This is a genomic window from Pseudomonas sp. ADPe (assembly GCF_014843515.1).
Taxonomy (GTDB): domain Bacteria; phylum Pseudomonadota; class Gammaproteobacteria; order Pseudomonadales; family Pseudomonadaceae; genus Pseudomonas; species Pseudomonas citronellolis.
On sequence record NZ_CP062122.1, the window covers coordinates 1133231 to 1189245 of the forward strand.

A 56015-nucleotide genomic window follows, 5' to 3' on the forward strand; every position below is an offset into this window, starting at 1 on the left:
CCCCTGGGCTTCTTCGCCTCGGGCATCTTCAGCGGCATGGGCGCCTTCCTCACCGAACTCTTCCCCACCCGCATCCGCGGCTCGGGCCAGGGCTTCTGCTACAACGCCGGGCGCGCCATCGCCGCGCTCTTCCCCATGCTCATCGGCATGATCAGCCAGCACGTGCCGCTGGGCCTGGGCATCGGCGGCTTCGCCGCGGTGTCCTACGGCGTGGTCATCCTCGCCGCCCTGAGCCTGCCGGAAACCCGCGGCAAGCAGCTGGAACCCTGAGCCGCAGCGACCTTCGAGGACGACCATGCACCTCCCCCTGCTCAACTGCGACATCGGCGAAAGCTTCGGCGCCTGGAAAATGGGCCTGGACGCCGAGGTCATGCCGTACATCGACTGCGCCAACATAGCCTGCGGCTACCACGCCGGCGACCCCGGCAGCATGCGCCGCACCGTGGCCCTGGCGCTGGAGCACGGCGTGCGCATCGGCGCCCATCCCGGCTACCCCGACCTGCTCGGCTTCGGCCGCCGCTCGCTGGAATGCAGCGCGCAGGAGATCGAGGACATGCTGCACTACCAGATCGGCGCCCTCGACGGCATCTGCCGCGCCCAGGGCGCCCGGGTGAGCTACGTCAAGCCGCACGGCGCGCTGTACAACGACATGATGCGCAAGCCCGAGCAACTGCGCGCGGTGATGCGCGCGGTGGCGGCCTACGACCGCGGGCTGCCGCTGATGCTGCTGTCCACCCGCGACAACCACGGCGCCCTGGCCATGGCCGCCGAGTTCGGCCTGCGCCTGTGGTTCGAGACCTTCGCCGACCGCGCCTACACCGCCGAAGGCCACCTGGTCTCGCGCCAGTTGCCCGGCGCGGTACACCACGACAGCCGCCAGGTGATCGCCCAGGCGCTGACCCTGGCCCGCGGCGAGGCGCTCGGCGCCAGCGACGGCAGCGCGCTGCGCCTGCGCGCCGACAGCATCTGCGTGCACGGCGACAACCCCGGCTCGGTGGAAGCCGTGCGCCAGCTGCGCGCCGCCCTCGGCGCCCTGGTGCCGGCATGAGGCCGCGCCTGGAAGTGGTCGCCCTGGACAGCTACATGCTGCGCCTGTTCGACACCATCGACGAAGCCAACATGCCCTGGCTGCTGGCCGCCGCGCAGCGCCTGCGCGCGGTCTTCGGCGACGAGCTGCTGGAGCTGGTGCCTTCCTATACCACCCTGATGCTGCGCTTCGACCCACTGCGGCTGGAGCCGCTGGCGATCCGCGAGCGCCTGTTCGCCGCCCTCGACGGCCTGCGGCCGCTGGCCGGGGAGAACAGCCGCGAGCAGGTCCTGCCGGTGTGGTACGACCCCAGCGTCGGCCCCGACCTGGCGCGCCTGGCGCGGCACACCGGGTTGGGCGTGGCCGAGGTGATCCGCCGCCACAGCGGCCGCGCCTACCAGGTGTTCGCCCTCGGCTTCGCCCCGGGCTTCGCCTTCATGGGCCTGGTCGAGCCGGCCCTGGCCACCCCGCGCCTGGCCACCCCGCGGCAGCGCGTCGCCGCAGGCAGCGTCGGCATCGCCGAGCGCCAGACCGCCACCTACCCGCTGGCCTCCCCTGGCGGTTGGAACCTGCTGGGGCGCACCCCCGCGCGCCTGTTCGACCGCGGGCGCGACGGCTACAGCCTGCTGCAACCCGGCGACCGGGTGCGCTTCGAGGCCATCGACCATGCCGAATTCATCCGCCTGGGCGGCGACGACACGCCCATGCCCGCCGAGGAGGGCCAGGCATGAAAATCCTCCACGTGGAAAAGAGCACCCCGCTGGCCCAGTTGCAGGACGGCGGCCGCTTCGGCGTGCGCCACCTGGGCGTGACCCAGGGCGGCGCCCTGGACTGGGAAGCCCAGGCCTGGGCCAACTGGCTGCTGGGCAACCGCCTGGACGCGGCGGTGCTGGAGATTCCCCTGGGCGGCGTGACCCTGCGCGCCCATGCCGACGTGCGCCTGGCCCTGGCCGGCGCCGACCTGGCGGCGGAAATCGACGGCCAGCCGCTGGCGCCCTGGCAGGCCTTCGAACTGCGCAGCGGCCAACGCCTGGCCTTCCACCAGCCGCGCAGCGGCGTGCGCGCCTACCTGGCGGCGCCCGGCGGTTTCCTCGGCGAGACGGTGCTGGGCAGTTGCGCCACCGTCGTCCGCGAAGGGCTCGGCGGCCTCGACGGCCAGGGCAAGCCGCTGATGGCCGGCGACGAACTGCGCGCCGCCGGCGGAACGCCCCCGCAGCGCCATATGCAGGCCCACCAGCAACCGCGCTACGACGGCCCGGCGGAGCTGGAACTGGTGCTCGGCGCCCAGGCCGGCGACTTCGCCGGGCAGAGCCTGTTCGACGCCTTCGACGCCACCTGGACCCTCGACCAGCGCGCCGACCGCATGGGCATGCGCCTGCTCGGCCCGGCGTTGCAGTACCTGGGCCGGCCGATGATCTCCGAGGGCATTCCCCTGGGCGCCGTGCAGGTGCCGCCGGACGGCCAGCCGATAGTGCTGCTCAACGACCGCCAGACCATCGGCGGCTACCCGCGCCTGGGCGCCCTCAGCCCCAGGGCCCTGGCGCGCCTGGCGCAATGCCTGCCGGGCGCCGAGCTGCGCCTGCGGCCCAGCGTGCAACCCGCGGCACTGGCGGCGCACCGGCAACTGCTGGCGCAATGGCGACAGGTCGACTGAAGCCGGCCAACGATAATGGCACAATGGCATCCTCGACATCACGGAGGATGCCATGCAAGCCGTTCCCCCGTTGCAGCGCCCGCTGCTGCGCCACCTCGCCAACCTGCTGGTCACCCTGCTCGGCCTGCTCCTGCTGGGCCTGGCCTGGCTGCTGCAGCCGCTGTTGCTGCAGTACCTGCTGGCCGGCGCCCTGCCGGTGTACCTGGGCGTGCTGCTGCCGCAACTGGTCGGCCGCCGCGAGCGCCTGCGGCGTGTCCGTGCCGCACGGGCAGCCTCGGTGGAGCGCTGGGGCTTCTGCAGCCGCGACAGGCCCGGCCCCTGGGTCAACTACATCGACTTCCCGCTGACGGTGTTCTGCGAAGAGGCCCGCGGCCGCTTCTTCTATAGCGAATGGCTGGTGATCCACGACGGGCGCATCATCGTCAACCCCGGGCACAGCGAGGTCGACCTGGCCCGCGGCGAGGTGCGTTACCACTTCGACCGACCGCGCACCTACGCCTGGGATGGTTGTTCGCCCTTCTACTGGCTGGCGATCTTCGGCACCCCGGACTGGTGGGAGCACCTGGAAGACGTGGCCTGCATCCGCGACGGCGAAATCCGCCGCAGGCAGGTGTTCTGGCCGGTGGCGCACCATGCCAGCCTGGTGCACGACGCGCTCTACCAGTTCCTCAACGTCTCGCCGCTGGACAAGGCCAGCGCCGACCGCCTGTTCCTGCGGATGCTGCGCAATGCCGGCATGCCCCGCCCGCTGGCCTGGGTCTATTACCTGGCGGTGGTGCTCGGCGGCGCGCCGAAGATGCGCCAGGTGCGCAACGGCAACAGCCCGCTGCGCTGCCTGACGCCGATCCCCGGCGCAGCCGCCGGGCCAATGGGGGAAACCCGGCTCGGGGTGCCTGATGCGGTTCATTCGGGCAAGGGCTAAGCGTCCCTTTCCGGGGGGCCTCACCCCAACCCTCTCCCACAGCGGGAGAGGGGGCCGTTCGTGCCACCGGGGTGTCCGGTGTAGCCGGTGAATCCAATCGCGGACGGAGTCCGCTCCTACGCCCGTGCTTCCCTGCAGCTGTCTTGCAGGCCGCGCCGAGGTGCTTTTCGTAGGATGGGTTGAGCTTGCGATACCCATCGGGCCAGGGTGATGGGTATCGCTTCGCTCAACCCATCCTACGGGGCCGCTTCTCCCGGGCAGAGAAACGGCATCAGGCTCGGAGCCCCGATCTAGAGCGTCCAGCTCCAGGGAATATGCGACTCCACATCGCCATTGCTGAACATGTTCCCTTCATCCTCCAGGCTACCCACGTCCAGGTACAACTCGGAACCACTGCCCAGCACCCCGTAGTTGACCAACCGCCCGGCATTCAGCCAGATCTCGTCATAGGCCAGGAGCGTGCCGTGGTTGACGAGCGCGTTGCGGATATCGAGCTGGGCATACATCCCGCTGATCAGGCTGCCACCACGCTCCAGTTCCAGGGAATCGGCACTGATCCTCAAGCCATCCTGGCTGAGCAGCCGGCCGCTGCCGCTGTAGCGCCCGCTCAGCTCCAGCGACAGCCCGGACTCGCTGGCGATCAACCCGGCATTGCGCCAGTCGTGGCCGCTACCGCGCACGCCGAGGGTGCCGTTCAGGCGCCCGCTGGCGCCCTGCTCCAGCTCGCCCACCTCCAGGATCAGCTCGCGGGCCTGCAGGCTGCTGTTGTTCAGCCAGTGGTCGCGCTTGATGTGCAGCACGGAACGGGTGACGAAGCGGCCGCCGGCCAGGCCCAGCTGCGCCAGGTCGATGCCGAAGCGGCCGTTGCCGCCGTGCCAGACCCAGCCGTTGTCGTTGAGCAGGCTGCCGCTGCGCAGGTCGAGGTCGCGGGCGTAGGTCTCCAGGCTGCCGTTGCGGTTGTCCAGCACGCCGCCGATGCCGATGTCGGTGCCGCCCTCCCAGCCACGGGCGCGGATGCGTCCCTGGCCGTTGCTCAGGGACGCGGCGTGCAGGCGCAGGCCGCCGCGGCTTTCGATCAGCCCCCGGCTGTTGTCCAGCGCCCCGGCCAGGCTCAGGTCCATGCTCTGGGCGCGCAGCTCGCCGCCCCGGTTGACCAGGCCGCCGCCCAGGCGCATGAACAGGCCGCCGGCGCTCTCCAGCCGGCCCTGGTTGGTCAGGCTCCCGGAAGCCCACAGCTCGGCGTCGCCCCCTGCGCCGACCGGCCCGCTCAGGTGCATGTCCCCGGCCTTCAGGCGCACGCCGCCGGCGCTCTGCAGGCGCGCCAGCTCCAGGCGGCCGTTGGCGTCGATGCGGATGTCGCCGGCGCTGGCGGCCAGTTCCCCGGCCAGCTTCACGCCCACGCCCTGCTCGGTGCCGACCAGGCGGATGGCGTTGGCGTACATGCCGCCCAGCGCCGAGCTGTCGATGGCCAGGCGCGGCCGCGGGCGGCCATCGTCGGCCTTGGCGCTGGCCGCCAGGCTTTCGCCGTCCACGCGGTTGCGTCCGGCCACCACGTCGAGCTGCTGCGCATGCAGCGCGGCGTTGAGCGTGGCGCTGCGGGTGATCAGCTCGAAACGCCCCACCTCGCGGGCGTCGAGCCCGGCGCCTTCGATGCCGATGTGCCCGCCGTCGACGTCGTAGCCCGCCAGGCGGTCGCCGTCGAATATCGGCTTGCCGGTGGTCAGGGTGGCCCGCGGCATGTTGATGAAGCCGCAGCCGTTGCAGGTCACCCCGTGGGGGTTGGCGAGGATGAAGTGCGCGCCCGGCCCGGCGATCTCGATAGCGCCCCGCAGCTGCGAGGGGCTGCCGCCGGTGACCTCGCCGAGGATCTTGCGCGCCGCGCCCTTGCCCAGGTTGGGGTTGCCGGCGATGGCGCCGCCCAGCTGCGACTGCGCCCCGCCCGGCGAGTTGTTGAGGATCAGGCCTTCGCGGCCGACGTTGAACTGGCCGAACTTGTTGTGCGACAGGCCATTGGCGTTGGGGGTGGCGATGTTGACCACGGGCACGCCGTTGCCGGCGGAACCCAGGCCGGCGTTGCCGGAACCGGGGGCCAGGCTCAGCGGCGCGGCCGCGGCGTGCGGGTGAGCGAAGAACAGCAGGCCGGCCAGGACGGCCGGGAAATGCAGAGCATTGCGTTCCATGTCCATCTACTCCACGTTGTCCATGAGGAGCTTCCCAAATTAGTGGCAGTGCGCTTCGGAAACGCGTCCTTGTCCCGTGGGAAGCCTCCTCGTCGGCCCGTGGAAGCGGGGAGCCGCGCGGCGGCGCCACGCCACCCTGCACGCGCCTGCGCCGATGCAGTAAAGTAATGCCCCCGGCGGCTCCGGCACGCCGCCTTCCCCATTCCAGGAACCCGCATTCGATGGAACACCGTGAGTCGCTCCTCGCGTTGCGACATTTCCTCTCCAGCCAGATCCTCGGCCAGGAAAAGCTCGTCGAGCGCCTGCTCATCGCCCTGCTCGCCGACGGCCACCTGCTGGTGGAAGGCGCGCCCGGGCTGGCCAAGACCAAGGCCATCAAGGACCTCGCCGAAGGCCTGGAGGCCGAGTTCCATCGCATCCAGTTCACCCCCGACCTGCTCCCGGCGGACATCACCGGCACCGAGATCTACCGCCCGGAAAACGGCACCTTCTGCTTCCAGCAGGGGCCGATCTTCCACCACCTGGTGCTGGCCGACGAGATCAATCGCGCCCCGGCCAAGGTACAGTCGGCGCTGCTGGAAGCCATGGCCGAGCGCCAGGTCAGCATCGGCCGCAGCACCTACGACCTGCCGCCGCTGTTCCTGGTGATGGCCACCCAGAACCCCATCGAGCAGGAAGGCACCTACCCGCTGCCCGAGGCCCAGCTCGACCGCTTCCTGATGCACGTGAAGATCGGCTACCCGGAAGCCTCGGTGGAGCGCCGCATCCTCCAGCAGGCCCGTGGCGAGGCGCTTAACGGCGAGACGCGGCCGGAACGCCAGGTGACCCAGGAATCGATCTTCGCCGCGCGCAAGGAAATCCTCGGCCTGTACATGGCCGACGCGGTGGAGGAATACCTGGTGCAGCTGGTCATGGCCACCCGCACCGCGGCCAAGTTCGACGCCGAGCTGGCCGAGTGGATCGCCTACGGCGCCAGCCCGCGCGGCTCCATCGCCCTGGACCGCTGCGCGCGGGCCCACGCCTGGCTGGCCGGGCGCGATTTCGTCAGCCCCGAGGACATCCAGGCGGTGCTGTTCGACGTGCTGCGCCACCGCCTGATCCTCTCCTTCGAGGCGGAAGCCGCGGGGATCGACCAGGACCGCGTGGTCCAGCGCATCCTCGACGTGGTCGCCGTGGCCTGATGCCGGACACCGCCAGCAACGGCGTGACGGTCAGCCTGCAAGAGCTGATCGACATGCGCCATCGCCTGCGCGAGGTGCAGCTGTTCTCCACCCCGGCCCGGCGCAGCCCGCTGATCGGCCTGCACCACTCGCGCCTGCGCGGGCGCGGCGTGGACTTCGACCAGGTGCGCGTGTACCAGCCCGGCGACGACGTGCGCACCATCGACTGGCGCGTCACCGCGCGCTCCCAGGAGCCGCACACCAAGCTGTTCCACGAGGAGCGCGAGCGCCCGGTGTTCGTCCTCGTCGAGCAGAGCCGGCGGACCTTCTTCGGCTCCGGCCTGTGCCTGAAGTCGGTGCTGGCCGCGCGCGCCGCGGCCCTGCTCGGCTGGGCCGCGCTGGCCCACAACGACCGCATCGGCGGCCTGGTGCTGAGCGACCACGACACCCACGAGATCAAGCCGCGGCGCAGCAAGCAGAGCCAGCTGCAGTTGCTCAACCTGATCGTCCGCGCCAACCACGCGCTGCTCACCGACGGCGCCGCGGCGTCCGCCGGCGACGGCTTCGGCCTGGCCCTGCGCCGCGCCCGCGAGGTGCTGCGGCCGGGCAGCCTGGTGATGATCGTCTGCGACGAACGCGCCCTCGCCCACTCGCCCCAGGGCGACCTGGCCGAGCAGCAGCTGGGCCTGCTGGCGCGGCACACCGACCTGGTCCTGCTGCCGGTGTCCGACCCGCTCGACCACGCCCTGCCGGCCGCCGGGCTGATGCGCTTCGCCGAAGGCCAGGCCCTGCTCGAAGTGGACACCCACGTCGACGAACAGCGCCTGGCCTACCGCGCCCTGGGCGAGGCGCGCCGCGAGCGCTGGGCGCGGGTCAGCCAGCGCCTGGGCGTGCCGCTACTGCCGCTGAGCACCCAGCTGGACCTGGTCGAGCAACTGCTCGACCAACTCGAACAGCCCGCCGCGGGGAAACGCCCGTGAATCCCCTCGACGCTCTGGAACCGCTGATCCAGCCGGCCGCCGTGCCCTGGTGGCCGCCGGCGCCGGGCTGGTGGCTGCTGGCCGCGCTGCTGCCGCCGCTGGCCTGGGCGTTGTGGCGCTGGCGCCACCGCCTGCTGCCGCGCCGCCGCGCGCCAGTTCCGGCGGAAGCGCCGCTGGAGCCTATCCGCGTCGCCGCCCTGGAAGAACTGGCGCGCCTGCCGCGGCCCTACGGCGGCGCCCCCGCCGGCCCCTGGCTGCAGGCGCAGAACGCCCTGCTCAAGCGCCTGTCGCGGGCGCGCTGGCCGGACGACAGCTGCCACACCCTGAGCGGCCGCGCCTGGCTGGCGTTCCTCGACAACCGCTGCCCGGCCGCCGGCCTGACGCGCTGGATGATCCTGGTGGAAGGCGGCTACCGCGCCGAATGCAAGCTCGACGACAAGGCCATCGACGGCCTCGCCGCCGCCGTGGAAACCTGGGTGCGCAAGCATGTTTGAGTTCGCCTGGCCCTGGGTCTTCCTGCTCGCCCCGCTGCCCTGGCTGCTGCGCGTACTGCTGCCGCCGGCCGACAGCGGCGAGGCGGCGCTGAAGGTCAGCTTCCTCGCCGAACTCGAAGGCCTGGCCGGCCGCCGCGCCCGCGCGCAACTGCCGGCCTGGCGCCTGCAGGCGCCCTTCGTGCTGCTCTGGCTGCTGTTGCTGCTGGCGGCGGCGCGCCCGCAATGGGTCGGCGAGCCGCTGCCGATCCCCGCCAGCGGCCGCGACCTGCTGCTGGCGGTGGACGTCTCCGGCTCCATGGACACCGCCGACCTCACCTGGCAGGGCAGCGAGATCAGCCGCCTGAACCTGGTGCAGAAGCTCTTCGGCGACTTCATCGAGGCGCGCCGCGGCGACCGCGTCGGCCTCATCCTGTTCGGCAGCAAGGCCTACCTGCAGGCGCCGCTGACCTTCGACCGCCACACCGTGCGCGTCTGGCTGGACGAGGCGCTGATCGGCATCGCCGGCAAGGACACCGCCCTGGGCGACGCCATCGGCCTTGCCGTCAAGCGCCTGCGCCAGCGCCCGGCGCAGAGCCGCGTGCTGGTGCTGATCACCGACGGCGCCAACACCGCCGGCGAGATCCCGCCGCTGACCGCCGCGCGCCTGGCCGCCGAGGAGAGCGTGAAGATCTACACCATCGGCATCGGCGCCGACCCGCAGCCCGGCGGCGTGCTCGGCATGCTCGGCCTCAACCCCGGCCTGGACCTGGACGAAGCCACCCTGAAGGCGATCGCCGGCCTCACCGGCGGCGAATACTTCCGCGCCCGCGACGGCGCCGAGCTGGAGGCCGTCTCCAGCACCCTGGACAGCCTCGAACCGGTGACGCAGAAGCCCACCCAGGCGCGCCCGGCCCTGGCCCTCTACCACTGGCCGCTGGCCGCCGCGCTGCTGCTGAGCCTGCTGCTGGTGGCCGCGGAACTCTGGCCGGCGCAGCACTGGCGCTGGCCGTGGAGGCGCCCATGAGCCTCTGGCCGCACCTGCTCTACCCCGGCTGGCTGCTGCTGTTGCCGCTGCTCGCCTGGCTGCTGTGGAAGCTGCTGCACCGCCAGCGCCGCGCCGGCCGCTGGCAACTGCTGCTGCCGGCGGCCTTCCACCCCTGGCTGCTCCAGGGCGGCAGCGGCCGCCCCGACCGCCGCCCCTGGCTGTACCTGGGCCTGGCCTGGCTGCTGGCGGTGCTGGCGCTGCTCGGGCCGAGCTGGGAGCGCGTCGAGCAACCGGCCATGCAGCGCAGCGACCCGCTGGTGGTGATCCTCGAACTGACGCCGCGGATGCTCGCCGGCGACCTGCCGCCCAGCCGCCTGGAACAGGCCCGGCGCAAGCTCCTCGACCTGCTGCGCGCGCGCCCCGACGCGCAGACCGCCATCGTCGTCTACGCCGGCAGCGCCCACACCCTGGTGCCGCTGTCCAACGACCTGTTCACCGCGCGCAACCTGCTCGATGCGCTCAAGCCGTCGATCATGCCCGAGCCGGGGCAGCGCGCCGACCTCGCCGTACAGCAGGCGCGCCGCCTGCTCGACCAGGGCGCCCAGGGCAACGGCCGCCTGCTGCTGCTCACCGGCGGGCTGGAGGAAAGCGAACGGCAGGGCATCCGCCAGGCCCTGCACGGCCACGGCCGGGACTTCGCCATCCTCGCCGTGGGCACTGCCGGCGGCGCGCCCATCCCCCAGGAAGACGGCACCTACCTGAAGGACGACCAGGGCGGCATCCTCCTGCCGCGCCTCGACGAGGCCGGGCTGCGCCAGTTCGCCGCCAGCCTCGACGCCGGCTACCAGCGCCTGGGCGCCAGCGACCGCGACCTCAGGGCCCTCGGCCTGCTGGACGCCAACCGCGGCCTGGAAGCCGCCGGCAACGACGCCGTGCTGCGCCTGCAGCGCTGGGCCGACCAGGGTTACTGGCTGCTCCTGCCGCTGCTGTTGCTGGCCGCCTGCGCCGGCCGCCGCGGCTGGCTGTTCAGCCTGCCATTGTTGCTGCCGCTGTGGCTGGGCGCGCCGCAACCGGCCATGGCCTTCGAGTTCGTCGACCTCTGGCTGCGCCCCGACCAGCAGGGCCAGCGCCTGCTCGCCGAGCAGCGCCCGGCCGACGCCGCCCGGCGCTTCGCCGACTTCCGCTGGCGCGGCCTGGCCCTCTACCAGGCCGGCGACTACGACGGCGCGGCCCACGCCTTCGCCCTGGGCGACAGCGCCGCCGACCACTACAACCGTGGCAACGCCCTGGCCCGCGCCGAGCAGTACGAGGCCGCCATCGACGCCTACGAGCGGGCGCTGGAACTGCAGCCCGGCCTGCAACAGGCCCAGCGCAACAAGGCGCTGCTGGAGGACCTGCTGCGCCAGCGCGAGCAGGACGCCGCCCAGCAGCGCCCCAATGCCTCCCAGGCCAGCCGCAGCGGCGAAACCGAGCCGGCGCCGACGGCAGCGGCCAAGCCTTCGCAGCAGCAGAACCTGGAAGAACGGCCCACGCGCCCCTCCGCGGCCCTGCAGAACCGCCAGCAGGCCAGCGCCGAGCGCCTGCAGGCCGCCGGCCCGGACGACGAGCCGCCCGCCGATTCGACGGAACTCCCCGCCCCCACAGCGGACGAAGGGAAGCTCAGCGACGAAAGCCGCCAGGCCCTGGAACAATGGCTGCGGCAGATTCCCGACGAACCCTCCGAACTGCTGCGCCGCAAATTCTGGTACCAACAGCAGCAGCGCCAGGAAAACCTGCCATGAAACGGATGATCTGCCTGATCCTGCTCAGCCTGCTCGCATTCCAGGCGCAGGCCAGCTTCACCGCCAGCGTCGACCGCGCGCGCCTGACCGAGGGCGAGAGCCTGGACCTGACGCTGGAGTCCGACGACCCCACGCAGTTCGGCAAGCCGGACCTCACGCCCCTGGGCGACGCCTTCGAAATCCTCGGCACCCGCCAGGTCAACCGCCTGACCACCCTCGACGGCCAGGCCCAGGCCACCACGCGCTGGATCATCACCCTGCGCCCCACCCGCAGCGGCGCCCTGCAGATACCGGCGCTGCGCATGGGCAACGGGCAGACCCAGCCGATCGCCCTGCAGGTGCTCAAGGCCGAGGACGCGGACGAGCAGCAGAAGCTCTCGCCGGTGTTCATCGACGCCAGCCTCGACCACGAGTCGGTCTACGTGCAGGCCCAGGCCATCCTCACCCTGCGCATCTACCACTCGGTGTCGCTGTACGACGACAGCAGCCTCAGCCCGCTGCAGATCGACGACGCCAAGGTCGAGCAACTCGGCCAGCCGCGCACCTACGAGAAGGAAATCAACGGCGTGCGCCACGGCGTCATCGAGGTGCGCTTCGCGATCTTCCCGCAGCACAGCGGCGAGCTGACCATCCCGGCGCTGAACTTCAGCGCCACCCGGGTGGCGCGCAACAGCCCCGGCGACACCTTCGGCGTGCTGCCCGGCAAGCGCCTGCGGGTGAGCTCGCCGGAAATTCCCCTGGAAGTGAAGCCCAAGCCCGCCGACTACCCGGCCGACGCGCCCTGGCTGCCGGCCCGCGCCGTCAGCCTCAGCGAAAGCTGGGCGCCGCAGCCGGAGCAGGCGAAGGCCGGCGAAGCCCTGACGCGCAACCTGATGCTGCGCGTGGAAGGCCTCTCCAGCGCCCAGCTGCCGCCGCTGCCCCAGGCCCTGCCGGCCGGGCTGCGGCACTATCCCGACCAGCCGCAGCTGGCCGAGGAACAGGGCGACCAGGGAGTGATCGGCAGCCGCGAGGAACGCCAGGCCCTGATCCCGGAGCAGGCCGGCCAGCTGAGCCTGCCGGACATCGAGATCACCTGGTGGAACACCCAGGAAGACCGCCTGGAGCACACCACCCTGCCCGGCCGCAGCCTGGACGTCGGCGCCAACCCGCAGCTGGCGGCACCGCCCCCGGCGCCGCTGGAAGGCGCCGTGAGCCCCGACGGCCAGCGCCTCTGGCCGTGGCAACTGGCGACCCTGCTGCTGGCCCTGACCAGCCTGCTCGGCTTCGGTCTCTGGTGGCGCGCCCGGCGCCAGCCGGCCATCGTCCGCGCCGCGGCCAACGCGCCCAGCGCCCGCACCCTGCTCGACGAACTGCGCCGCTGCTGCCAGGCCAACGACCCCCACGCCACCCGCCAGGCCCTCGACGCCTGGGCGCGCCAGCAGCCGGAAACCCTGGCCGACATGGCGGCGCGCTTCGTGCCGCTGTCCGACGCCATGGACGGCCTCAACGGCGCGCTCTACAGCGACAGCGAGGGCGGCCACAACTGGGAAGGCGAGGACCTCTGGCGGGCGATCCGCACCCTGCCCGCCGCGGAAGGCGGCAGCGCGGCGACGGCCGAGGGCAACAGCCTGCCACCGCTCTACCCGCGCTGAGCCATGCAGGCCAGGCTGAGGAAAACTCCCTGGCAAGAGGCAGCCCCATGGCCGAACGCCCATGGCGGCTCGCCACCCTGCTGCTCTGCGGCCTGCTGGCTCGCGGCGCCCAGGCCGGCCCCGCGGCCCCGCCGCCGCTGGACGGCCCCGGCGGCTCGCGCCTGGCCCACGCCGACCTGCGCTCGCCCGGCGAGTCCATCCGCATCGACGAACCGCCGCGCCGCCGCGTGCGCGGCTGAAGCGCGGCCGGTCCATCCGTAGCGCCCAGCCCGCTCAGGGCTTGCCCACGCCGCGGTCTTCCAACTGGTCGGCCTCGAACAGCGTCTCCAGTTCCTGGCGCGCCTCGCGGGCGGTCTGGATCACCGCCGCGGCGTCGTCGTAGACCTTGTACTGGGCCATCAGCACTTCCTCGTCGTGGCGGCGGAAGCGGCGGATGCGCGCCAGCGCCTGCTCCTCGGAAAGGCCCATTTCCACCAGCACCCGCCGGCTCATCTCCAGGCTGGAGTGGAACAGCTCGCGCACCGGGCTGGCCCCGGCGTCGAGCAGGTGGTAGACGTGCTGGCGGTTGCGCGCCCGGGCGATGATCTTCACGTGCGGGTAGAGCTTGCGCACCAGGCGCGCGGTGTCGATGTTGGTCTGCGGGTCGTCGGTGGCGACGACGAAGAACTCGGCCTTGTCCACCTGGGCTGCGCGGAGGATTTCCGGGCGCAGCGGGTCGCCGTAGAAGATCGGGATGCTGCCATAGCTGCGGCTCAGCTCGATGGTGTCCACCGAGGTGTCCAGGGCGATGAAGGGCACGCGCTGGGCGCGCATGATCCGCGCGACCACCTGGCCCATGCGGCCCATGCCGGCGATCACCACCCGCGGCGCGTCGCCCTCAATGCGCTTGTACTCCTCCGGCGCCTCGCGCACCGGCACGGGCTCGGGCTTCATCAGGCGCGCGGCCAGCAGCACCAGCAGCGGCGTCACCGCCATCGACAGGGTGATGCACAGCACCAGCAGGCTGTGCAGGTTGGCGTCCAGCAGCCCTTCGGCGCGGGCCAGCTTGAACACCACGAAGGCGAATTCGCCGCCGGCCGCCAGGACGATGCCCAGGCGCAGCGCCGAATGGCCGTCGAGGCCGCCGGTGAGGCGCCCGAGCAGGTACAGCAGCGGCAGCTTCAGGCCGATCAGCAGCAGCGTCAGGCCCAGCACCAGCAGCGGCGAATGCAACAGCAGGCCGAGGTCGGCGCTCATCCCCACGCTGATGAAGAACAGCCCCAGCAGCAGGCCCTTGAACGGCTCGATCTGCGATTCCAGCTCGTGGCGGTATTCCGAGTCGGCCAGCAGCAGGCCGGCGAGGAAGGCGCCCAGGCCCATGGACACCCCGGCCAGCTCCATCAGCCAGGCGGTGCCCACCACCACCAGCAGCGCGGTGGCGGTGGACAGGTCGGCCATGCCGGTGCGCGCCACCGTGCGGAACACCGGGCGCAGCAGGTAGCGTCCGCCGACCACCACCACGGCGATGCTCCCCACCACTTCGAGGAAGTGGCGCCAGTCGCCGCCCGGCGCGGCCTCGTCGGCCCGCGCGCCGAGCAGCGACACCGCGGCGATCAGCGGGATGGCGGCGATGTCCTGGAACAGCAGGATGGCGAAGGCCAGGCGGCCGTGGGGGCTGGCCAGCTCCTTGCGCTCGGCGAGGATCTGCAGGCCGAAGGCGGTGGACGACAGCGCCAGGCCGCCGCCGAGCACCACCGAGGTGTTCAGCGGCAACTCGAAGGCCAGGTGCGCCAGCACGCCGATCACCAGCGCGGTGAGCAGCACCTGGGCCAGGCCGATGCCGAACACCGCCTTGCGCATCACCCACAGGCGCTTGGGCGACAGTTCCAGGCCGATGATGAACAGCAGCAGCACCACGCCCAGCTCGGACAGGCTGGCGACGCTTTCCGGGTCGTCGATCAGGCGCAGCACCGAAGGCCCGATCAGCACCCCGGCCAGCAGGTAGCCGAGCACCGCGCCCAGTTGCAGGCGCTTGGCCAGCGGCACCATGAAGACGGTGGCGATGAGGAAGACCACCGCCGATTGCAGATAGTTGGAACCATGCTCCATGCCGGAACGCTCCTTGGCAGGATGAGGCCCGGCGCGCGGCCGGGCGGGTGGAACGGAAAGGGTGTCGATCAGACCGGCGGCAGGCCCTGGTCGATCAGGTGGCGCTGGAACTGCCCGGCGAGCGCTTCGACCTGCTGCCAGGGCTGCGCGTACCGTTCGTCCAGCGCGACGTGGCTGGTGCCACGGATGTCGGCCGGCAACTCGACGGCGCGGTAGAAGACGTTGACCACCTCGGCCATGGCCTCGCGCTGGTTCTCCATGAGGATGGCGCCGTGGGCCAGCACCACGTAGCGCCCGTCGCTCTGCCGGCGGCGCCAGCGCTGGGCGGTGCCGACCAGCTTGCGGCCGCCGATGTTGACGTTGTAGCGGCCGTCGCAGAAGGCGCCGTCGACCTCGCCCACGCCGGCGTCCAGGCCCATGGCCGCGAGCCAGTCGCAGAGCGGCTGGCACAGGCGCAGGTAGGCGGTGTCGATGCGCGTCTGCTCGTTGTCGCCATCGGGCACCGCGTAGCACAGGGCGACGTTGAGCACCGCCGGCGACTGCGGCACCGGCTCGCCGCCGGTGTCGCGCAGGGCGATCGGCCAACCGAGTTCGGCGCAGCGCGCCTCGGCCTCGGCGAAGCCGGCCAGGCGGCTGAGCCGGCGCGGCATCACCAGCGCCTGCTGCAACGGGCGCCAGAACAGCAGGCGGCTGTCGGCCTGGCCGCTGAACACCTGGTCCAGGGCGGCGCGTTCGGCATCCAGGCCGTCCTGTGCGGAAAACCGCAGTACCCGTTCGCCCATGTCCTACTCCTTTCGCCGTGCTGCCTGACAGGTAGCGGACTATGCCCAGCCGCCAGGCCAGGCTGCAAGCGAAAAGCCGCGCTCCCCCGGCAGGCGGCGGGACAGCCTGGCGGCATATGGCTATGCTCATAGCCGGATGCCATCGCGCACAGGACGAGCCCCGTGTCCCAGCCGTTCCCGCAACGCCTTCGCCAGCAATTCCAGCTCGCCCGCTCCCTGGCGCGACCGGTGGCCACGGAGAACCTCAGGCGCCTGGCCTGGCTGGCGCTGCTGGCCGTGCCCTTCGGCCTGGTGCACATCCTGGTGTTCTGGCTCAACCTGCAGGGCAGCCTCCCGGAATTCGACGGCTGGCGCCAGCACATCATCCTCACCCACGCGGTGGTGGCCGCGCTGCTGCTCAGCCTCGGCCTGCTCGCCTGGCAGGCCCGCCAGCGCCCGCAGGCGCCGCCGCCATGGTACTGCGAGCTGCTGGCGCTGCTGGGCGCCGGCGTGCTGCTGGGCTTCGGCCTGGTCATCACCTGCTTCGACCAGGAGGTGACCAGCAGCATCACGCCCTTCCTCATGGGCGCGGTGGCCACGGCGCTGATCCTGCTGCTGCGCCCGGTGTTCGCCACGCTGCTCTACGTCGTGCTGTTCGTCGCCTTCGAGCTGGCGATGGAAGTGGCCCAGCCGGACCCGCAGCTGCGCCTGTCCAACCAGATGGGCGGCCTGACCATCTGCGGCATCGGCCTGCTGCTGTCGCAGATCCTCTGGTTCGGCCATCTGCGCAACCTGCGCCAGCGCCAGCACCTGCGCCGGCAGCGCAAGGAGCTGGAAGAGAAGAACCTGCAGCTGGAATACCTGGCCGGCCACGACCCGCTGACCGGGCTGTTCAACCGCCGCCAGTTCGACCAGTTGGTGAAGCAGGAACTGGCGCGCTGCGACCGCCAGCCGATGCCGGTGAGCCTGCTGATGATCGACCTGGACCACTTCAAGTTCATCAACGACCGCTACGGCCACCCGCTGGGCGACGAGGTGATCCGCCACACCGCCACCCTGCTGCGCAAGCACACCCGCAGCAGCGACAGCGTGGCGCGCCTGGGCGGCGAGGAGTTCCTCCTGCTGCTACCGGACACCGCCGCGCCCCAGGCCCGGGTGATAGCCGAGAAGCTGCGCAAGCTGCTGGAAGACACCCCGCTGCCGATGAAGGACGGCCTGCTCTACCTCACCGCCAGCTTCGGCATCGCCGGCCTGGCCAGCGGCGTGTCGAGCACCTACGAAAGGCTCTACAGCACGGCCGACCAGGCCCTGTACCGGGCCAAGGCGAGCGGGCGCAACCGGGTGGAAGTGATGGATGCCGCGCCCCATGGGACGTTGGAGTGAGCTTTTGTTGTGTAGGAGCGAGCTTGCTCGCGAACAGTGTTTCCCGGCGGCTGCAGTGTTTGGGGTGAACTCCGCCCCCTCACCCCAGCCCTCTCCCAGAGGGAGAGGGGGCCGTTCGGAGCGAGTGGTAAATCCGGAGTCATCCTGAAGCTCCCATCTATTCCCGCCATTCCCGCGTCCGCGGTTATGCGCCCTACGGGCTGGCAGTCCCAAAGCAAGAACTGGCACGGCTCTTCGTAGGAGCGAGCTTGCTCGCGAATGGTGCCTCCCGGTAGCTGTGGGGTTTGGGTTGACACCGTTCCCTCACCCCAACCCTCTCCCAGAGGGAGAGGGGGCCGTTCGGAGCGAGCGGTAAATCCGGAGTTATCCTGACACTCCTAATCTCCATTTCCGCGTTCACGGAAATGACGAGGGAGAAGGATCGCGCCTGACTTCCAGACCGCTCAGGACAGCCCCCTCTCCCTTCAGGGAGAGGGTTGGGGAGAGGGCGCTCTTGAACCCAACATCCATGCCACCGGGAAACGCTGTTCGCGAGCAAGCTCGCTCCTACGAAAATCACCGGCCTCAGGGCTGCGCGTAGCGCCGGCTCAACCCCGGCGGCACGCCGTTGGCGTCGGTGGCGGTCCAGGGGCCCTGCGGGCTCACGCCCCAGTACCAGGCGCCGTCCCAGTGGTAGTAGGTGCGCTGGCGGTAGTACAGGTCCTTCTGCCCCTGGATCACGTAGACGCCCAGGTTCGGGTCCCAGCGGCCCTTGCCGCCCGGCGGCGGGGCGAACTGGGTGTGGGTGCTGCGGGGCTTGTTCGAGGGGTTCTGCGGGTTCGGCGTGATGGCCGTGCGCGGCGCCGGCTTGTTCGACGGCAGGGCCGCCGGCGGCTGGCCGCTGGCGCCGGGTTGCGGGGCCGGCGCCGGGGCTTGCGTGTGGGGCTGCTGGCCGGCGCAACCGGCCAGGGCGAGCAGGGCCGCGAGGGCGAGGATTCGGCCTTTCACGGGCGCACCTCCAGGAAGGGTTCGGTCAATGCTGGTCCGGGCTGTCGATGGTCACCGCCTGATCGCCCGCGCCGGCAGTAGACAACGGCTGGCTGCGTCCGATCCATTCGCCGCTGATGGCATTGCCGGCGCGCGACACCCGCGCCACCAGCTCCACCTGCGGGAAGGCCGACAGCTTCAGCTGCGGCATCATGGCGTCGGCATCGCTGAGCGACACCTCGTCCGGCAGGTCGGCCACCTTCAGGCGCTTGACCGCCAGCGGCATCGGCGGGCCGTTCACCGCGCGGGCGAAGACGAACACGCTGTCGTCCGGCTTGACCTGGCCCTTCACCGCGTCGCTGAGGTCGACCCGCACCTTCAGCGTCACGCCGGCAGTGGCTGCCGCGGCCGGCGCTTCCGGCAGCTTCTCGCCGCGCTCGGCCAGGTGCTGGCGGGCGCGCTCGATGCCGCTCTGGATGGCCGCGCGCGACGGATCGTCGGCCGGCAGCGCGGCGACCAGGCGTTGCCAGTAGTCGGCGGCATCGGCGTAGCGCTGGTCCTCGAAGGCGGAAATGCCCATCAGGCCGAGGGTGGTGACTTCCTCCGGGTTCTGCTTGAGCGCCTCGTCGGCCAGGGCCTGGGCGGTGCCGGCCATCTTCTTGCCGTTGGCGAAGTACAGCGCCTGGGCCCACTGGCCGAGCACCTCGGACTGGCGCCCGGAGAGGTTGGCGGCGCGCTCGAAGGCCTTGGCGGCATCCTCGAAGCGCTCCTGGGTCATGTAGGTGCGGCCGAGGAAGTACCAGCCCTCGGCGGAATCCGGCTGGGCCTGCACGGCCTTCTCCAGGCGCTCGGTCATCTCCGCCATGGAGTGCGGCGGCTCGGCTAACTCGCGGGACAGCGCCAGCTTCTCGCTGGCGCCCCAGTGCAGGTACAGGCCCAGGCCCAGCAGCGGCAGCAGCACGGCCGCCAGCAGCGGCGCGGCGCGGCCCAGGCGCGAGCGGCGCTCGCCCTCGCCTTCGGTGTCGGCCAGCAGTTCGCGGGCGGCCTCGGCGCGCCCGGCCTGCAGCTGGGCGTCGTCGAGGGTGCCGGCGGCGTGCTGGGCGTCCAGCTCGGCGAGGCGTTCCTGGTACAGGGCGACGTTGAGGGCGGTGCGGTCTTCCTCGGCCTGGGCGCGGCGGCCACGCAGCAGCGGAATCAGCAGGAAAGCCATGGCCACCAGCGCAAGCAGGCCGGCGGCGAGCCAGAAATCGATCATTTGTCTTGGTTATCCAGCAATTGATTCAGGCGGGCCTGTTCCTCGGCGGACAGGCTGGCGGACGGACCGGCGGCGCTGCGGCGGCGGCGCGCCACCAGCACGCCCACCACCAGCACGCCCAGGCCCAGCAGGGCTGCCGGGCCGAACCAGAGCAGCCAGGTGCGGGCGTTGACCGGCGGTTTGTAGCGCACGAAGTCGCCGTAGCGGTCGACCATGTAGTCGACGATCTGCTCATCGCTCTTGCCCTGCTGCAGCTGCTCGTAGATCTGCTTGCGCAGGTCGGCGGCGATGGGCGCGTTGGAGTCGGCGATGTCCTGGTTCTGGCACTTCGGGCAGCGCAGCTCGGTGGTCAGGCTGCGGAAGCGCTGGCGCTCGGCCTCGTTGGGGAATTCGTAGGTGTCGATGGCGGCGTGGGCCACGCCGGCGAGGCTCAGGCCCAGCAGGGCCGCGGCGAGGAGTCGTTTCATTTGCCCCCCGCCTCGTCCACCAGGCGCTGGTAGATCGGCGCCAGCTGCTCGCGCCAGACCTTCTCGTCGACGGCGCCGACCAGCTTGTGGCGGATGATGCCGTCCTTGTCGATCACGTAGGTCTCCGGCGCGCCGTACACGCCCAGGTCCAGGCCCAGGGTGCCCTGGGCATCGGCGATGTTCAGCACGTAGGGGTCGTGCAGGTCCTGCAGCCACTTCTGCGCGGCGGCGTTGTCGTCCTTGTAGTTGATGCCGACGATCACCACGCCCTGCTCGGCCAGCTTGGCCAGCACCGGGTGCTCGAAGCGGCAGGTCGGGCACCAGGTGCCCCAGACGTTGACCAGCGCTGGGCGGCCCTTGAGGTCGGCCTGGGTATAGGTCTTGCCCGGCTCCAGCACGCCGGGCAGGGCGAAGGCCGGGAACGGCTTGTCGATCAGCGCCGAGGGCAGCTCGCTGGGGTCGAGCCACAGGCCGCGGAACAGGAATACCGCGACGACCAGGAAGATCGCCAGCGGCAACAGCAGGATCGCACGCTTCACACTCAGGCTCCCTGTCCGGCGGCGAGGCCCAGCGCCTCGCGCACCTTGGTTTTCACTTTCAGCCGGTAGCGCCGGTCGCAGGCCGCCAGCACGCCGCCCAGGGCGGTGAGCAGGCCGCCCAGCCAGATGAAGCGGACGAACGGCTTGATGTGCAGGCGCACGGCCCAGGCGCCGTTATCCAGCGGCTCGCCCAGGGCGACGTAGAGGTCGCGGGTCAGGCTGCCGTGGATGCCGGCCTCGGTCATCATCGAGCGCTGCACGCTGTACAGGCGCTTCTCCGGGTGCAGCACGGCCACTTCGCTACCCTTGCGGGTGACGCGGATGGTGCCCTTGTCGGAGGTGAAGTTGGGGCCTTCGAAGTGCTTGGTGCCTTCGAAGGCGAACTGGTAGCCGCCCAGCTCCACGCTCTCGCCCGGGGCCATGCGCAGGTCGCGCTGGGCGCTGAACTGGCTGGTGAGGACGATGCCGATGGCGCACACGGCGATGCCCAGGTGCGCCACCTGCATGCCCCAGTAGCTGCGGTTGAGGCTTGCGGCGCCGGCTACCAGGCCCTTGTGGCGGACCTTGTCGAGGAAGTCGCGCACGCCGCCGAGGATCACCCAGAAGGCCAGCAGGAACACCGCCAGCACCGGCCAGTGCAGGTCGCCGTAGAGGAAGGTGGCGACGCCGCCGAGCACCACGGCGCCGATCAGCACCGGCGTCAGCATGCGCAGCAGCCACTGCGTCGGGGTGTCCTTCCAGCGCACCAGCACGCCCACGGTCAGGGCCAGCATCATCCCGGTCATCAGCGGCACGAACAGCGCGTTGAAGTACGGCGGGCCGACCGACAGCTTGGCGCCGCTGATGGCGTCGAGCACCAGCGGGTAGAGGGTGCCGAGCAGGATCATCGCGGCGGTCACCACCAGCACCACGTTGTTCAGCAGCAGCAGGGTCTCGCGCGACCACAGGGCGAAGCCGACCTGGCTCTTGACCACCGGCGCGCGCAGGGCGAACAGCGTCAGCGAGCCGCCGACCACCACCAGCAGGAAGGCCAGGATGAACACCCCGCGCTCCGGGTCGGAGGCGAAGGCGTGCACCGAGGTCAGCACCCCGGAACGGACCAGGAAGGTGCCCAGCAGGCTGAGGGAGAAGGCGGCGATGGCCAGCAGCACCGTCCAGCTCTTGAACACCCCGCGCTTCTCGGTCACCGCCAGCGAGTGGATCAGCGCGGTGCCCACCAGCCAGGGCATGAAGGAGGCGTTCTCCACCGGGTCCCAGAACCACCAGCCGCCCCAGCCCAGTTCGTAGTAGGCCCACCAGGAGCCGAGCACGATGCCGATGCCGAGGAAGGTCCAGGCCACCAGGGTCCAGGGCCGCGACCAGCGCGCCCAGGCCGCGTCGAGGCGGCCGCCGAGCAGCGCGGCGATGGCGAAGGCGAAGGCCACCGAGAAGCCGACGTAGCCCATGTAGAGCATCGGCGGGTGGATGATCAGGCCCGGGTCCTGCAGCAGCGGGTTGAGGTCGTTGCCGTCGGCCGGCACCTGCGGCAGCAGGCGGCTGAAGGGGTTGGAGGTGATGATCAGGAACAGCAGGAAGCCGGTGCTGATCATCCCCATCACCGCCAGCACCCGCGCCAGCATCGGCTCGGGCAGCTCGCGGGAGAAGATCGACACGGCGAAGGTCCAGCCGCCGAGGATCAGCGCCCAGAGCAGCAGCGAGCCCTCGTGGGCGCCCCACACGGCGCTGAACTTGTAGTACCAGGGCAGCGCGCTGTTGGAGTTGCTGGCCACGTAGGCCACGGAGAAGTCGTCATGCAGAAAGGCCCAGGCCAGGCAGGCGAAGGCGAACACCAGGAAGGCGAACTGCCCCCAGGCCGCCGGGCGCGCCAGGCTCATCCACTGGCGGTCGCCGCGCCAGGCGCCGACCAGCGGGAAGAAGGACATCACCAGCGCCATGCACAGCGCCAGGATCAACGACAGGTGGCCGAGTTCCGGGATCATCGTCAGTTGCTCCCCTGGGCCGCGGCGCCGGGCTGGCCGCCCTGCTGGTATTCACCGAGCTTGCCGCTGTCCTTCAGCGCCTTGGTGACTTCCGGCGGCATGTATTTCTCGTCGTGCTTGGCCAGCACCTCGTCGGCGGTCAGCACGCCGTTCTGGTCGAGCTTGCCGAGGGCGACGATGCCCTGCCCTTCGCGGAACAGGTCCGGGAGGATGCCGCGGTATTTCACCGTGACTTCCTTGGCGAAGTCGGTGACCACGAATTCCACGTCCAGGGAGTCGGCCGAGCGTTTCAGCGAGCCCTTCTCCACCATGCCGCCGGCGCGGATGCGCGTGTCGTGCGGCGCTTCGCCGTTGGCGATCTGCGTCGGCGTGTAGAACAGGTTGATGTTCTGCTGCAGCGCCGACAGCGCCAGGGCCACGGCGACGCCGACGCCGGCGACGATGGCGAGGACGATGTACAGACGCTTCTTGCGGACCGGATTCACTTGCTGGCCTCCCGGCGCAGACGGCGCGCCTCTTCTTGCAGGTAACGCTTGCGCGCCAGGATGGGCACGGCCACGTTGATCGCCAGCACCACCAGGCTGATGGCGTAGGCCGACCACACGTAGGGGCCGTGGTGGCCCATGGCGAGGAATTCGCCGAAGGAATGGAAACTCATAGCGCGCGCTCCACCTCAGCCTTGACCCAGGACGCGCGGGCTTCGCGCTTGAGCACTTCCAGGCGCATGCGCATCAGCAGCACGGCGGCGAAGAAGCAGTAGAAGCCGAGCACCATCAGCAGCAGCGGGATCCACATCTCCGGCGGCATCGGCGGCTTCTCGGTGAGGGTGAAGGTGGCCGGCTGGTGCAGGGTGTTCCACCACTCCACAGAGAACTTGATGATCGGGATGTTGACCACCCCGACGATGGCCAGCACCGCGCTGGCCTTGGCCGCGCTGTCGCGGTTGCCGATGGCCTGGCCGAGGGCGATGACGCCGAAATAGAGGAACAGCAGGATCAGCATCGAGGTCAGGCGCGCGTCCCACACCCACCAGGCGCCCCAGGTCGGCTTGCCCCAGATGGCCCCGGTGACCAGGGCGACGAAGGTCATCCAGGCGCCGATGGGCGCGGCGCACTGCACGGCGACGTCGGCGATCTTCATCTTCCAGATCAGGCCGATGGCGCCGGCCACCGCCAGCATCACGTAGCAGGACTGCGCCAGGAAGGCCGCCGGCACGTGGATGTAGATGATGCGGAAGCTGTCGCCCTGCTGGTAGTCCGGCGGCGCGAAGGCCAGGCCCCAGACGAGGCCGACGGCCATCAGCAACGCCGCGGCGACGGCGAACCAGGGCAGCCAGCGTCCGCTGATCTCGTAGAACCACTTGGGCGACCCAAGCTTGTGAAACCAAGTCCAGTTCATCATCAGGCTCTGTGTGTCAGGGCACTTTTTTCTAGTGCCGGCGCCGCTCCAGCGGCACCGGCAGGCGTCATTCGCCCACGCTGATCTTCAGGCCGGCAGCGATGGCGAAGGGCGTCAGCGTCAATGCTAACGCCGTCAGGCTGGCCAACCAGAGCAGGTGCCCGGCGGTCGGCAGCCCCTGCAGCGAGGCCTGGAGGGCACCGCTGCCGAGAATCAGTACGGGGATGTACAGCGGCAGGATCAGCAGCGCCAGCAGCAGCCCTCCGCGCTTGAGCCCCACGGTCAGCGCCGCGCCGACCGCGCCGAGCAGGCTCAGCACCGGGGTGCCGAGCAACAGCGACAGCAGCAGCACCGGCAGGCAGCGTACCGGCAAACCCAGCATCAGGGCCAGCAGCGGCGACAGCAGGACCAGGGCCAGCCCCGAAACCAGCCAGTGTGCCAGCACCTTGGCCAGGACCAGAAGAGGCAGGGGGTGCGGCGAAAGGACCCACTGCTCCAGGGAGCCGTCCTCGAAATCGCTGCGGAACAGGCCGTCCAGCGACAGCAGCACCGCCAGCAGCGCCGCCACCCACACCAGGCCGGGCGAGAGGTCCTGCAGCATCCGGGTTTCCGGGCCGACGGCCAGGGGGAACAGGGCGATGACGATGGCGAAGAACACCAGCGGGTTGGCCAGCTCCGCCGGGCGGCGGAACTGCAGGCGCGCCTCGCGCGCCAGGAGCAGGCCGAAGACGTTGCTCATGCGCCCGCCCCGGCCGTTTCGCGGGCGTGCTGGCCGAGGTCCAGGTCGCGATAGCCGCTGGGCATGCGGCTCAGCGTGTGGTGGGTGGTGAGCACCACCAGGCCGCCGTCCTCGCAGTGCCGCGCCAGGTGCTCTTCGAGCTGGGCGACGCCCTGCTTGTCGAGGGCGGTGAAGGGTTCGTCGAGGATCCACAGCGGCGGCGCGTCCAGGTACAGGCGCGCCAGGGCGACGCGGCGCTGCTGGCCGGCGGACAGGGTGTGGCAGGGCACGTCCTCGAAACCGCGCAGGCCGACCGCCTCCAGGGCGCGCCAGATCGCCGTCTTGTCCGCCGGCTGGTGCAGGGCGCAGAGCCAGGCGAGGTTCTCCTCGGCGCTGAGCAGGCCCTTGATGCCGGCGGCGTGGCCGATCCACAGCAGGTTGCGCGCCAGTTCGCCGCGCTGTTCCTCCAGCGGCCGGCCGTTCAGGCGCACCTGCCCGGCGGTGGGCTGCATCAGCCCGCAGAGCAGGCGCAGCAGGCTGGTCTTGCCGCTGCCGTTGGGGCCGACCACCTGCAGCATCTCGCCGGCGCCCAGGCGCAGGTCCAGGCGCTCGAAGAGCATGCGCCAGTCCCGCTCGCAGGCGAGCGCCACGGTTTCGAGAAGCGGGCTGGTCAAGGCATCGGCACCCATCGGGAAAATCGAAATCAGGCTAAAGTCGGTGCAGCGCAGGCCGCTATAGTGGCCACGGGCGGCGCATTATACACGCCTGTTTCCGGCCCCGGCGCCGGCAATTTCGACAGCTTGTTAAGGCTTTTCAGGCATTCGCCGCCCCCGCGACGATGCGCCGCAAGCCCTGAAGGACGCAGATGCCGAGCGAGATTGGCGCTTCCCGCCCGCTCCCCATGGCCACGGCCAGCCGCTCCGTGCAGAACGCCGCGCAGCTGTCGCTCACGTTCGCCCGCAGCCTGGGCGACCTGCTGCCGCCCGGGCAGAGCGCCCAGGCCGAGGTGCTGGGCGTGAAGCAGGCGGCCTACAACTTCCAGCTGCTGCTGCGCCTGACCCTGGCCGGCGGCCAGCAGACGCTGGTCACCGCCGAGAGCCCGCAGGCCCTGCCCCAGGGCAGCACCCTGAACATTTCCGCCCTGAGCGCCACCAGCCTGGCCGCCACCCTGCTCTCCAGCGCCCAGCAGGCGCTGGGCGACCTGCCGCCGCTGGACAGCCTCGACCTGGAACAACTGCCGGTGGGCAGCCTGCTGCAGGGCAAGGTGCTGTCCAGCACGCCCCAGGGCGGCACCCCGGCGCAGCCGGCCAGCTACCGGGTACTGCTCAGCCTGCTCGGCGGCCCCCTGGCCGGCCGCCTGCTGGACATCGACTCGGCGCGCCCGCTGAAGGCCGGCAGCCTGCTCAGCGCCCAGGTCCAGGACAGCCGCGCCCTGCTCTTCCTGCCCTTGGCCGGGCGCCTCGACCGCCTCGAACTGACCAGCCAGCTGGGCACCCAGCAGGCCCGCCAGGCCTCGACCGAGGGCCTGCTCGACAACCTGCTGGCGCTGAAGGCCGGCAACCGGTTGCCCGAGACCTTGCGCGGCGCCGTCGAGCGCCTGCTCGCCGGCCTGCCCGACGTGCGCCAGCTGAGCGACGCCAAGGGCCTGGCCCAGGCCCTGCAACAGAGCGGCGGCTTCCTCGAAGCGCGCCTGCTGCAGGGCCTGCCGCCGTTGCCGGGCGACTTCAAGGCCAACCTGCTGCGCCTGCTCGGCCAGCTGCTGCCCGCCGAACAGGGCAGCGCCACGCCGGGCCTGCTGGCGAACCTCGCCAACAACGCCGCCGCCAACCTGGCCAGCAGCCTGCCGGCGTTCGTGCGCAACGCCCTGGGCGCGCTCAACCAGAACGGCAGCCCGCGCCTGCAGCAGGCGGATTTCCCGCTGCCCTCGCGCATGCTGCAAAAGCTGGAAGACGAAAACGACCTGGAGTCCCTGCTGAAACTGGCCGCGGCCGCCGTGGCGCGGCTGCAGACGCACCAGTTGAGCAGCCTGGTGCAGAGCGAGCCGCTGCGCGGCGGCGGCCAACTGCACAGCTGGCAGATGGAGGTGCCCATGCGCACCGAGGATTCGCTGGTGCCGCTGCAGGTGCGCATCCAGCACGAGGACCGGCGCGAATCCAACGACCCGGAACAGCCGCGGGAAAGCCTGTGGCGCATCGACCTGGCCTTCGACCTCGACCCGCTGGGGCCGCTGCAGGTCCAGGCCACCCTGGCGCCGCTGGGCCTGAGCAGCCAGTTCTGGGCCGAACGCGAAAGCACCGCGAGCCTGATGGAAAGCGAACTCGGCTACCTGCGCCAGCGCCTGCAGGACGCCGGCTTCACCGTGCGCGAACTGTGCTGCAACAAAGGCCGCGCGCCACAAGGCGCGCGCACCGCGCTGGAACAACGCTGGGTGGACGAAAAGGCATGAAGAAACAGACTGCGCCGCGCCAGGCCATCGCCCTCAACTACGACGGGCAGAACACCCCGACGCTGAGCGCCAAGGGCGACGCCGAACTGGCCGAAGCCATCCTCGCCATCGCCCGCGAACACGAGGTGCCGATCTACGAGAACGGCGAACTGGTGCGCCTGCTGGCCCGCCTGGAACTGGGCGACGCCATCCCCGAGCCGCTGTACCGCACCCTGGCGGAGATCATCGCCTTCGCCTGGTACCTCAAGGGCAAGAGCCCGCCGCCGCGAGCGCCGCAGGACGCCGCGAAGGCCTTGATGTTGCGGCCCTAGAGAAACAACGAAGGCACTTCGGGGTGAAGTGCCTTCGCTATCGATGGCATGGCTTGGCGAACGCCAGCCCTATCCGCGCGCCGGCCACTCCGGCATGCCGTGGACCGGCTTCAGCGACGGGGCTTCGCTGGGAACCAGCGGATGGGCACCCGGGAAGCTTCCCTGGTCGGCTTCGGAATAGTCGACGAGGCTGGCGACCACCGCGCGCAGCTGGCCGAGGCTGAAGGGCCGTTCCAGCACCTGCAGCAGCGGCACGTGCTGGTTCCAGGCCCAGTCCAGCAGTTCGCGGCGCTGTGTGTCGCTGAAGCTGCCGACCAGCAGGAACTGCTGGATCTGCGGGTTGCGGCTCAGGTGCAGCAGGGTCGCGAGGTCGTCCTCGCAAAGGCTGAACTTGTCATAGATGAACAGGTTGTAGTGCTGCCCGCCGGACAGCGCCTGGTCCACCTCGGCCAGGCTCACGCACAGGCTCAGGTGGAAGACTTCCAGGCGGTTCAGCAGGATGCCGTACTGCTGCAGACAGCCGGGATGCGGGCAGAACACCAGGGTGCGGCGCGACAGCGGCAACATGGCGATTTCCTCGAAGATGGCGACAGCAGCCACTGTAAAGACAGCTTCTGAGGAAAGAGATCGGACAAATCCGAAAAGCACCTAAGGGTATACCGAGCGGCCGCCCGGCATCATTCCTCGGGCTTGTGGCCGCTGTGCAGGCGGGTGATCAGCTCCGCCTCGGCCTGGGACAGCCCGCAGGCCTGGGCCAGGTCGGCGGCCGAGGCACCCATCCCGGCCAGGCGCGCGGCCTGGCTGAAGGACAGGCTGGTGGGGTCGCGCTGCTCCAGGCGCGCCAGGCGCTCGGGCAGGTTGGCCAGTTGCTTGCGCAGCTCGCCCAGCTCCTCGCCCATGCGCACGTTGACGCGCTGGTAGGCCTCGCTGCGCTTGGCCAGCTCCTTCAGGCGCTGTTCCAGGGCGGCCTGGCGCGTGGCCTGCTCGGCCAGTTGCGCGGCCTGGCGGCGCTGCCCCTGCAGCAGCCAGGCGCAGAAGCCGCCCAGCCCAAGGCAGGCGACGGCGAGCAGGATGACGAGTTCGAGCACCTCAGATGCTCTCCAGCTCCGACCACTCTTCCTCGGTCATCATCTTGTCCAGCTCGACCAGGATCAGCAGCTCGCCGTTCTTGTTGCACACGCCCTGGATGAACTTGGCCGACTCGTCGTTGCCGACGTTGGGCGCGGTCTCGATCTCCGACTGGCGCAGGTAGACCACCTCGGCGACGCTGTCGACCAGGATGCCCACCACCTGCTTGTCCGCCTCGATGATGACGATGCGGGTGTTGTCCGAGACCGGCGCCGGGGCCAGGCCGAAGCGCTGGCGGGTGTCGATGACGGTGACCACGTTGCCGCGCAGGTTGATGATCCCCAGCACGTAGCTGGGCGCGCCCGGCACCGGGGCGATCTCGGTGTAGCGCAGCACTTCCTGGACCTGCATCACGTTGATGCCGTAGGTCTCGTTGTCCAGACGGAAGGTGACCCACTGCAGGATCGGATCCTCAGCACCTTGCGCAGACGTCTTGTTCATATCCCTAGCCTCTCGTGTTCGGCCACGCTTGAAGGGTAGCGCGGCGGTTGTCGTTCAATTGCGTTGCCGGCCCGTCAGTGACGGGCCTGGCTGCGGAGCGCGCCGCTGTCGATCAGCCCGGCCAGGGCCGAGACGTCGAGCAGCGCGCACATCTGTTCGATCACCGTGCCGGCCAGCCACGGGCGTTGCTGGCGCTGGCTGCGCCATTTCACCTCGGACGGGTCCAGGCGCACCGAGCGGCTGACCTGGTGCACCGCCAGGCCCCACTCGTAGCCCTGCACGGAGATCACGTACTGCAGGCCCTCGCGGTAGTCGTCGCGGTAGCGCTCGGGCATCACCCAGCGCGCGGTGTCCAGCACCTTCAGGTTGCCCGACTGGCTGGGCAGGATGCCGAGGAACCAGTCCGGCTGGCCGAACAGCGGCGTCAGCTCCTTGCCGGCCAGCGGGTAGATCGAGCCCAGGCACACCAGCGGCACCGCCAGGGTCAGCCCGGCGACGTCGAACAGCAGGCACTCGAAGGGCTCGGCGGCCCACTCCGGGCGGCCGTCGTCGAGCAGCGCCAGCGGCGCCGGGGGCATCTGCGCGCTGCCCGGGCGGTGCAGGTCGATCACCTCGTCGGCAGCCTCCACCGGCGGCGCGGCTTCGACCACCGGCGCGACGGGCAGCGGCGCCTCGGCCAGCGGCAGCGGGACAGCGGCGCGGGTGACGCGGTGGGCATCGCGCACCTGTTCCTCGAGCACCGCGGCCTCGAACTCGTCGAGGCTGACGCTGCTGACGGGCTCGGCGACCGGCTCCGATGCAGGCGCCGGCACGGCGGCCAGGGCCGGGGCGACCGGCGCGGGGGCCGGCGCCTCGACCTCGAAATCGTCGAATGTGGCCTCCTGCAGCAGCGCGTCCAGGTAGGACTGCAGCGCGAGCTGGGGGCGTGTGGCGGTAGCGGAGCGGCTCATGCAGAAAATCCGCGCAAAGGGTTCACCCAGTCTATCGGCTGGACCGGGCCCGGACTTGAAGGCAGCCGTCGGAAAAACATCGCTCAGGCCACCTGGCTCGCCGGCACCTGGCCGAGCAGGTGCTTGAGCAGCGCGCGGTAGGCGATCACCCCGCGGCTGTTGGCGTCGTGGCGCGACGGCACCACGCCGTGGCGGCTGGCGTCGCGCAGGCGGGTGTCGATCGGGATGAACGCCGGCCAGAGGGTCTCCGGGTAGGTGTCGCGCAGCATGCGCAGGGCGCCGATGGAGGCCTGGGTGCGGCGGTCGAACAGCGTCGGCACTATGCTGAAGGGCAGCGCCTGGCGCCGCGAGCGGTTGACCATGTTGAGGGTGTTGACCATGCGTTCCAGGCCCTTCAGGGCGAGGAACTCGGTCTGCACCGGGATCACCAGGTGCTGGCTGGCGGCCATGGCGTTGACCATCAGCACGCCCAGCAGCGGCGGGCTGTCGATGATGGCGTGGTCGAAGTCCTGCCACAGCTGCGCCAGGGCCTTGGAGATCACCAGGCCCAGGCCGTTCTGCCCGGGCGACTGGCGCTCCAGGGTGGCCAGGGCAGTGCTCGACGGCAGCAGGGCGATCTTCTCGTGGCTGGTGGGCAGCAGCAGTTGCCGCGGCAGGCCCTCGGGCACCGCGCCCTGGTGCTGGAACAGGTCGAAGACGCTGTGCTCCAGGGTGTCCGGATCGTGCCCGAAGTAGCTGGTCATGGAGCCGTGGGGGTCGAGATCGACCACCACCACGCGCTTACCGGCGTCGGCCAGCAGGCCGGCCAGGGCGATGGACGAGGTGGTCTTGCCGACGCCGCCCTTCTGGTTGGCTACCGCCCAGACTTTCATGCTGCTCTCCCCGGTCCGTATGCTCGGTTCATGTACTTCATCTTTCTCAGCTTCCAGGAGTCGGCGCCGGCGGCGGGGAATTGACGCCTCCGGCCGCGGGCGCACCACTGGCAGCCACCGGTGCAGGTTGCGTGCCAGCCTGCCGCAGGGCGCCGTCGGGCTGCGCCTTGGCGCTGCCCACGCCGCTCACGCTGCGGCGCACTTCCAGGTTGCGGGAGATCACCAGCACCACCCGGCGGTTGCGCGCGCGGCCCTCGGCGCTGGCGTTGTCCGCCACCGGCTGGAACTCGCCGTAGCCCACCGCGGCCAGGCGCGAGGGGGCGACGCCGTCCTGGGCCAGCAGGCGGACTATGCTCGCTGCCCGCGCCGTGGACAACTCCCAGTTGGTGGGATACTGGGCGTTGTGAATGGGCACGTTGTCGGTGAAGCCCTCGACGTGGATGGGGTTCTGGTAGGGCGCCAGAATCCTGGCGACCTTCTCGACGATGCCGAAGGCGGCGTCCGCCGGCATGGCGTCGCCGCTGGGGAACAGCAGGCTGGAGTTGAGGGTGATCTCGATCCACAGCTCGTTGCCGCGCACGCTCAGCTGGTCGCTGCCGATCAGGTCGCCGAACTGCTCGCGCACGGCGTCGGCGATCTGCGTCAGCGGGTCGCCGTCGACATTGTCGTCGCCGCCCTGCTGCATGGCGTCGTTGGGCTGCTGGGTGGTGCGCGGGCGGTCGTCGCCCACCGGGATCGGCTTGATCGAACGGTCCGGCTGGTTGAACACGCCGGTCAGCGTCTCGGAGAGGATCTTGTACTTGCCCTCGTTGATCGAGGAGATGGAGTACATGACCACGAAGAAGGCGAACAGCAGGGTGATGAAGTCCGCGTAGGACACCAGCCAGCGCTCGTGATTCTCATGCTCCTCGCGGGGCGGTCGACGGGCCATGGCGCGGCGCCCCTCAGCCGACGAAGCCTTGCAGCTTCAGTTCGATGGAGCGCGGGTTCTCGCCTTCGGCGATGGACAGCAGGCCTTCCATCAGCATCTCGCGGTAGCTGGACTGGCGCAGCACCAGGCTCTTGAGCTTGTTGCCCACCGGCAGCAGCAGCAGGTTGGCCATGCCCACGCCGTAGATGGTGGCGACGAAGGCCACGGCGATGCCGTTGCCCAGCTGGCTGGGGTCGGCCAGGTTGCCCATCACGTGGATCAGGCCCATGACCGCGCCGATGATGCCGATGGTCGGCGCATAGCCGCCCATGGCCTCGAACACCTTGGCGGCCTGCAGGTCGCGGCCTTCCTGGTTGAACAGGTCGACTTCGAGGATGCTGCGGATGGCCTCCGGCTCCACGCCGTCCACCAGCAGCTGCAGGCCCTTGCGGGCGTAGGGGTCGGGCTCGGCGTCGGCGATGGTCTCCAGGCCCAGCAGGCCTTCCTTGCGCGCGGTCATGCTCCAGCCCACCACGCGGTTGATGCCGCCGGCCAGGTCGACCTTCGGTGGCAGCACTATCCAGCGCAGCAGGCTCAGGGCACGCTTGAGCACCAGCACCGGGGTCTGCACCAGGGCCGCGGCCAGGGTGCCGCCGACCACGATGAGCGCCGCCGGGCCGTTGGCCAGGGCGCCGATGTGCCCACCCTCGAGGAAGTTGCCGCCGATGATGGCGACCAGCGCGAGGATCAGGCCGACCAGGCTCAGCACATCCATCAGCCACAGGCCTCGGAGAGGTGCCGGCCGATGTCGTCGAGGCTGTACACGGCGTCGGCCAGGCCGGCCTTGGCGATGGCCATGGGCATGCCGTAGATCACGCAGCTAGCCTCGTCCTGGGCCCACACCTGGCTGCCGCTCTGCTTGAGCATGCGCGCGCCCTCGCGGCCGTCGGCGCCCATGCCGGTGAGCACCACCGCCAGGACCTTGTCGCCGTAGGCCTTGGACGCCGAGCCGAAGGTGACGTCGACGCAGGGCTTGTAGTTCAGGCGCTCGTCGCCGGGGAGGATGCGCACCACCCCGCGCGAGTCGATCATCATCTGCTTGCCGCCGGGCGCCAGCAGGGCCAGGCCGGGGCGCAGGTGGTCGCCGTCCTCGGCTTCCTTGACGCTGATCTTGCAGAGCTTGTCCAGGCGCTCGGCGAAGGCCTTGGTGAAGGCCGCCGGCATGTGCTGGATGAGCACCAGCGGCGCGGGGAAGTTGGCCGGCAGCTGGGTCAGCACCCGCTGCAAGGCTACCGGCCCACCGGTGGAAGTACCGATGGCGACCAGCCGGTAGGGCTTACGCTTTGGCGCGGCGGAGGCCGCCGGGGCCGAGGCAGGCGCCGGCTGTGTGGAGGCGCGCGGCGCGCTGCTGGCCGGCGCCGGGGCGCTGGCGCTGCTGTTCGGCGTGCTCAGGACCGAGGCATAGCGGCGGTTGGCGCGGGCGATGCTGTGGACCTTCTCGCAGAGCAGCTGGCGCACCTTCTCGGGGGTGCGCGAGATGTCCTCGAAGTTCTTCGGCAGGTAGTCCACCGCGCCGGCGTCCAGGGCGTCGAGGGTGACGCGGGCGCCTTCGTGGGTCAGCGAGGAGAACATCAGGACCGGCGTCGGGCAGCGCTGCATGATGTTGCGCACCGCGGTGATGCCGTCCATCAGCGGCATCTCGTAGTCCATGGTGATGACGTCGGGCTTGAGCGCCAGCGCCTGCTCGATCGCCTCGCGGCCGTTGGTGGCCGTGCCGACCACCTGGATCTGCGGGTCGGCGGAAAGAATCTCCGAGACGCGGCGGCGGAAGAATCCCGAATCGTCCACTACCAGGACTTTGACAGCCATAAACACTCCTGATTAAAGCCTTGCGGGCGCGCGGGCGTCCCCGCGCGCCGGATCAGATACGCCGCGCGTAGCGCTTGAGCATGCTCGGCACATCGAGGATCAACGCGATGCGCCCGTCGCCGGTGATGGTCGCCCCGGCCATGCCGGGGGTGCCCTGGAGCATCTTGCCCAGGGGCTTGATCACCACTTCTTCCTGGCCCACCAACTGATCGACCACGAAGCCGATGCGCTGGGTGCCCACCGAGATGATCACCACGTGGCCCTCGCTGGATTCGTCGCACTCGGCGCCCGGCACCAGCCAGCGCTTGAGGTAGAACAGCGGCAGGGCCTTGTCGCGGACGATCACCACCTCCTGGCCGTCGACCACGTTGGTGCGCGACAGGTCGAGGTGGAAGATCTCGTTGACGTTGACCAGCGGGAAGGCGAAGGCCTGGTCGCCCAGCATCACCATCAGCGTCGGCATGATCGCCAGGGTCAGCGGCACCTTGATGACGATCTTCGAGCCCTGGCCCTTGGCCGAGTAGATGTTGATGATGCCATTGAGCTGGGAAATCTTGGTCTTCACCACGTCCATACCGACGCCGCGGCCGGATACGTCGGAAATCTCGGTCTTGGTCGAGAAGCCCGGGGCGAAGATCAGGTTGTAGCAGTCGGACTCGCTCAGGCGCTCGGCGGCGTCCTTGTCCAGCAGGCCCTTCTCCACCGCCTTGGCGCGGAGGATGTCCGGGTCCATGCCCTTGCCGTCGTCGGAGATCGACAGCAGGATGTGGTCGCCCTCCTGCTCGGCGGACAGCACCACCCGGCCGCCACGCGCCTTGCCGGCGGCCTCGCGCTCCTCGGGCGACTCGATGCCGTGGTCCACGGCGTTGCGCACCAGGTGCACCAGCGGGTCGGCCAGGGCCTCGACCAGGTTCTTGTCCAGGTCGGTCTCCTCGCCCACCAGCTCGAGGTTGATCTCTTTCTTCAGGTTGCGCGCCAGGTCGCGCACCAGCCGCGGGAAGCGTCCGAAGACCTTCTTGATCGGCTGCATGCGCGTCTTCATCACCGACATCTGCAGGTCGGCGGTGACCACGTCGAGGTTGGCCACGGCCTTGGCCATGGCTTCGTCGCCGCTGTTGCTGCCCAGGCGCACCAGGCGGTTACGCACCAGCACCAGCTCGCCGACCATGTTCATGATCTCGTCCAGCCGCGCGGTGTCCACGCGCACCGTGGTTTCCGCCTCGCTGGCGCTCTTTTCGTGGGCCGGGGCGGGAGCCGCGGCCGGGCGCGGGCTGTCCGCGGGCTTGGCGGCCGGCTTGGGCGCGGGCTTGGGCTTGGCCACGGCGGCCGGCTCGACGGCCTTGGCCGGCGCGGGGGCGGCTTGCGGGGCCGGCGTGGAAGCGGCGTCGGCACTGAACTTGCCCTTGCCGTGCAGTTGGTCCAGCAGCGCCTCGAATTCGTCGTCGGTGATGTTGTCGCCGCCAGCGGCGGGCGCCTCGGCTTCGGCCGGCGCAGCGGAGGCGACCGGCGCGGCGGGTTCTTCCGCCGCACCGCCGAACTTGCCCTTGCCGTGCAGCTGGTCGAGCAGCGCTTCGAACTCGTCGTCGGTGATCTCGTCGCCAGCGGCCGGCGCTTCGGCCGGAGCGGGCGCGGCGGCGGCCGGCTCTTCCGGCTGGCTGCTGGCGCCGCTGAACTGGCCCTTGCCATGCAACTGGTCGAGCAGGGCCTCGAATTCGTCGTCGGTGATCTCGTCGCCGGCGCCGGCAGCCTCGGCCTGTGGCGCTTCAGCCTGCGGCGGCTGTTCGGCCTGGCTGCCCGGCTGCAGGGCGTCGAGCAGCTGCTCGAACTCGGCGTCGGTGATGTCGCCATAGCCGGCCGGCTCGGCGGCGGGCTCCGGCGCGGCGGCTTCCTCCTGGGGCGCGGCTTCGACGGCGTCGTCGTCGCCCGGCTCGGCCAGGCGTGCCAGCGCGGCGAGCAGCTCCGGGGTGGCCGGGGTCGGCTCTTCCTGGTCGCGGACCTGGGCGAACATGACGTTGACCGTGTCCAGCGCCTGCAGGACCACGTCCATCAGCTCGGAAGTGACGCGGCGTTCGCCCTTGCGCAGGATGTCGAAGACGTTCTCCGCGATGTGGCAGCACTCCACCAGGGCGTTCAGCTGGAGGAAGCCGGCGCCGCCCTTGACGGTGTGGAAACCACGGAAGATGGCATTGAGCAGGTCCATGTCGTCGGGCCGGCTTTCCAGCTCGACGAGTTGCTCGGACAGTTGCTCGAGAATCTCGCCGGCCTCCACCAGAAAGTCCTGGAGGATCTCATCATCGGCGTCGAAGCTCATTCGGTGCTCCCCACGGTGTGTTCACACACCTCAAAAACCAAGGCTGGACAACAGGTCATCGACATCGTCCTGACCGGATACGACGTCCACTCTCTTATCGGCAGCAACCTGCGGACCTTCACCCTTGGACGATCTTTCTTTTTCCACCGCCGTGCGCAGGCCCTCGTGGTCGTGCTCGATGCCGGCGTAGCGATCCACCTGCCCGGCCATCCAGACCAGCTTGACCAGGTTGCTCTCCACCTCGGTGACCAGCCTGGTGACGCGCTTGATCACCTGCCCGGTGAGGTCCTGGAAGTCCTGCGCCAGCAGGATGTCGTTCAGGTGCGCGGAGAGCTTGCGGCTGTCCTGGGCGCTGCTGTAGAGGAAGGCCTCGACGCGCTTGGCCAGCTCGCGGAAGGCCTCCGGCCCCAGCTCGCGGCGCATGAAGCGCGACCACTGTTCCTGCAGCTCCTTGGCCTCGCCCTCGATGTGGCCGACCAGCGGCGTGCACTCTTCCACCAGGTCCATGGTGCGGTTGGCCGCTTTCTCGGTCATCTGCACCACGTACGACAGGCGGTCGGTGGCGTCGGCGATCTGCGACATTTCCTCGGCGTGGCGCGAGCGCGGGTCGATCTGGAAATTGACGATGGCGTTGTGCAGCTCGCGGGTGAGCTTGCCGACCTCCTGGTAGAGGCCGCGGTCGCGGGCTTCGTTGAGCTCCTGGATGAGCTGCACGGCCTGCTGCACTTCGCCGCGCTCCAGGCTCTCGACCAATTCGCGCGCGTGTTTCTTCAGGGTCGACTCGAAGTCGCCCCCCTTGGATTCGTTGACGAGATCCATGACGCCCTCTTGGTCGGCTTCAGCCGCCGACCCGCTCGAATATCTTCTCGATCTTCTCTTTCAGCACCTGGGCGGTGAAAGGCTTGACCACGTAGCCGTTGACCCCGGCCTGGGCCGCTTCGATGATCTGGTCGCGCTTGGCCTCGGCGGTGACCATCAGTACCGGCAGGTGCTTCAGGCGCTCGTCGGCGCGCACCGCGCGCAACAGGTCGATGCCGGTCATGCCGGGCATGTTCCAGTCGGTGACGAGGAAGTCGAAGTTGCCGCTGTGCAGCATGGGCAGCGCGGTGGTGCCGTCATCGGCTTCCGCGGTGTTGGTGAACCCCAGGTCACGCAGGAGGTTCTTGATGATGCGCCTCATCGTGGAAAAGTCGTCCACGATGAGAATTTTCATGTTCTTGTCCAAACCTGCCTCCGTCCAGTCCCGGCGCGCCGTGGCGGGCGCGCCTTGAATACCCTTGGGCGGGCGCCCTTGGCGGCGCCTGCCGTGTTGCTTGTCGGTGGCGGGGTGCCCCGCCTTTTTCGCCGCCCTCATAGCAAAGGGCCAGCAGTGTCGAACCGACGGAATTCTATACGCCCCGCCGGAAAAATCCGTTACTTCCTTGCGCCCACCGGTCGCTCAGTGCGCCCGCCACTCCGAAAGCCGGGCCCGCAAGCGCGCGGCGCACTGGCTGTGCAGCTGGCTGACGCGCGACTCGCTGACCCCCAGCACCTCGCCGATCTCCTTGAGGTTGAGCTCCTCGTCGTAGTACAGCGCCAGCACCAGGCGCTCGCGCTCCGGCAGCTTGGTGATGGCGTCGGCCAGCGCCTGCTGGAAACGCTCGTCCTCCAGGCCGTGGGAGGGCTCGTTGTCCAGGTGCGTGGTGTCTTCCGCCGGGCCCTGGGCGCCTTCCTGCAGCAGGTCGTCGAAGCTGTACAGGCGGCTGCCCTGGGTGTCGCTCAGGATCGCGTAGTAATCGTCGAGACTCATATTGAGTTCGGCAGCGACCTCCTGATCTTTAGCATCGCGTCCGGTCCGCGCCTCGATGGTGCGAATGGCGTCACTCACCATGCGGGTGTTGCGGTGCACCGAACGCGGCGCCCAGTCGCCCTTGCGCACCTCGTCGAGCATGGCCCCGCGGATGCGGATGCCGGCATACGTCTCGAAGCTGGCGCCCTTGCCCTGGTCGTACTTCTTCGCCGCTTCGAGCAGGCCGATCATTCCGGCCTGCATCAGGTCTTCCACCTGCACGCTGGCCGGCAGCCGGCCCAGCAGGTGGTAGGCGATCCGCTTGACCAGCGGCGCATAGCGCTGGATCAGTTCTTCCTGGGCATTGCGCGCCTGCGTCTTGCTGTACATAAGCGCTCCGGAGCCGCTCATCATACGGTCGAACCCGTGGTGGGATGCTGCACCAGGCGCTCGACGAAGAACTCCAGGTGCCCGCGCGGGTTGGCCGGCAGCGGCCAGCTGTCGACTTTCTGGGCGATGGCGCGGAAGGCCAGCGAGGCCTTGCTGCGCGGGAAGGCTTCATAGACCGAGCGCTGCTTCTGCACGGCCTTGCGCACCGACTCGTCGTAGGGGATGGCGCCGACGTACTGCAGCGCCACGTCGAGGAAGCGGTCGGTGACCTTGGTCAGCTTGGCGAACAGGTTGCGCCCTTCCTGCGGGCTGTGCGCCATGTTCGCCAGCACGCGGAAGCGCGTCATGCCGTAGTCGCGGTTGAGCAGCTTGATCAGCGCATAGGCATCGGTGATCGAGGTCGGTTCGTCGCAGACGACCAGCAGCACTTCCTGGGCCGCGCGGACGAAGCTGACCACCGAATCGCCGATGCCGGCGGCAGTGTCCACCAGCAGCACGTCGATGTTCTCGCTGATGTCGCTGAAGGCCTGGATCAGCCCGGCGTGCTGCATGGGCGAGAGCTGCACCATGCTCTGCGTGCCCGAGGCCGCCGGGACGATGCGGATGCCGCCGGGGCCCTGGAGGATGACGTCACGCAGGTCGCATTCGCCTTCGATGACGTCGGCCAGGGTGCGCTTGGGCGAAAGCCCCAGCAGCACGTCGACGTTGGCCAGGCCGAGGTCGGCGTCCAGCAGCATGACGCGGCGGCCGAGGTCGGCCAGCGCCATCGCCAGGTTCACCGAGACGTTGGTCTTGCCGACGCCACCCTTGCCACCGGTGACCGCGATTACCTGAACGGGATGCATACCCATAGTCTTACCTTGTCTCTTCATCGTCCCCGGCGCGGCTGGCGCCTGGGTCTGCCGGTCGCGGTGCTCTCCCGCCACCAGCGCTTACGGATCTGCTCGAGCATCCGTATCCGCCTGGCGCCCCCGCGTGCGGGGGCGCCCCTGGAATCCGTCAGCCGACGTGTCGCGCCGGCTGCTGATAGAGGCCGGCGAACATGCCGGCCATGGTGTCTTCGCACGGCTCCTCCGGAGCCTGCAGGCTGACCGCGCGGCTGACCAGCTGGTGCGCGCGCGCCACCTGCAGATCATCCGGAATTCGCGGCCCGTCCGCCAGATAGGCAACCGGCAAGCGTTGTGCTATCGCCAGCGCCAGGGCCTCGCCCAGACTGCCCGCCTCGTCCAGCTTGGTCAGTATGCAGCCGGCCAGGCCGCAGCTGCGATAGGCGTGCAAGGCGGCCTTGAGCACCTGGCTCTGGCTGGTCGCGGCCAGCACCAGGTAATTCTTCACGTTCAGGCTCTGCGCCGCCAGGGCTTCCAGCTGCATGCGCAGCGCCGGGTCGCTGGCCGGCAGGCCGGCGGTGTCGATCAGCACCAGGCGCTTGCCCGCCAGCGGCGCCATGGCCTGCAGCAGCGACTGGCCGGGGTCGACCAGGCTCACCGGCACGTTGAGGATGCGGCCCAGGGACTTGATCTGCTCCTGGGCGCCCAGGCGGAAGCTGTCCATGCTGACCAGCGCCAGGTTGTGCGCACCGTACTTGAGGACGTAGCGCGCCGCCAGCTTGGCCAGGGTGGTGGTCTTGCCCATGCCGGCCGGGCCGACCAGAGCGATCACCCCGCCCTGCTCCAGCAGGTCTTCGTCGGGGGTGCGGATGGCGCGCGCCAGGTGGGCCAGAAGCATGCGCCAGGCCTGCTTGGGCTCGGCGATGGAGGCCACGCGTTCGAGCAGCTGGCGGCTCAGGTCCGCCGGCAGGCCCATGCGCTGCAGGCGGCGCCACAGGCCGGCCTGCTTCGGACGCTGGTGCTGCAACTGGCTCCAGGCGATGGAGCCCAGCTGCACTTCGAGCAGCTCGCGCAGGCCGTTGAGTTCGAAGCGCATGGCATCCAGCGCCTGCTGGCTGACGGCGGCCGGCGCGGCGGCGGGCGCCGGGGCGGCCATGGCCTCGGCCAGGCTCGGGCGCTTGGCCGGCTCGGCGCCGTACAATTGACGGTCCTTGCGCGCGGTGGCGGCGGCGCGCACCGGGCTGTCCAGCTCGGCGCGGGCCTGGGCGATGCGCGCCTGGGTCTGGCGCAGCTCGGCCTCCAGCGCCGGGTTCGGCTTGCTGGCCGCTGCCGGCGGTTGATAGTCCAGCGCCGCGGTCAGCTCGACACCGCCGGCGACCCGGCGGTTGCCGATGATGGCGGCATCCGCGCCCAGCTCGTCACGGACCAGTTTCATGGCCTGACGCATATCGGCGGCGAAGAAGCGTTTAACCTGCATGGCGCTGTCCTTCAGTTCTGTCCAACGGTGGCGACGATGGTGACTTGCTTGTTATCCGGAATTTCCTGGTAGGCCAGCACGCTCATGCTCGGCACCGCCATCCGCGCGAAACGCGACATCATCGCGCGGATCGGCCCGGCCACCAGCAGGATCGCCGGCTTGCCGAGCATTTCCTGGCGCTGCGCGGTCTCGACCAGCGAGCGTTGCAGTTTTTCCGCCATGCCCGGCTCCAGCAGAATGCCGTCTTCCGAACCTTGTCCGGCCTTCTGCATACTGTTCAGCAAAATCTGTTCCAACCTGGGTTCCAGGGTGATCACAGGCAGCTCCGGCTCTAGTCCCACAATGCCTTGGACGATTGCGCGGCTCAGCGCCACGCGTACCGCTGCCACCATGGCGGCGGGATCTTGACTCTTGGCGGCAACGTTGGCGATGGCCTCGGCAATGGTGCGGATGTCGCGCACCGGCACCTGCTCCTGCAGCAGGTTCTGCAGGACCTTGAGCAGGGTGGACAGGGAAATCAGCCCCGGAACCAGTTCTTCCGCCAGCTTCGGCGAGGTCTTGGCCAGCAGCTGCAGCAGTTGCTGGACTTCCTCGTGGCCGAGCAGCTCGTGGGCGTGCTTGTGCAGCACCTGGTTGAGGTGGGTGGCGACCACGGTGCTGGCATCCACCACGGTGTAGCCCAGGGACTGCGCCTGGTCGCGCTGGCCGGGCTCGATCCACACCGCTTCCAGGCCGAAGGCCGGGTCCTTGCCGGCGATGCCGTTGAGGGTGCCGAACACCTGGCCGGGGTTGATCGCCAGCTCGCGGTCCGGGTAGATCTCCGCTTCCGCCACGCTGACGCCCATGAGCGTCAAACGATAGGCGTTGGGCAGCAGGTCGAGGTTGTCGCGGATGTGCACCGAGGGCATCAGGAAGCCCATGTCCTGGGACAGCTTCTTGCGCACGCCCTTGATCCGCGCCAGCAGCTGGCCGCCCTGGTTGCGGTCCACCAGCGGGATCAGCCGGTAGCCGACCTCCAGGCCGACCATGTCCACCGGGGTGACGTCGTCCCAGCCCAGCTCCTTGGTTTCCTGGCTGCGCTGGGCCGGCAGCAGTTCCTGCTGGCGCTGGGCTTCCTGGACCTCGGCCTGGGCCGCCTTGCGCTGGCGCTGGACGATCATCCAGGCGCCGCCGGCGGCCACGGCGCCGAGGCCGATGAAGGACACGTGCGGCATGCCCGGGACCAGGCCCATGGCGATGAGGATGGCGGCGGAGATGGCCAGCGCCTTGGGCGAGGCGAACATCTGCCGGTTGACCTGCTGGCCCATGTCCTCGGAGGAAGACACGCGGGTCACCATGATCGCCGCGGCGGTGGACAGCAGCAGCGACGGCAGCTGCGCCACCAGGCCGTCGCCGATGGTCAGCAGGGCGTAGACCTTGCCGGCGTCGCCGAACGACATGGAGTGCTGGATCACGCCGATGGCGACGCCGCCGATCAGGTTGATGAAGAGGATCAGCAGGCCGGCGACGGCGTCGCCGCGGACGAATTTCGAGGCACCGTCCATGGAGCCGTAGAAGTCGGCTTCCTGGGCCACCTCGGCGCGGCGCTTCTTGGCCTCGGCCTGCTCGATGAGGCCGGCGTTGAGGTCGGCGTCGATGGCCATCTGCTTGCCGGGCATGGCGTCGAGGGTGAAGCGTGCGCTCACCTCGGAGATCCGCCCGGCGCCCTTGGTGACCACCACGAAGTTGATGATCATGAGGATGGCGAAGACCACGATGCCGACCACGTAGTTGCCGCCGATCACCACCTCACCAAAGGCCTGGATCACCTTGCCGGCGGCGGCGTGGCCGTCGTGGCCGTGGAGCAGCACCACGCGGGTGGAGGCGACGTTCAGCGCCAGGCGCAGCAGGGTGGCGACCAGCAGGATGGTCGGGAACACGGCGAAGTCCAGCGGGCGCAGGGCGTACACGCAGACCAGCAGGACGACGATGGACAGGGCGATGTTGAAGGTGAAGAGCACGTCCAGCAGGAACGGCGGGATCGGCAGGGTCATCATGCCCAGCATCGCCAGCAGCAGCAGCGGCACGCCCAGGTTGCCACGGCCCAGGCCGGCCAGGTTGCTGCGCACTGTTCCGATCAATTGCGTACGATCCACCCCGAACTCCCCTACCCTGGTACAACAAACTTTTGACGCCGAGAGTGGCGCCGACAGGGTATTTGCAGGAAGTGTTCCAACTTTGCCGGAGCCAGGTGTGGCGCGGATTTCCGACGAAATCCCGGAGGGCGGCCGAGGCCAACGGCGGATAACCGCGAACGGTTATTCGCCCTACGGCGGGAGTGGCGACGTTGCCAGGAGTATCAGGATGGCAACAAATTTTCCGGCCGCTCAGGACAGCCCCCTCTCCCGCTTGCGGGAGAGGGTTGGGGAGAGGGCGCTCTAAAGCCCAGCACCTAAAGTCCCCTGCAAACCCCGTTCGCGAGCAAGCTCGCGCCTACGAAAAGCACCTCGGCAGCGCTTCCTTGTAGGAGCGCGCCCTGCGCGCGATTCGCGGGCAGGGCCCGCTACACGTCCGGATATTTCCCGTCTGTGGACCCGCCCTCGCCCCGACGGGCAAAAAAAACCGCGGCCGGAGCCGCGGTTTTCCGGGTCACGCCAGGATCAGTGGACCAGGATCGAGGCTTTCTTCGCCCGGACCTTCTCCGGGTTGATCAGGAAGCGGGCCAGGGCCGGCAGCAGCCAGAGCGCGCCGAACATGTTCCACAGCAGCATGAAGGTCAGCATCAGGCCCATGTCGGCCTGGAACTTGATCGCCGAGAAGATCCAGGTGGCCACGCCGATGGCCAGGCACAGGCCGGTGAACAGCACGGCCTTGCCGGTGGACTTCAGCGTCTCGTAGTAGGCCTCCTGCAGCGACAGGCCCTGGCGCAGGAAGGTCTCCAGGCGGGTGTAGATGTAGATCCCGTAGTCCACGCCGATGCCCACGCCCAGCGCGATCACCGGCAGCGTCGCCACCTTCACGCCGATACCGAGGGTGGCCATCAGCGCGTTGCCCAGCACCGAGGTGAGGATCAGCGGCAGGACGATGCAGAGGGTCGCGGTGAAGGAGCGGAAGGTGATCATGCACATGACCGCCACGCAGATGTACACCAGCACCAGGATGATCAGCTCGGACTGCTTGATCACCTCGTTGGTGGCCGCCTCGATGCCGGCGTTGCCCGCGGCGAGCTTGAACTTCAGGTCATCCTTCTCGTGGTCCTTGGCGAACTCCTGCACGGCGTGCACGGCGCGGTCGAGGGTCTCGGCCTTGTGGTCGTTGAGGAACACCAGCAGCGGCGCCAGCGAGCAGGCGCTGTTGTACAGGCCGTCGGCGCGGCTGATGGAGTTGTTCAGCACGTCCTTGTTGCGCGACAGGGTTTCCCACTTCAGGTTGCCCTCGTTCATGCCCTTGATCACCTGCTTGGACACGGTGACCAGGGAGATGGCCGACTGCACGCCCTCGGTGTTCTCCAGCTTCCACGACAGCTCGTCGATGGCCTGCAGCGTCTGGTGGCTGGAGCAGCCCTCGGCCGCCGACTCGACCATCACCACCAGCACGTCGGAGCTGGTGGAGTAGTTGCGGATGATGAAGTCGTTGTCCTGGTTGTAGCGCGAGTCCGGGCGCAGTTCCGGGGCGCCCTGGTCGAGGTCGCCGATCTTCAGGTGGTGGCCCTGCCAGAGGCCGCCGGCGAACATCACCAGGGCGATCAGGATGGAGATGGGCGCCACCTTGGCGCTGGCGAAGTTGGACAGCAGGCGCCAGAACGGGTGCTCGCGCACGGCGTCCTTCTTGCTGCGCTCCACGGCGCGCTTGCTGATGCCGATGTAGGAGATCGCCACCGGCAGCAGGATCAGGTTGGTGAAGACGATCACCGCCACGCCGATGGAGGCGCCGATGGCCAGTTCGCGGATCACCCCGATATCGATCACCAGCAGGGTGATGAAGCCCACGGCGTCGGCGAGGATGGCGATCATGCCCGGCAGGAACAGCTGGCGGAAGGTGCGCCGCGCGGCCAGCAGCGGGGTTTCCGCGTCACTGGACTGCAGGGCGATGCCGTTGATCTTCTGCACCCCGTGGGAAATGCCGATGGCGAAGATCAGGAACGGCACCAGCATCGAGTACGGGTCCAGCCCGAAGCCGATGGTGTGCAACAGGCCGAGCTGCCAGATCACCGCCACCAGGGTGGTGGAGAGCACGGCGATGGTCGAGCGCACGCACTTGGTGAACCACAGCAGCAGCACCAGGGTGATGACGAAGCAGATGCCGAAGAAGCCCACCACCATGACCAGGCCGTCGATCAGGTCGCCGACCTTCTTGGCGAAGCCGACGATGTGGATCTTCACGTTGGGGTTCTGCGCCTGGTACTTGTCGCGGATCTTCTCTTCCAGCTCATGGGAGAACTGGCGGTAGTCCAGCTTCAGCAGCTTGCTCTGGTCCTGGGCGTCGGGGTAGACCTCCAGCAGCGGCACGTCGACGATGCTGGACTTGAAGTTGTTCGCCACCAGGCGACCGATCTGGCCGGACTTGAGGACGTTGTCGCGCAGCTTGTCCAGGGCCTTGGCCGAGCCGTCGTAGGTCTGCGGGATGACCTCGCCGCCGGCGAAGCCCTCTTCCGTCACCTCGGTCCAGCGCACGCTGGGGCTCCACAGCGACTTCAGGCCGGAGCGGTCGACGCCGGGGATGTAGAACACCTCGTCATGGATCTGCCGCAGGGTGTCCATGTATTCCTTGGTGAAGATGTCGCCGTTCACCGCTTCCACCGAGATACGCACGGTGTTGCCGAGGTTGGAGAGGTCGTTGATGTGGCTCAGCATGTTCTGGATGAACGGGTGCTTGAGCGGGATCATCTTCTCGAAGCTGGTGGACGGCCGCACCTGGGTCGCCTGGAAGGCGAGGAACAGGGTCGCCAGCAGGCAGAGGATGATAACGATCGGACGGTTGTTGAAGATCAGGCGTTCGAGCAGGGTCGCCTTGTCCTGGTGATGCGAGTTGACTGCGTTCATAGGGCTTCCCCGGCTCATTGTTGTTCTGTCAGCTCGGCGCCGGTCGCCGAAGCCAGGTGGATGCCGCCCTGGCCGACCAGGACCAGGTTGCCGTCGCCAGCCGCGCCGACCCCGGCCAGCGCCAGGCGGTCGGGCCGGTTGAAGATGTTGAAGGTGCGCCCGTCGTCCTTGCTCACCAGCACGCTGCCGCTGTTGCCGACCACGGCGATGCTGCCGTCGGGCAGCAGCGAGCCTTCGGCCAGGCCGAACTCCAGGGTGCCGTCACCGGCGATGGGCAGCGCCACCTGTTGCCAGGTGTCGCCGAAGTCGGTGGAGCGGAACAGGTGCCCGCGCAGGCCGTAGATCAGCACGGTGCCGGGCTGGGCGGTGCCGACGGCGCCGAACAGCGAACCCTCGTAGGGGCCCTGCAGTTTTTCCCAGGTGGCGCCCCAGTCCTTCGAGCGGAACAGGCTGCCGGATTCGCCCACCACCAGCAGGCCGGAATCCTTCACCGCGGCGATGCCGTTGAGGTGGAACTGGTCCTCGTTGTCCAGGCGCTCGCTGACGTCTTCCCAGCTCTTGCCGCCGTCGTGGGTTTCCAGCATGGCGCCGTAGGCGCCCACGGCCAGGCCGTGGCTCTCGTCCTGGAACCATACGTCCAGCAGCGGCGCTTCGCGCTTGAGGTCTTCGAACTGCCGCGTCCAGGTGGCGCCGCCGTCCTCGCTGGCGAGGATCTGCGCGTCGTGGCCGACCGCCCAGCCCTTCTTGTCGTTGACGAAGAACACCGCGGTCAGCAGCTGGCGGGTGGGCACCTTGGCCTGGGCCCAGGTCTTGCCGTTGTCGTCGGAATAGAGGATATGCCCACGGTCGCCGACCGCCACCAGGCGCTTGCCGGCGTGGCTGACGCTCAGCAGCAGGCTGCTCGGGGCCTTGGCCGAAGCGATGGCGTAGCCATCGGTGTCGCTGGCCGGGGCTTCGCTCGCGCCGGCATGCAGCGGCGCGGCCGCCAGCCACAGCAGCGAGAACGCGCCGAGCAGCGAAAGCGATTTGCGCAGGGGGGACGGGGTGGCGGAAACCGAGAGCCCGGACGAACGCACGGACAGCTCGCCGGTGGCGTGCCGCAGATGCTCACGCATATAGCCTTACCTCTTTGTTTTTATTGCAGGCGGATAGGGAGTGGTCGTTATATGCCAGCCTTTGCCCAGCCTGACAATTAAAGGCACGTTATCTTTTGTTAAGCGCAGCGGGAGTCATCCAAAAGGACTAGGGAAAGCTGCAGCCCAGTAGCCACGCGGCCTCCAGCGCACAGGAAAAAAGATACCGACGGTAACACTCCGGGTATTTCCGGGTACCTGGAAGCGCCCGTGGGAACACTTGGGAGCTTGGCTCGGTCGGCGGGCGGATGCTTTCCTGGGAGCGAGCTTGCTCGCGAACGGGAGTTGCCGGCGGCTGTGTGCGTTGAGGTTAAGAGCGCCCTCTCCCCAACCCTCTCCCGCAAGCGGGAGAGGGGGCTGTCCGGAGAACCGTAGGATGGCGTTGAGCGAAGCGATACCCATCGCCATGGTCCGATGGGTATCGCAAGCTCAACCCATCCTACGAAAAGCGTCCCGGCTCTGCGGCGAGGCAGTTGCTTCTGCATGGCAAAAGGAGCACCGCCGTAGGATGGCGTTGAGCGAAGCGATACCCATCACCATGGTCCGATGGGTATCGCAAGCTCAACCCATCCTACGAAAAGCGTCCCGGCGCTGCGGCGAGGCAGTTGCTTCTGCATGGCAAAAGGAGCACCGCCGTAGGATGGCGTTGAGCGAAGCGATACCCATCACCACCACCGCATGGGTTTCGCAGGCTCAACCCATCCTACGAAGAACGCCTCGGCGCGATTGGCGAGACAGCAAATCCACAGGCGAAAAAAAGGTGTTACCGGCAGGGCCGATAACACCTTTTTTCGTCAGCCAAGAGCAGCGTCAGGCGAGGCTCTTGCTGACCACCTCGTAGACGTCGCTGGACAGCTCGCCCGAGGCCAGGATGCGCTCCAGCTCGGCGCGCATCAGGGCCTGGCGCGCCGGGGCGTATTTGCGCCAGCGGGTCAGCGGCGCCAGCAGGCGCGAGGCGATCTGCGGGTTGAGCGCGTTGAGGGTGATCACCTGGTCGGCCAGGAAGCGGTAGCCCGCGCCGTCTGCGCGGTGGAAGTTGACCAGGTTCTGGTTGGCGAAGGCGCCGATCAGGGCGCGGATCTTGTTCGGGTTCTTCAGGGTGAAGGCCGGGTGGCCCATCAGCGCCTGCACGCGCTCCAGGCCGCCGGGCAGGGTGCAGCCGGCCTGCACGCTGAACCACTGGTCCATCACCAGCGGGTTGTCCTTGAAGTAGTCGGCGAACATTTCCAGGCCCTTGGCCTTCTCGTCGTCGTATGGCGAGTTGACCAGCACCGCCAGGGCGGTCAGGCGTTCGGTCATGTTGTCGCAGGCCTCGTACTGCTCGAGGCAGGCCGCCAGCACTTCGTCGCCGCCCACCAGCATCAGGTAGGACAGCGCGATGTTCTGCAGGCTGCGCCGAGCGATGTGCTCGGCCTCGGCCAGGTACGGCGTCTTGCGCGAGGCCTCGCGGTTGGCCTGGTAACGCTGCCACAGCGGCTCGCGCAGGGCCTCGGCGATGCGCTTGCGGGCGAACTCGCGGGCGGCGTGGATGGCCTCGACGTCGGCCACTTCGCTCAGCTCCGTGAGGTAGGCCTCGCTGGGCAGCGAGAGCATCTCGGCGACCATCGCCTGGTCCAGGGCGTTGTCCTGCAGCAGGGTGTGGAAGGCAGCGATCAGGCGCTCGTCGAGCACCAGCTGCTCGCCGCGCTGGTGCTGGCCGATCAGTTCCTGGAGCACCTGCACCGACAGCTGCTGGCCGGCTTCCCAGCGGTTGAAGCCGTCCTCGTCGTACTGCATGAGGAACATCAGCTGGTCGCGGTCGTAGGGGAAGCTCAGCTTCACCGGCGCGGAGAAGCCGCGCAGCAGCGACGGCAGCGGCTTCTCGGCCAGGCCGACGAAGGTGAAGGATTGCTCGGCCTCGGTCACCTGCAGCACGCGGTTGCTGCCGTGGGCGTGTTCCTCGCCGGCCAGGCGCAGCGGCAGCGGGTTGCCCAGGTGGTCGAGCAGGCCCATTTCCACCGGGATGACGAAGGGCTGCTTGTCCTTCTGGCCCGGGGTCGGCGGGCAGCTCTGGCGGAAGGTCAGGGTGTAACGCTGCGCCGCGGCGTCGTAGCTTTCCTCCACCGCCAGGCGCGGGGTGCCGGACTGGCTGTACCAGCGCTTGAACTGCGTCAGGTCGACGCCGTTGGCGTCTTCCATGGCCTTGACGAAGTCGTCGCAGGTCACCGCCTGGCCGTCATGGCGCTCGAAGTACAGGTCGGTGCCCTTGCGGAAGCCCTCGGCGCCGAGCAGGGTGTGGATCATGCGCACCACTTCCGAACCCTTCTCGTAGACGGTCAGGGTGTAGAAGTTGGAGATTTCGATGAAGGAGTCCGGGCGTACCGGGTGGGCCATGGGGCCGGCGTCCTCGGCGAACTGGTTGGTGCGCAGGAAGGCCACGTCCTCCACGCGCTTGACGGTGCGCGAGTTCATGTCGGCGGAGAACTCGCTGTCGCGGAACACGGTGAAGCCTTCCTTGAGCGACAGCTGGAACCAGTCGCGGCAGGTCACGCGGTTGCCCGACCAGTTGTGGAAGTATTCGTGGGCCACCACGCCCTCGACGCGCTGGTGCGCGGCGTCGGTGGCGGTCTCGGCCTTGGCCAGCACGCAGCTGGAGTTGAAGATGTTGAGCCCCTTGTTCTCCATGGCGCCCATGTTGAAGTCGTTGACCGCAACGATCATGAAGATGTCCAGGTCGTACTCGCGGCCGTAGACCTTCTCGTCCCAGCGCATGGCCTTCTTCAGGCTGTCCATGGCGTGCTGGCACTTGTCGATGTTCTCCGGTTCGACGTAGATGCGCAGGGCGACTTCGCGCTCGCTCAGGGTGGTGTAGGTGTCTTCCACCGCCCAGAGGTCGCCGGCGACCAGGGCGAACAGGTAGGCCGGCTTCCTGAACGGGTCCTGCCAGGTGGCCCAGTGCCGCCCATCCTCTTCCGAACCGCTGGCCACCGGGTTGCCGTTGGACAGCAGCACCGGGTACCGATGCTGCTCGGCAGAGACGGTGGTGGTGAAGCTGCTCATCACGTCCGGGCGGTCGAGGTAGTAGGTGATCTTGCGGAAGCCCTCGGCCTCGCACTGGGTGCAGAACATCTTGCCGGACTTGTACAGGCCTTCCAGGGCGGTGTTCTTCTCCGGGTGGATGCGCACGGTGCTGTCGACGGTGAACTGTTTCGCGGTCGGCTGCAGGGTCAGGTGGTTCTCGTCCAGTTGGTAGTCGCCCTCTTCCAGCACGCGGTCGTCCAGGGCCACCCATTGCAGCTCCAGCTGCTGGCCGTCGAGCACCAGCGGCGGCAGGCCCTCACCGCGCTCGGGGTTGCGCCGCATGACCAGTTGCGCGTGGACCAGGGTGTGGTCCTCGTACAGCTCGAAGGTCAGGTTGGTCTCGTCGATCAGGTACTCGGGCGCCTGGTAGTCCTTGAGGTAGATGACTTTCGGTTGATCGGTGCGCATGTGGCCCTCCGGGCAGCTTCAAGCTTCGAGCTTCAAGCCGCAAGTTCGTGGTTCGCCGGCTCAGCTTGCCGCTTGAGGCTTATAGCTGATGGCTAGCTGATAAGCTGTGTACTTACGGATATTGATGACGCCGGTGTCGAAGATCAGGTACTGGCCCTTGATGCCTTGCAGGGTACCCTCCACCACCGGCGTCTTGTCCAGATCGAAGCTGGTGATCTTGGCCAGGTAGGCCTGCACCGGGTAGCGGATCTCGATCGGCTCGATGTCGCTCACCGGCTGGATGGCCTGCAGGCCGAAGCGCTGCTGCAGCTCGCGCAGGCCCTCGGCGCAGTGGTCGAACAACTGCTCGCGGATGGCCGCCAGGTCCAGCGGCTCGGCCTCGCCCTTGAGCAGGGCGCGCCAGTTGGTGCGGTCGGCCACCTGGCTGCGCAGCAGGTCTTCCACCAGCCCGGACTGCTGGCGCGTGGCCACCCGCAGGATCGGCAGCGCCTGGCGCGCGCCCTGGTCGATCCAGCGCGTCGGCACCTGGGTGGCGCGGGTGATGCCCACCTTCACACCCGAGGAGTTGGCCAGGTAGACCACGTGGTCGGTCATGCAGAAGCGCTCGCCCCACGCCGGCTCGCGGCAGGTGCCTTCGTCGTAGTGGCACTTCTCCGGGCTGACGATGCAGCTGTCGCACTGCGCCAGCTTGGTGAAGCAGGGGTAGCAGTAGCCCTGGCTGAAGCTCTTCTTCGTCTTGCGCCCGCAATGGCAGCAGTGGATGGCGCCCAGGTATTCCAGGCGCAGGGTCCTGCCGATCAGCGGGTTGACCGCGATTTCCGCCTCGCCGAGGCGGAAGGCGTACTGCACGGGGCTTTCAAGGCGCGCCGACATCTTGCTCAGGGCGCCGCGTCCTAGCTCTTCCATCAAAGCCCGGCCATCAGTGCAGCGAATTGGACGAGAAGAGGATGTTGGGGATCGGCTCGGCGTGGGACTCGCACTCCTGCGGGCCCATGTAGCCGGTGCGCTGGTCCTCGGGCAGGTTCTGCAGCTCCCAGGCGATCATCGCCTGCAGGCACAGCTCCTTCTGCTCCAGGCTCAGCTTGCGGCCATCCGGCCATTTGCCGATCTCCACGGCGAGCTTGAGGCTCTCGTAGATTTCCGGGGTGATGTTCTCGATGGTTTCGGCGAAGGACGACATGGGGCCGGCTCCTGCTGGGGGCAAAACCGGCATTCTACCGGGCCGGGCGGCCTGGCGCACGAACAGAGGTCAAACGGTGGCATGGACGTAGGGCGTATGACGTTCCGCGTTATACGCCGGTTGGCCGTGGCCGCCGGCCTGCTCGCGGTCATGCGGGAAACCGATAACCCTGGTGCCGGTGATGAATTGGATGTTGCGGCGATGGGTATCGCTTCGCTCAACGCCATCCTACGGCGCCAAGGATCAGGCCTGGCGCCCGCGCGCCAGCATGCCGCCCAGCGCGCCGGTCAGGCAGCCGATCGCCAGCCCGCCGACGTGGGCGCCGTTGGCGATGGAGCCGAAGCCCAGCAGGTCGATGACGCCGGACAGGCACACCAGCAGCCAGAGCAGCATCATCGCCACCACGCCCTTCGGCAGGCGGTAGGCCGGGGTCGGCGCCAGCAGCTGGAATATCCAGCAGTGCCCGAGCAGGCCGTAGAGCACGCCCGACAGGCCGCCGAACAGGCTCGGCCCGGAAGCCAGGTACTGCACGACGTTGGACACCAGGCCGAAGCCCAGGCTCAGGCCCAGCAGCATGACGCCGCCCTGGCGGTATTCGATGCGCCGGCCCAGTTCCCAGTACCACATGGCGTTCATCGCCAGGTGCAGCCAGCCGAAGTGGATCAGCATGGGCGTGAACAGGCGCCACCACTGCCCCGCCGCCAGGCCCTCGGCCAGCGGCTGGAACAGCACCCGGTCGCTGCCGACCAGTTGGAAGTCCTGGAAGGTGAACCAACGCAGGGTGTCCGGGTTGCCGCCGAGCAGGGTCAGGGCGGCGACCACGAAGGTCACCAGCAGCACCGCGGCGGTCACCTTGCTGGCCCGCACCTGGGCCAGGAAGCCCGGGCCGCGGCGCTGCGGCAAGGTATTGGAAGCCAGCTCGGGGTCGCCCTGCGGGTAGCGCCGGTAGAGGTCGCGCACCTGCTCGGCCAGGCTTTCGTCCGGCACCCAGAGCACCTGTTCGCCGGCCTCCTCGCTGACCCGGAAGGGCAGGTTCAGGCGTTGCAGCAGGCCGACGAAACCGGCGAGGTCCGCCGCCAGGGGCAGGCGCATGGCCACTACCGCGCTCACTCATCCTCTCCCGGACGCTTCACGTCCACCCAGACGAACTTGTCGCGCTGCAGGCGCGTTTCCTGGTCCAGCCGGTAGGCCACCAGCTTGCCGTACATGACCGCGCTGTAGTCCAGGCAGGCCAGGTTCGGGCGGATCGGCGCCGGCGTGCCGCGGCGCCAGTAGTGGCCGACGAACAGCAAAGGCTCGTCGGCGCCGTAGCTCAGCAGGCTGGACTTCTGCTCGGCGCTCAGGCGCTCGGCGGCCACCTCGTCGGGCAGCGCGTCGGGCTGGAAGACGATGTCGCCGTAGGTCTCCGGCTCGCGGTCCTCTTCCCAGAACTTGGTGCGGAAGAACGCGCGGGTGAAGCCGTCGCTGCCGGTCAGGGTCATGCCGTTGGGCAGGCGCATGTCGGTGCCGCGCAGCAGGCGGTTGCACACCTGATAGGCGAAGCTGCCGTGCTCGGCGGAGGACTGCAGGAAGGCCTCGTCGATGCGCCCGTCGGGGAACTGCCGGCGCAGCGAATCGATCAGCTCGTTGTCCCAGCAGGCGTGGACCATGCGGAAGCGCCCGGCGTCGAGGAACAGCGGCAGGCGCCGGAACCAGCCGAGGAAGTCGCGCCAGTCGCCGGGGTGGCCCTCGAACTGGTCGAGGGTTTCCTGGATCAGCCGCGCGTGCCGCGGGGTGTGCTCGCGCAGGTACTGGCGGCCGCTGCCCGGCGCCGCCGGGGTGGACCAGCCGAGCAGGTTGTACTCGTGGTTGCCCATGATGCACAGGGCCTCGCCGGCGGCGACCATGTCGTGCACCCGGTGCAGGGCCTCGCGGATGCGCGGGCCGCGGTCGACGATATCGCCGAGGAACAGCGCCTGGCGCCGCGGGTGGCGCCAGACGCCGCCGTGCAACTGGTAGCCCAGCCGCTCCAGCAGGCGGTCGAGGGTGTGTGCGCAGCCGTGGACATCGCCGATCAGGTCGTAGCCACGGCCCGGGTCGAGTTCGCTCACTCGCTGCTCCCCAGCCGGCTGCCCCAGCCGAGCTTGGTCCGGCAGACCTCGTAGTAGTTGTGGTCGATCGGGTGGATCAGGCGCAGCTTCTGCGGCTTCTTGCTCACCGTGACCATGTCGCCCGGCGCGCAGGTGAAGTGGTTCTGCCCGTCGCAGGAGACCTGCGGGTAGATCTGCATGTTCGGCGACACCACTATCTTCAGCTCGCTGTTGCCATCGACCACGATCGGCCGGCTGGACAAGGTGTGCGGGTACATCGGCACTATGACGATGGCGTCCAGCTTCGGATGCATGATCGGCCCGCCGGCGGACAGCGAGTAGGCGGTGGAGCCGGTGGGCGTGGCGACGATCAGGCCGTCGGCCTTCTGGCTGCAGACGAACTGGCCGTCGATGTGCAGCTCGAACTCGATCATCCGCGTCGACTTGCCGGGGTGCAGCACCACGTCGTTGAGCGCGTCGCCCTGGCCGATGGATTCGCCGTGGCGGCGCACCTGGGCGTCGAGCAGGAAGCGGCTTTCGACGATGTACTGGCCGCCGAGCACCTCGTCCACCTTGGTTTCCAGCTCGTCCGGGCGGATGTCGGTGAGGAAGCCCAGGCTGCCGCGGTTGATGCCCAGCACCGGCACCTTGTGCCGGGCCAGCGCGCGCGCCGCGCCGAGCATGCTGCCGTCGCCGCCGACGACGACGACCAGGTCGCAGATCTCGCCCATGATCTTCCGCGAGCAGGTCTGCAGGCCGTGGCCGGGCAGCACTTCGGCGATGGTGTCCTCGAGGATCACGTGCAGGTGCCGCTCGGTCAGGAAGCGCTTCAGCCGGCGGATGGTTTCCAGCACCTGGGTGCTGCCGAGGCGGCCGATGATGCCGATGTTGCGAAAGGATTCCATGAGACTCCAGGCGGCGGGTGCGAGCGGGTAGTGCCCGGAATTATGGGGGAAACCCCCGAACAGCGGCAAACCCGCGCACCAGCGCGGGCGTTCGGCTAGGCTGCACGGATGAAGTCGACCGCCTACCTGCTCGCTGAGCTGCTAGCCGAACTGCGCCAACCCGCGGTACGCGACCTCGCCTGGACCCTGCTCGGCGAACCTCTGCTGGATGCCGGCGCCCTGCCCCTGCGCCATCCGCTGGCGGCGAGCCGCTGGCTGGCCGAGCCGCGGCTTCTGGGCGACTGGCTGCGCGAACAGGAAAGGCACAGCGAAGCGCTGCAGGCCTGGCTGCAGAGCTCGCCGCAGCAGCGCCTGGGCCGCTACTACGAACGCCTCTGGCAGTTCGCCCTGCAGCAGGCCCCCGACCTGCGCCTGCTCGGCGCCAACCTGGCGGTGCGCGACAACGGCCACACCCTGGGCGAGCTGGACCTGCTGCTGGAGGACGACGACGGCCTGCACCACCTGGAGCTGGCCATCAAGCTCTACCTGGGCCCCAGCCGCGAAGGCCCGGACGACTGGCTCGGCCCCGGCGCCGAGGACCGCCTGGCGAACAAGCTGCGCCACCTGCGCGAGCACCAGTTGCCGCTCTCCTCCACTGCGCACGGCCGCGCCCTGATCGCCGGTTTCAGCAGCGCCCCGGTGCAAGCCGCGCTCTGGCTGGGCGGCTACCTGTTCTACCCCTGGCCCGGCGAGTGCCCGGCGCCGGAGGGCGCCAACCCCGAGCACCTGAGCGGCTCGTGGCTGCACCGCAGTCACTGGCCCCTGTACCGCGCCCAGGGCACGGGGCGCTGGCAGCCGCTGCCGCGCAGCGAATGGCTGGCTCCGGCGCGCAAGACCGCCGACGAGAGCTGGACGCCGGAACGCTTCGATGCCTGGTTGGCGCAACTGCCGGCGGATGCTTTCCCGCAGTTGCTGGTGCGTCTGGAGGAACAGCAGGGGGAATGGTACGAGGCCGAACGGCTGTTCCTGGTCGGTGACCAGTGGCCAAGGGTGCATAACGGCTATTCCCACTGATGGCTGCCCGGAGCGGCGGGGTGGTTCCGTAGGATGGGTTGAGCGAAGCGATACCCATCGCCATGGCAGCATGGGTTTCGCAAGCTCAACCCATCCTACGAAGAGCATCTCGGCGCAGTCGGCAAGACAGTCGCGCCTACAACCGTGCCCTACGTGTTCGCCGTGGAGTACGGCCTACACCTGTAGGAGCGGGCCCTGCCCGCGATTCCGCGCGCAGGGCGCGCGAATGACGTGGGTGGGTCGTAGGAGCGGATCTTATCCGCGATCCGCGCCGATCTATCCGTCTGGCGCGAACGAACGCCCTACGGCAATCGCCGCAAACGCTCTTCCATCGCCCTCCGCCCCTGCAGGCCGCCGCTGTGCACGGCGACCAGGCGGCTGCCGCGGGGTACCCGCCCGGCGCTTACCTCGTCATGCAGGGCCAGCAGCAGCTTGCCGGTGTACAGCGGCTCCAGCGGCACGCCAGTGGCCGCCTCGAAATCGGCCATGAAGCGCACCAGCCCGGCATCCACCTTGCCGAAGCCGCCGCGGCTAGCGTCCAGCAGGCGATAACCGCCATCTTCATGCCCCGCCTCGGCCAGCAGGCGCGGCAGCATGGCTTCCACGCCATGGCCAGGCGGCACCGCCAGGGCGCCGATCAGCGGGTGCATACCCTGCTCGCCCAGCACCAGCCCGGCCAAAGTGGTGCCGGTGCCACAGGCGGCCCAGAGCTGGTCGTAGCCGCTCCAGCCGATGCCCGCCAACTGTTCGCGCAGCTGTTCCACCAACGGCGCGCACCCCAGCGCGCCGGGCAAACCGCCGCCACCCTCGTCAACCGCCAGCAGGCGCGGGTAGCGTTCGCGCCAGGGCGCCCAGAAACCTTCGGCATGGCGCTCGCGGTAGCCGGCGTAGCCGAGCCAGTGCAGTTGCATGCCCCAGGCGCGCAGGTCGCGCACCGTGGGCGTGTCCTGCTCGTTTCCGCGCAGCAGGCCGACGGTGGCGAAGCCGAAGCGCTGGCCGGCGGCGGCCAGGGCGTGCAGGTGGTTGGAATGGGCGCCGCCCAGGCTGATCAGGCCTTCCAGGCCCTGTTCGGCGGCCTGGCGCAGGTAGGGCGCCAGCTTGAACCACTTGTTGCCGGACACCCGCTCGTCGACCTGGTC

The 56015-nt window shown here is 69.3% G+C and carries 53 protein-coding genes (2 of these 53 running past the window's edge); 16 read left to right on the forward strand and 37 right to left on the reverse strand.

Annotated elements, in window-relative coordinates; translation table 11 throughout:
- The 5 genes in view from IG194_RS05120 to IG194_RS05140 are tightly spaced (at most 52 nt apart) and all read left to right on the forward strand, a layout consistent with a single transcriptional unit that may run on beyond the window.
- Positions 1-270: the final stretch of an MFS transporter gene (locus tag IG194_RS05120; RefSeq protein ID WP_058490736.1), read on the forward strand. The gene continues 1011 nt to the left of window position 1, outside the view; only the last 270 of its 1281 coding nucleotides appear in the window; its start codon lies beyond the left edge, outside the window; it ends in the stop codon at positions 268-270.
- 25 nt (positions 271-295) lie between these two features.
- Positions 296-1048 (forward strand): 5-oxoprolinase subunit PxpA, encoded by a 753-nt coding sequence (locus IG194_RS05125; RefSeq protein ID WP_058490738.1) that lies wholly within the window; start codon positions 296-298, stop codon positions 1046-1048.
- Entirely contained in the window at positions 1045-1758 is a 714-nt protein-coding gene (pxpB, locus tag IG194_RS05130) for a 5-oxoprolinase subunit PxpB (RefSeq protein ID WP_058490740.1), read from the forward strand. The genes IG194_RS05125 and pxpB overlap by 4 nt, the downstream gene beginning before the upstream one ends.
- A complete protein-coding gene (locus IG194_RS05135) occupies positions 1755-2681 on the forward strand; it encodes a biotin-dependent carboxyltransferase family protein (protein WP_058490741.1) in 927 nt (308 codons plus the stop codon). Before pxpB ends, IG194_RS05135 begins: the two co-directional genes overlap by 4 nt.
- Before the next feature lie 52 nt (positions 2682-2733).
- Complete coding sequence (locus tag IG194_RS05140; protein WP_058490742.1) at positions 2734-3603, forward strand: DUF1353 domain-containing protein; 870 nt, start codon at positions 2734-2736, stop codon at positions 3601-3603.
- Between the two features lie 290 nt (positions 3604-3893).
- On the opposite strand, the gene IG194_RS05145 is transcribed toward IG194_RS05140, so the two are convergent.
- Positions 3894-5783 (reverse strand): filamentous hemagglutinin N-terminal domain-containing protein, encoded by a 1890-nt coding sequence (locus tag IG194_RS05145; protein WP_064987641.1) that lies wholly within the window; start codon positions 5781-5783, stop codon positions 3894-3896.
- A gap of 221 nt (positions 5784-6004) precedes the next feature.
- Between IG194_RS05145 and IG194_RS05150 the strand changes: the two genes are divergently transcribed.
- From IG194_RS05150 to IG194_RS05180, 7 genes are read left to right on the forward strand one after another with little or no spacing between them, the layout of a single operon-like run.
- Positions 6005-6964 carry an AAA family ATPase gene (locus IG194_RS05150; protein WP_009621155.1) on the forward strand — a complete coding sequence of 320 codons (960 nt, stop codon included), beginning with the start codon at positions 6005-6007 and terminating at the stop codon, positions 6962-6964.
- A complete protein-coding gene (locus IG194_RS05155; protein WP_058490744.1) occupies positions 6964-7923 on the forward strand; it encodes a DUF58 domain-containing protein in 960 nt (319 codons plus the stop codon). Before IG194_RS05150 ends, IG194_RS05155 begins: the two co-directional genes overlap by 1 nt.
- Positions 7920-8417, forward strand: coding sequence for a DUF4381 domain-containing protein (locus IG194_RS05160; protein ID WP_043313594.1), 498 nt, complete (start codon positions 7920-7922; stop codon positions 8415-8417). The genes IG194_RS05155 and IG194_RS05160 overlap by 4 nt, the downstream gene beginning before the upstream one ends.
- Positions 8410-9420 carry a vWA domain-containing protein gene (locus IG194_RS05165; protein WP_058071993.1) on the forward strand — a complete coding sequence of 337 codons (1011 nt, stop codon included), beginning with the start codon at positions 8410-8412 and terminating at the stop codon, positions 9418-9420. The genes IG194_RS05160 and IG194_RS05165 overlap by 8 nt, the downstream gene beginning before the upstream one ends.
- A complete protein-coding gene (locus tag IG194_RS05170; protein WP_412535747.1) occupies positions 9405-11162 on the forward strand; it encodes a VWA domain-containing protein in 1758 nt (585 codons plus the stop codon). Before IG194_RS05165 ends, IG194_RS05170 begins: the two co-directional genes overlap by 16 nt.
- Positions 11159-12793, forward strand: coding sequence for a BatD family protein (locus IG194_RS05175; protein WP_058490747.1), 1635 nt, complete (start codon positions 11159-11161; stop codon positions 12791-12793). Before IG194_RS05170 ends, IG194_RS05175 begins: the two co-directional genes overlap by 4 nt.
- A 47-nt stretch (positions 12794-12840) precedes the next feature.
- On the forward strand, positions 12841-13032 hold the full coding sequence (locus IG194_RS05180) for a hypothetical protein (protein ID WP_064987640.1): 192 nt from the start codon (positions 12841-12843) through the stop codon (positions 13030-13032).
- Positions 13033-13066: 34 nt separating this feature from the next.
- On the opposite strand, the gene IG194_RS05185 is transcribed toward IG194_RS05180, so the two are convergent.
- Positions 13067-14881 (reverse strand): monovalent cation:proton antiporter-2 (CPA2) family protein, encoded by a 1815-nt coding sequence (locus tag IG194_RS05185; RefSeq protein ID WP_058490749.1) that lies wholly within the window; start codon positions 14879-14881, stop codon positions 13067-13069.
- Between the two features lie 68 nt (positions 14882-14949).
- On the reverse strand, positions 14950-15663 hold the full coding sequence (locus IG194_RS05190) for a biotin/lipoate A/B protein ligase family protein (RefSeq protein WP_058490751.1): 714 nt from the start codon (positions 15661-15663) through the stop codon (positions 14950-14952).
- Positions 15664-15825: 162 nt separating this feature from the next.
- On the opposite strand from IG194_RS05190, the gene IG194_RS05195 reads away from it, so the two are divergent.
- Entirely contained in the window at positions 15826-17025 is a 1200-nt protein-coding gene (locus IG194_RS05195; protein WP_058490753.1) for a GGDEF domain-containing protein, read from the forward strand.
- A 564-nt stretch (positions 17026-17589) separates the two neighbouring features.
- Here IG194_RS05195 and IG194_RS05200 read toward each other — a convergent pair.
- The 10 genes from IG194_RS05200 to ccmA all read right to left on the reverse strand — a co-directional run bounded on the left by IG194_RS05200 (position 17590) and on the right by ccmA (position 25036).
- Positions 17590-18012, reverse strand: coding sequence for a hypothetical protein (locus tag IG194_RS05200; protein WP_043313584.1), 423 nt, complete (start codon positions 18010-18012; stop codon positions 17590-17592).
- A 25-nt stretch (positions 18013-18037) separates the two neighbouring features.
- Positions 18038-19246, reverse strand: coding sequence for a c-type cytochrome biogenesis protein CcmI (ccmI, locus tag IG194_RS05205; RefSeq protein WP_058490759.1), 1209 nt, complete (start codon positions 19244-19246; stop codon positions 18038-18040).
- Positions 19243-19713: a cytochrome c-type biogenesis protein gene (locus IG194_RS05210; RefSeq protein WP_058490761.1), complete on the reverse strand. Its 471-nt coding sequence runs from the start codon at positions 19711-19713 to the stop codon at positions 19243-19245. Before IG194_RS05210 ends, ccmI begins: the two co-directional genes overlap by 4 nt.
- Entirely contained in the window at positions 19710-20252 is a 543-nt protein-coding gene (dsbE, locus tag IG194_RS05215) for a thiol:disulfide interchange protein DsbE (protein WP_009621133.1), read from the reverse strand. Before dsbE ends, IG194_RS05210 begins: the two co-directional genes overlap by 4 nt.
- Positions 20253-20254: 2 nt before the next feature.
- Positions 20255-22231: a heme lyase CcmF/NrfE family subunit gene (locus IG194_RS05220; protein WP_058490763.1), complete on the reverse strand. Its 1977-nt coding sequence runs from the start codon at positions 22229-22231 to the stop codon at positions 20255-20257.
- Positions 22232-22233: 2 nt separating this feature from the next.
- Positions 22234-22716, reverse strand: a complete 483-nt coding sequence (gene ccmE, locus IG194_RS05225) for a cytochrome c maturation protein CcmE (protein ID WP_043313581.1) — start codon at positions 22714-22716, stop codon at positions 22234-22236.
- Complete coding sequence (gene ccmD, locus IG194_RS05230; protein ID WP_058490765.1) at positions 22713-22889, reverse strand: heme exporter protein CcmD; 177 nt, start codon at positions 22887-22889, stop codon at positions 22713-22715. Before ccmD ends, ccmE begins: the two co-directional genes overlap by 4 nt.
- Positions 22886-23632 (reverse strand): heme ABC transporter permease, encoded by a 747-nt coding sequence (locus IG194_RS05235; protein WP_099049042.1) that lies wholly within the window; start codon positions 23630-23632, stop codon positions 22886-22888. Before IG194_RS05235 ends, ccmD begins: the two co-directional genes overlap by 4 nt.
- Before the next feature lie 64 nt (positions 23633-23696).
- On the reverse strand, positions 23697-24368 hold the full coding sequence (gene ccmB / locus IG194_RS05240) for a heme exporter protein CcmB (RefSeq protein ID WP_009621123.1): 672 nt from the start codon (positions 24366-24368) through the stop codon (positions 23697-23699).
- On the reverse strand, positions 24365-25036 hold the full coding sequence (ccmA, locus tag IG194_RS05245; RefSeq protein ID WP_141679814.1) for a cytochrome c biogenesis heme-transporting ATPase CcmA: 672 nt from the start codon (positions 25034-25036) through the stop codon (positions 24365-24367). The genes ccmB and ccmA overlap by 4 nt, the downstream gene beginning before the upstream one ends.
- 176 nt (positions 25037-25212) lie before the next feature.
- Between ccmA and IG194_RS05250 the strand changes: the two genes are divergently transcribed.
- Together IG194_RS05250 and IG194_RS05255 are read left to right on the forward strand one after the other, a co-directional pair.
- Positions 25213-26793: a flagellar hook-length control protein FliK gene (locus tag IG194_RS05250; RefSeq protein ID WP_058490767.1), complete on the forward strand. Its 1581-nt coding sequence runs from the start codon at positions 25213-25215 to the stop codon at positions 26791-26793.
- Positions 26790-27104: an EscU/YscU/HrcU family type III secretion system export apparatus switch protein gene (locus tag IG194_RS05255; protein WP_009621117.1), complete on the forward strand. Its 315-nt coding sequence runs from the start codon at positions 26790-26792 to the stop codon at positions 27102-27104. The genes IG194_RS05250 and IG194_RS05255 overlap by 4 nt, the downstream gene beginning before the upstream one ends.
- Before the next feature lie 69 nt (positions 27105-27173).
- On the opposite strand, the gene IG194_RS05260 is transcribed toward IG194_RS05255, so the two are convergent.
- From IG194_RS05260 to IG194_RS05370, 23 genes are all read right to left on the reverse strand, one after another.
- Positions 27174-27704: a hypothetical protein gene (locus IG194_RS05260; protein WP_051878429.1), complete on the reverse strand. Its 531-nt coding sequence runs from the start codon at positions 27702-27704 to the stop codon at positions 27174-27176.
- Between the two features lie 77 nt (positions 27705-27781).
- Positions 27782-28192 (reverse strand): DUF2802 domain-containing protein, encoded by a 411-nt coding sequence (locus IG194_RS05265; protein ID WP_009621113.1) that lies wholly within the window; start codon positions 28190-28192, stop codon positions 27782-27784.
- Position 28193: 1 nt separating this feature from the next.
- Complete coding sequence (locus tag IG194_RS05270; protein WP_009621111.1) at positions 28194-28673, reverse strand: chemotaxis protein CheW; 480 nt, start codon at positions 28671-28673, stop codon at positions 28194-28196.
- Positions 28674-28747: 74 nt separating this feature from the next.
- Positions 28748-29623 carry a CheW domain-containing protein gene (locus IG194_RS05275; RefSeq protein ID WP_058490770.1) on the reverse strand — a complete coding sequence of 292 codons (876 nt, stop codon included), beginning with the start codon at positions 29621-29623 and terminating at the stop codon, positions 28748-28750.
- A gap of 83 nt (positions 29624-29706) precedes the next feature.
- Positions 29707-30495 (reverse strand): ParA family protein, encoded by a 789-nt coding sequence (locus tag IG194_RS05280; RefSeq protein ID WP_009621108.1) that lies wholly within the window; start codon positions 30493-30495, stop codon positions 29707-29709.
- Between the two features lie 46 nt (positions 30496-30541).
- A complete protein-coding gene (motD, locus tag IG194_RS05285; RefSeq protein ID WP_043267433.1) occupies positions 30542-31426 on the reverse strand; it encodes a flagellar motor protein MotD in 885 nt (294 codons plus the stop codon).
- 13 nt (positions 31427-31439) lie between these two features.
- A complete protein-coding gene (locus tag IG194_RS05290; protein WP_009621106.1) occupies positions 31440-32180 on the reverse strand; it encodes a flagellar motor protein in 741 nt (246 codons plus the stop codon).
- Positions 32180-33274, reverse strand: a complete 1095-nt coding sequence (locus tag IG194_RS05295; RefSeq protein WP_058490772.1) for a protein-glutamate methylesterase/protein-glutamine glutaminase — start codon at positions 33272-33274, stop codon at positions 32180-32182. Before IG194_RS05295 ends, IG194_RS05290 begins: the two co-directional genes overlap by 1 nt.
- Positions 33275-33326: 52 nt before the next feature.
- Positions 33327-35585, reverse strand: coding sequence for a chemotaxis protein CheA (locus IG194_RS05300; protein WP_058490774.1), 2259 nt, complete (start codon positions 35583-35585; stop codon positions 33327-33329).
- 30 nt (positions 35586-35615) lie between these two features.
- Positions 35616-36404, reverse strand: coding sequence for a protein phosphatase CheZ (locus IG194_RS05305; protein WP_009621100.1), 789 nt, complete (start codon positions 36402-36404; stop codon positions 35616-35618).
- A gap of 19 nt (positions 36405-36423) precedes the next feature.
- Positions 36424-36798, reverse strand: a complete 375-nt coding sequence (locus tag IG194_RS05310) for a chemotaxis response regulator CheY (protein WP_009621098.1) — start codon at positions 36796-36798, stop codon at positions 36424-36426.
- 225 nt (positions 36799-37023) lie between these two features.
- A complete protein-coding gene (gene fliA / locus IG194_RS05315) occupies positions 37024-37767 on the reverse strand; it encodes an RNA polymerase sigma factor FliA (RefSeq protein WP_043267440.1) in 744 nt (247 codons plus the stop codon).
- Positions 37764-38615, reverse strand: coding sequence for a flagellar synthesis regulator FleN (gene fleN / locus IG194_RS05320; RefSeq protein ID WP_370311049.1), 852 nt, complete (start codon positions 38613-38615; stop codon positions 37764-37766). The genes fliA and fleN overlap by 4 nt, the downstream gene beginning before the upstream one ends.
- Before the next feature lie 127 nt (positions 38616-38742).
- The gene (flhF, locus tag IG194_RS05325) at positions 38743-40047 is read right to left on the reverse strand and encodes a flagellar biosynthesis protein FlhF (RefSeq protein ID WP_058490776.1); all 1305 of its coding nucleotides are present in this window, start codon (positions 40045-40047) and stop codon (positions 38743-38745) included.
- 11 nt (positions 40048-40058) lie between these two features.
- Positions 40059-42182: a flagellar biosynthesis protein FlhA gene (gene flhA / locus IG194_RS05330; protein WP_009621090.1), complete on the reverse strand. Its 2124-nt coding sequence runs from the start codon at positions 42180-42182 to the stop codon at positions 40059-40061.
- Between the two features lie 504 nt (positions 42183-42686).
- The gene (locus tag IG194_RS05335; RefSeq protein ID WP_009621088.1) at positions 42687-45068 is read right to left on the reverse strand and encodes an efflux RND transporter permease subunit; all 2382 of its coding nucleotides are present in this window, start codon (positions 45066-45068) and stop codon (positions 42687-42689) included.
- A 14-nt stretch (positions 45069-45082) separates the two neighbouring features.
- Complete coding sequence (locus IG194_RS05340; RefSeq protein WP_134163392.1) at positions 45083-46183, reverse strand: YCF48-related protein; 1101 nt, start codon at positions 46181-46183, stop codon at positions 45083-45085.
- 828 nt (positions 46184-47011) lie between these two features.
- Positions 47012-49669, reverse strand: a complete 2658-nt coding sequence (gene pepN, locus IG194_RS05345) for an aminopeptidase N (protein ID WP_058490778.1) — start codon at positions 49667-49669, stop codon at positions 47012-47014.
- Positions 49670-49729: 60 nt separating this feature from the next.
- Complete coding sequence (locus IG194_RS05350; RefSeq protein ID WP_043313557.1) at positions 49730-50575, reverse strand: DUF2797 domain-containing protein; 846 nt, start codon at positions 50573-50575, stop codon at positions 49730-49732.
- Positions 50576-50588: 13 nt separating this feature from the next.
- Positions 50589-50849, reverse strand: coding sequence for a YeaC family protein (locus tag IG194_RS05355; RefSeq protein WP_058490780.1), 261 nt, complete (start codon positions 50847-50849; stop codon positions 50589-50591).
- A 243-nt stretch (positions 50850-51092) separates the two neighbouring features.
- Positions 51093-51959, reverse strand: coding sequence for a rhomboid family intramembrane serine protease (locus IG194_RS05360; RefSeq protein WP_058490782.1), 867 nt, complete (start codon positions 51957-51959; stop codon positions 51093-51095).
- Positions 51956-52939 carry a metallophosphoesterase gene (locus IG194_RS05365; protein WP_009621082.1) on the reverse strand — a complete coding sequence of 328 codons (984 nt, stop codon included), beginning with the start codon at positions 52937-52939 and terminating at the stop codon, positions 51956-51958. The genes IG194_RS05360 and IG194_RS05365 overlap by 4 nt, the downstream gene beginning before the upstream one ends.
- Positions 52936-53823: an NAD(+) kinase gene (locus IG194_RS05370; protein WP_009621081.1), complete on the reverse strand. Its 888-nt coding sequence runs from the start codon at positions 53821-53823 to the stop codon at positions 52936-52938. The genes IG194_RS05365 and IG194_RS05370 overlap by 4 nt, the downstream gene beginning before the upstream one ends.
- Positions 53824-53931: 108 nt before the next feature.
- Between IG194_RS05370 and IG194_RS05375 the strand changes: the two genes are divergently transcribed.
- Entirely contained in the window at positions 53932-54876 is a 945-nt protein-coding gene (locus IG194_RS05375) for a DUF1853 family protein (protein WP_058490783.1), read from the forward strand.
- A gap of 302 nt (positions 54877-55178) precedes the next feature.
- On the opposite strand, the gene IG194_RS05380 is transcribed toward IG194_RS05375, so the two are convergent.
- On the reverse strand, positions 55179-56015 hold the 3' portion of the coding sequence (locus IG194_RS05380; RefSeq protein ID WP_058490785.1) for a 1-aminocyclopropane-1-carboxylate deaminase/D-cysteine desulfhydrase. It continues 63 nt past the right edge of the window; the window shows 837 of its 900 coding nt (coding positions 64-900); its start codon lies off the right edge, out of view; the stop codon is at positions 55179-55181.

Excerpts from the sequence above, each read along its gene's own strand:
- IG194_RS05350 (WP_043313557.1), bottom strand. The coding sequence starts at position 50,575 with ATGGAAGAGCTAGGACGCGGCGCCCTGAGCAAGATGTCGGCGCGCCTT.
- pepN (WP_058490778.1), bottom strand. The coding sequence starts at position 49,669 with ATGCGCACCGATCAACCGAAAGTCATCTACCTCAAGGACTACCAGGCG.
- IG194_RS05150 (WP_009621155.1), top strand. The coding sequence starts at position 6,005 with ATGGAACACCGTGAGTCGCTCCTCGCGTTGCGACATTTCCTCTCCAGC.
- IG194_RS05180 (WP_064987640.1), top strand. The coding sequence starts at position 12,841 with ATGGCCGAACGCCCATGGCGGCTCGCCACCCTGCTGCTCTGCGGCCTG.
- IG194_RS05235 (WP_099049042.1), bottom strand. The coding sequence starts at position 23,632 with ATGATGAACTGGACTTGGTTTCACAAGCTTGGGTCGCCCAAGTGGTTC.
- IG194_RS05255 (WP_009621117.1), top strand. The coding sequence starts at position 26,790 with ATGAAGAAACAGACTGCGCCGCGCCAGGCCATCGCCCTCAACTACGAC.
- IG194_RS05305 (WP_009621100.1), bottom strand. The coding sequence starts at position 36,404 with ATGGATCTCGTCAACGAATCCAAGGGGGGCGACTTCGAGTCGACCCTG.
- IG194_RS05185 (WP_058490749.1), bottom strand. The coding sequence starts at position 14,881 with ATGGAGCATGGTTCCAACTATCTGCAATCGGCGGTGGTCTTCCTCATC.
- IG194_RS05135 (WP_058490741.1), top strand. The coding sequence starts at position 1,755 with ATGAAAATCCTCCACGTGGAAAAGAGCACCCCGCTGGCCCAGTTGCAG.
- IG194_RS05125 (WP_058490738.1), top strand. The coding sequence starts at position 296 with ATGCACCTCCCCCTGCTCAACTGCGACATCGGCGAAAGCTTCGGCGCC.
- pxpB (WP_058490740.1), top strand. The coding sequence starts at position 1,045 with ATGAGGCCGCGCCTGGAAGTGGTCGCCCTGGACAGCTACATGCTGCGC.
- IG194_RS05290 (WP_009621106.1), bottom strand. The coding sequence starts at position 32,180 with ATGGATGTGCTGAGCCTGGTCGGCCTGATCCTCGCGCTGGTCGCCATC.
- IG194_RS05250 (WP_058490767.1), top strand. The coding sequence starts at position 25,213 with ATGCCGAGCGAGATTGGCGCTTCCCGCCCGCTCCCCATGGCCACGGCC.
- ccmB (WP_009621123.1), bottom strand. The coding sequence starts at position 24,368 with ATGAGCAACGTCTTCGGCCTGCTCCTGGCGCGCGAGGCGCGCCTGCAG.
- IG194_RS05370 (WP_009621081.1), bottom strand. The coding sequence starts at position 53,823 with ATGGAATCCTTTCGCAACATCGGCATCATCGGCCGCCTCGGCAGCACC.
- IG194_RS05145 (WP_064987641.1), bottom strand. The coding sequence starts at position 5,783 with ATGGAACGCAATGCTCTGCATTTCCCGGCCGTCCTGGCCGGCCTGCTG.
- ccmD (WP_058490765.1), bottom strand. The coding sequence starts at position 22,889 with ATGAGTTTCCATTCCTTCGGCGAATTCCTCGCCATGGGCCACCACGGC.
- IG194_RS05335 (WP_009621088.1), bottom strand. The coding sequence starts at position 45,068 with ATGAACGCAGTCAACTCGCATCACCAGGACAAGGCGACCCTGCTCGAA.
- IG194_RS05140 (WP_058490742.1), top strand. The coding sequence starts at position 2,734 with ATGCAAGCCGTTCCCCCGTTGCAGCGCCCGCTGCTGCGCCACCTCGCC.
- IG194_RS05340 (WP_134163392.1), bottom strand. The coding sequence starts at position 46,183 with ATGCGTGAGCATCTGCGGCACGCCACCGGCGAGCTGTCCGTGCGTTCG.
- flhF (WP_058490776.1), bottom strand. The coding sequence starts at position 40,047 with ATGCAGGTTAAACGCTTCTTCGCCGCCGATATGCGTCAGGCCATGAAA.
- fleN (WP_370311049.1), bottom strand. The coding sequence starts at position 38,615 with ATGAAGAGACAAGGTAAGACTATGGGTATGCATCCCGTTCAGGTAATC.
- IG194_RS05220 (WP_058490763.1), bottom strand. The coding sequence starts at position 22,231 with ATGATCCCGGAACTCGGCCACCTGTCGTTGATCCTGGCGCTGTGCATG.
- IG194_RS05295 (WP_058490772.1), bottom strand. The coding sequence starts at position 33,274 with ATGGCTGTCAAAGTCCTGGTAGTGGACGATTCGGGATTCTTCCGCCGC.
- IG194_RS05355 (WP_058490780.1), bottom strand. The coding sequence starts at position 50,849 with ATGTCGTCCTTCGCCGAAACCATCGAGAACATCACCCCGGAAATCTAC.
- motD (WP_043267433.1), bottom strand. The coding sequence starts at position 31,426 with ATGGCCCGTCGACCGCCCCGCGAGGAGCATGAGAATCACGAGCGCTGG.
- IG194_RS05175 (WP_058490747.1), top strand. The coding sequence starts at position 11,159 with ATGAAACGGATGATCTGCCTGATCCTGCTCAGCCTGCTCGCATTCCAG.
- IG194_RS05165 (WP_058071993.1), top strand. The coding sequence starts at position 8,410 with ATGTTTGAGTTCGCCTGGCCCTGGGTCTTCCTGCTCGCCCCGCTGCCC.
- IG194_RS05310 (WP_009621098.1), bottom strand. The coding sequence starts at position 36,798 with ATGAAAATTCTCATCGTGGACGACTTTTCCACGATGAGGCGCATCATC.
- ccmI (WP_058490759.1), bottom strand. The coding sequence starts at position 19,246 with ATGATCGATTTCTGGCTCGCCGCCGGCCTGCTTGCGCTGGTGGCCATG.
- IG194_RS05270 (WP_009621111.1), bottom strand. The coding sequence starts at position 28,673 with ATGAACAAGACGTCTGCGCAAGGTGCTGAGGATCCGATCCTGCAGTGG.
- IG194_RS05375 (WP_058490783.1), top strand. The coding sequence starts at position 53,932 with ATGAAGTCGACCGCCTACCTGCTCGCTGAGCTGCTAGCCGAACTGCGC.
- IG194_RS05300 (WP_058490774.1), bottom strand. The coding sequence starts at position 35,585 with ATGAGCTTCGACGCCGATGATGAGATCCTCCAGGACTTTCTGGTGGAG.
- IG194_RS05190 (WP_058490751.1), bottom strand. The coding sequence starts at position 15,663 with ATGGGCGAACGGGTACTGCGGTTTTCCGCACAGGACGGCCTGGATGCC.
- IG194_RS05210 (WP_058490761.1), bottom strand. The coding sequence starts at position 19,713 with ATGAAACGACTCCTCGCCGCGGCCCTGCTGGGCCTGAGCCTCGCCGGC.
- ccmA (WP_141679814.1), bottom strand. The coding sequence starts at position 25,036 with ATGGGTGCCGATGCCTTGACCAGCCCGCTTCTCGAAACCGTGGCGCTC.
- IG194_RS05155 (WP_058490744.1), top strand. The coding sequence starts at position 6,964 with ATGCCGGACACCGCCAGCAACGGCGTGACGGTCAGCCTGCAAGAGCTG.
- fliA (WP_043267440.1), bottom strand. The coding sequence starts at position 37,767 with ATGATGAGCGGCTCCGGAGCGCTTATGTACAGCAAGACGCAGGCGCGC.
- IG194_RS05275 (WP_058490770.1), bottom strand. The coding sequence starts at position 29,623 with ATGAGCCGCTCCGCTACCGCCACACGCCCCCAGCTCGCGCTGCAGTCC.
- IG194_RS05280 (WP_009621108.1), bottom strand. The coding sequence starts at position 30,495 with ATGAAAGTCTGGGCGGTAGCCAACCAGAAGGGCGGCGTCGGCAAGACC.